The following is a 47792-nucleotide window of genomic DNA, read 5'->3' as shown; positions in this document are numbered from 1 at the left end:
CGTTGACGCTGCCATTTTGGTCTGTCACGCGTCCCAACCGAAGGGTTTAATTCGGAATAGTTGGAAACAATGCACTGTGGCACCAGAAGTGCTTAAAACCCCAGTGCTGTACCCAACCGAAGGGTTTAATTCGGAATAGTTGGAAACAGCCAGCTTTAGCAGGCTCTGGTAAGCTTCAATCGATACTTGAATCCCAACCGAAGGGTTTAATTCGGAATAGTTGGAAACAAACAACACCATTCCTTTTTCCCAAATTGTTGTGAAGCGCGGCCCAACCGAAGGGTTTAATTCGGAATAGTTGGAAACTCTCCTTTAGCGATCGCGTCTAGCCACCTGCCAAAGTGTGCAGAATCCCAACCGAAGGGTTTAATTCGGAATAGTTGGAAACACCTTTCGTCCTAACGCTTTTTCTTGGTCAGGGGTAAGCAACCCAACCGAAGGGTTTAATTCGGAATAGTTGGAAACACCTCTTCCGAGGGATTTGCTTTGAGAGCAGCCGTCGCGATTCCCAACCGAAGGGTTTAATTCGGAATAGTTGGAAACCATCAAGCGAACCTTGGAGTTGCTTAACCGTGGTACGCCCAATCGAAGGGTTTAATTCGGAATAGTTGAAAACCTTAGATCCCAGGATTCTTGCAGAACCTTGGGATCTTTTACTAATCCTGCGATCGCCCAAAATACTTAACCTAAAAAAAGACCAAAATGAGCAAATTAAAAGCGATCGCAACAGAAATCTTTAATCAATTTCAATCAGCATTAATCAACTTCAAATCTCACGTTTTAAGCAGAAATTAGCTTTAAAGTCCCCCTTTTGAAGGGGGATTTAGGGGGATCTAGACACCTGCTGATCCCCCCTGCCCCCCTTAAAAAAGGGGGGTTAAAAGTCCCCCTTGAAAAAGGGGGATTTAGGGGGATTTCCACTCTTGCCACAAAAAATAGGACTCTTCAAACAGCCACCACAGACTGCCAAAAACCAAAGCACAAAAGGCCAACGCGATCGCGCCTCTACGCTTGACGCCAATCGCTTATATGCGTATTCTCATTCATTAAGCCGTTTCGACGGTGGATCTAACCGCAGAACTCGAAGACCTCGGGCGGTGCCTGAAGGAGATACCAGCTCCAACAAGCACCTTACCCGCAACCTGAAGCAGCAGATTACGGGCTAGTGGTCAGTTTACCCTAGCCACCGGATTTGTTACATCACGCGGTGCGCTGGGGTTTTCGTGTTCTGTTTTCCTCGACCACAAAGCAAAAGGAAACAGAACATCATGTTTCAAGCATCTGACCTGGGCGTCTATACGTCCACAACTGCTACTGCGCCAACCTCCCAACCCACCCCCAAGCGCAAGCAAGTACGCCATGTCTTGCTCGGTGACGCCGACGCCGTCAAGCTCGACATTCACCTAATGCACATCAAAGGCTACGCCGAAGCCACCGCCTGGAGCCAGCCACAGCCAACAGGCAACCCTGGCGAAGTCGTGCGAGTGCTAATCAAAACGCCCATAGCAACCGAGTAGCGCCCCCAAAACCCAGGCGTCTGCCAGCGTGATCACAACCCTACACGCCTAGCCCAGACCCCTGGGTTGCAGCCAATAAACCTACAATGCTAGCCTTACCATTCAGCATGGCATTGGAAACAACCCGTTCCGACGCCATGCGAGGCTACTGCCAACCGCTCTCAAAAATTACTCACAAGCGCGATCGCATCCTCAGGGGCAGTTAGTCATTGGGAGGATTGATCCGTTTTTGAAAACGACCTTTTTTAGGCTGAAGCCACATGGTAATACCCGTACCCACCAGCACCAAAAGACCCAAAGCATTCAAAAACGGATAGATACCTTGTAAATCGAGGATGCCAAAATCACCTTTGTGAATATGGATCAGCCATTCAACGGCGTCATCGTTGCCAATCATTTCGCCAAGCTGATAGAAAGAACCCGTCAATGCCGTTAGCACTAAAGGCAAAAGCATAATCGGTGCCAAAAAGCGATGGGTTTGGCGTAGGGTTTTGGCAGTGGTCATTGTTTAATAGAAATGCAGAAGGAATATGCTTAAATTGGCAGAACCTAATGGCAATGCTGTGTCAAACTGATGACAATTCTCCGAAGACTTGCACCCAGCGTTGAATTCTCACCAGGTCTAACAGAGCTTAGCGATCGCGTTGCCTACACTGTCCTTTGTCCGTTCGAGTCTAGCAACGATGGCACCTAAAATTCTAATTGTCGAAGATGAAGCCGCGATCGCTCACTTCATTCAACAGCTTTTAGAAAAAGAAGGGTTTACCTGCCTGCAAAGCCGAGACGGCCACGCAGCCCTGCATCAGTTCAAAACGCATCAGCCCAACCTGATTATTCTGGATTGGATGTTGCCCGGTATGGACGGCCTAGAAGTTTGTACCCGCATCCGCAAGCTAGCAGGTGCCTATGATCCTTATATTCTGATGCTGACCGCTAAGGGCGAAGCCTTTGAGCGAGTAATTGGCCTTTCAACAGGAGCCGATGATTATTTAGTCAAACCCTTTAGCCCTATGGAACTGGTTGCTCGCGTTCGGGCATTATTGCGGCGCAGCTTGCGACAAGACTACCCAGGCGAGGTTTATCGCACACTTCACTTCGCGGTCGATTTAGACCGCCACGTTGCCACCCGGTATCTAGAAAACCAGGCCGAGGAGCTAGAGCTAACCACGCTTGAATTTGACTTGTTAGCCACTTTTCTCAGCCGTCCTGGACGCGCCTGGAGCCGTAGCCACCTGGTTGAAAAGCTCTGGGGCGACGACTTTTTTGGTGAAGAACGGGTCGTCGATACCCATGTTGCCCGTCTTCGCAAGAAAATAGAGCTTGATCCCAGCCATCCCCAATTTATTAAAACGGTTGTAGGCACTGGTTACAAATTTGAGGATGAAGCCCCATGAGAGGCGGGTTGCGATCGCGGCTGTTTTTTTCTCATTTGGTGGTGATGCTGGTAGGGCTGGTTAGCTTTATTATCAGTAGCAGAGCCGCTTCACACCAATTGTTTTCAGGCCATTTAGATCGCCTGGTGGATATGAGCCATGCCATCAGCGAACTACGCGAAGAACTTTTAGAAGGGTTTGAAACCGCCTGGAGTGGCAGCACGGCTTTATCGCTCATGGTGGGCAGTTTGACAGCAGCAGGGCTGAGCTACTGGGTAGCTCGTCGCATTACCTCGCCGCTCGTTCAGATGGAGCGAATTGCTCGTTTGTTTGCCGCTGGCAACTTATCAGAGCGAGTACCTCCAAGCGATATTCCCGAATTAGCCCGACTGAGCTACAGCTTCAACCGCTTAGCCTTAAGCTTACAGAACGTAGAGCAGCAGCGTCGGCAACTAATCGGAGATTTAACCCACGAGCTGAGAACACCTTTGACGATTGTACGGGGCTACCTAGAGGAAGTCGCTGAGCAGCAGCAACCGCTTTCGGTAGAAACCGCCCATTTGTTAGTGCGCGAGACCCGCCGCCTAGAGCGGTTGATCAATGATTTGCAAGAGCTTTCTAAAGCTGAAGCTGGACAACTGCCTTTGCATTTACAGGTCATTGTTTTGCCTCCCCTTTTCGACAAGCTACTTTTGCGCTTTGAAAGCCAGATCACCGACGATGGGCCTTGCCTGGGCTGGCAGTGTGATGAAGAAATCGCCCCCGTGTTGGCTGATCCCGATCGCTTGGAACAAATTTTGGTCAATTTGCTAGGCAACGCCATTCAGCATACGCGCCAGGGCAAAATTACCCTCACCGCTTGGGAAGCATCAGCCCAGGTCTGGATAGCGGTTAACGATACAGGCTTGGGTCTAGCTGAAGACGAGCTACCCCATGTCTTCGATCGATTTTGGCGTTCTAAGCGATCGCCCGTTCCAGCTGCAAGCGGTACAGGCATTGGCTTGGCAATTGTCAAACGCTTAGTAGAACTACAAGGGGGACGTATTGAAGCTGAAAGTCAGCTAGGCCGGGGCAGCACGTTTCGCTTTTCGCTACCCAAAGCCTGAAACGCCATCGCACCTGCCATTGAGCCGCCCCCTGGATGAAAGCTATGATCTCACTAGTAGCGAATAGCTTCCCAGCAAATTTGTTCAACTTTATTGAACAGATCTTCATCTAAACTGTAGTGGCCTCGCTGACCAGCTTTTGTCACCCCAACAAACATACCCCAAACAATAGCCACCAAAATTTTTAAAGGCAGCGGTTTGGTGATTTTTCGCTGACAGGTCATTTCAAAAAACGTTAAGCCCGGTTCCCAAACTTTGAGTTCAACCGTGCGGCTGGTTTTATCTAAATAAGACTCATGAGAATGCAGCTCTAAAAATTGAAATGTCTGAGGATTTTCAATCGCAAACTTGGTGATGCGCTGCCAAAAAACATGAAACTGTTCTCGAACGGGCAGATCCTCAGGAAAATCTTGATTCAGCACATCATAGAGCATCTCTTTAGCTCGCTGATAAACAGCATTTCCCAGCGCTTCTTTGCTTTCAAAATAACGATAAATCGTGCCCGCTCCCACATGCGCCCGCTCTGCTATCAGGGGTATCGGTGTACCATAAAAACCGTACTCGGCAAACAACTCTAAAGCAGCATTGAGAATTGCTTCACGCTTATCAGAGTCCCTAGTCACCATAATTTCACGGGCATGCACAATCAAATATTAGGCAGTATGTCATCGGGGAGAAAGATCGTCACCCAAAAGGCGTGCACCACAACACGAATACCCGATTTTCAAAGGTTTTAGGCTCAGCTTCTACCCGTTTTATTAGCATCCAAAAAGATGAAATCGAGTTGCATCCGCTTTGCAATTAAACCCAAACATGTGGTCTATTATACTACTATATATTCAGCATACTGAAAAGTCTAAAAGTACAGCCAAAGGTAGACGGCTGAGGGCTGAGGGCAGCAGGAAAGCTTTTCTACCAGCAGCTTACAGCTATTTAAGTGTCTCAATCAGGTGACTGCCGCTAGCCCCATCAACAGAGCGACAATCAAACGCTCTCACCCGCTCAACAATATCGCCCCAGCGGCAGTTCATCGGCTATCAAAACGCCCTAAACAGGTTGCTTCAGCGGTAAGGTGACCTTAAACGTACTGCCATAACCCGGTTGACTGCTTGCTGAAATCAAACCGTGGTGCCGCTGCACAATCTTGGTACAGATAGCCAAGCCAATACCCGTCCCTTCATACTCTTCCCGCGTGTGCAACCGCTGAAAAATCTTGAAAATACGCTCTTGATGCTTTTCATCAAAGCCAATACCATTGTCTGCAACAGCAATCTGGCAAACTGGCTCTTGAGCGCTATCAGCAGCAGAGAGGCTTGCTTGCGGCCACTGAGCGTTCACCGTTACCCGTGGAACCGCATGAGCAGGGTGAAACTTTAGCGCATTGCCGATCAAGTTTTGAAAAAGCTGTCGCATTTGGTGAGGCTCAGCTTCAATCGCAGGGAGCGAGTCTATCGTAACTTCAGCCCCTAGTTGGTGAATCTGAGGAGCCAACTCTTCAACCACTTCGTTGAGGATTTTGGTTAAGTCAACGGTAGCCATAGGTTGCACAGGGTTAGAGATTCGAGCCAAGTCAAGTAGCGCTTGAATCAGTTCTCGCATTTGCTGGGTTGAACGGTGAATTCGCTGCAAATAAGATTTACCAGCTTCGTCGAGTGCAGAGCTACAGGTGGTTTGCAGCAAGTTGCTAAAAGCCTCAATTTTGCGCAGGGGAGCCTGCAAATCGTGAGAGGCGGCATAGGCAAACTGTTCTAGTTCAGCATTGGAAGCCGCTAGCTTGGCTGAGGTTTGTTGCAAGCTTTGCTGCACTTCTTCTAACTGATCGAGCGTCCAGTTAATAGTTTGAGCTAAATCGGTTAGCTCATCTTGCCCCGTTAATTGAATCCGGGTTGAAAAATCGTGGGCAACCCCAATCTGGCTCACTTTTTGACTTAACTTTTTTAAGCGAGAGAGTACACCTCGCTCTAGCAAGGTGATGGTAATAACGCCAAAAATAGCGGCGGTCGTCAAGGTTGCCAAAAATAAGTAGCCCAGACTGGTCAAACCTTGAGCATAAATATTGCGAGGGTGGGTAACGCGCAGCCGCAACAAGGGTTGTCCGGCGATGTCGTTGATTAAGGTGTAACCTTCAATTTCTTTGCGGTTCTGCCGCTGAATAAAGACTGGCTGCTTAAGCGAAGGGAAGGGTTGCTGAATGACTGGAAAATCGGCAGAAAGCTGGCTAGGATCAACTGATTCGAGCGTAATTTGAGGTTGTTGGGTTAAAGATTCGAGATGCTCAACTTCGCTAGGGTTTAGCAGACGCCCCATCACAAGCGTGCCGCGAACAGGGCCTTCATCGTAACTGGTTAAGATGGGGCGGGCAACGACAAGCAGATAGCCTGCTTCTACTGGCAAAAACCCTACGATATTGTCATCTAGCTCGGTTAAGTTTAGCCATTGGCGGTAGGGGGTTAGCTGCGCTAAAAAATTAGCTGAAATTGGCAACGGCGTCTGCGTTTCTAAATCGACGCTTTGAGCAAAGAGAACTTGACCTTGCCGATCTAGAAAGGCCATCAGGTTGAGTCGTAGCGCGATTAAAGAACTGCCATCTTCGGGTAAATTGGCTGTGAGGTAGCTTGAGTTTTGGTTAGCGGCAAAGTTGTAGGTTTCGTCCCAGCTTGCCCAGTCTAGTGCTGTTCGATTCAAGCTGGCTAAATCATTGGCCAAGGCGTCGAGAACCCGATTGACGTGCTGGGTGATGATTTTTGTTTCTAACGTGCTGAATCCTCGCAGCAGCAAGATGGCAGCGGCTCCAAAACAGATTGCAGGTAAGCTTACTAAGGCAGTGCCGACGATCAACCAGGTTTTCTGACGCAGCTTCACAGTTTAAGGTTTAACCAGTTTTTAACAGCAGAACAAAGACTACGGTTCCCAGACAAGGGTTTGCCGTTGAGCGCAGGTTTGGAGCAGGGTGGCTAGCTCGTTCATTTTGACGGGTTTGGCGATGAAGCTGTCCATTCCGGCTGCTTTGCAAGCTTGGCGATCGCTGGCCAAAACAGCCGCCGTCAGGGCAATTAAGTAGGGGCGTTGGGGGGCAGGCCATTGCTGACAGATGCGCTGAGCGGTTTCTAAGCCGTCCATCTCTGGCATTTGAACATCTAATAAAATTACGTCGTAGGTTTGCCTTTGTAAGGCGCTTAAAACGCCCAAACCGTTGCTGACAATATCTGCTGGGTAGCCTAAACGTTGCAGCAGGTGTAGCATCACTTTTTGGTTAACCAGGTTATCTTCTGCCACCAGAATGCGCAGAGGATACCGATAGGCCAGCGGGGGTTGATTGGGGCTAGCGGGTGCCAGCGGCGGTGGGTCTAGATCTCCGGCGGGATCGCTGTGGAGCTGAACGGTGAAAAAGAACGTAGACCCTTGTCCAGGCACGCTTTCAAACCAGATTTTGCCCCCCATTAGCTGACAAAGCTGCCGACAAATGCTCAGCCCTAGCCCGGTTCCCCCATAGCGCCGGGTAATGCTGCTATCTGCCTGTATGAATGGCTGAAACAACCGGGTTTCTTGTTCCGGCGCAATGCCTATGCCCGTATCGCGAATGCTAAAGACCAGTTCGACTAGCTGCCTGGAGGCGGGCAAAGTTTCAGGGGCGATCGCCTCGCCATCTACAGTCCGCCGCTCTACGGTGAGAGAAACGCTGCCAGCGGGCGTAAACTTGACCGCATTATCCAGCAGGTTAACCAGCACTTGCCTGAGGCGGCCAGCATCGCCCGTGAGCCAAGCGGGCACTTGCGATCGCACGTCGCAGTTGAGTTGCAGTTGCTTGAGCGCTGCTTTAGAACCCACACAAGCCAGCGCTTGATCAATGCAGTCGCGCACTTGAAAGGCTTTTTCTTCTAAAGGCATTTGGCCCGACTCAATTTTGGAAAAGTCAAGCACATCGTTAATCAGCGTTAGCAGCACATCACCGCTGCTGCGAATGACCTTAGCAAAGTCTTGCTGCTCTGAGCTAAGTTCAGTCGTCAGCAGCAGGTCGCTCATGCCAATGATGGCATTCAGCGGTGTTCGCAGTTCGTGGCTCATCACAGCTAAAAACTCGCTTTTGGCGCGGCTAACGGCTTCTGCCCGCAGAAGGTGATAGCGCTCAAGGCTATAGGCCAGGGTTTTGTTCAATAGCTTGGCGTCAAAATCCCCTTTGACTAAAAAGTCTTGAGCACCCTCTTGCACAGCCGCCATGCTCATAGCTGTGTCGTTCCAGCTACTACAAATCACGATGGGAATGTTGGGAAACTGGGTATGAAGCTGCCGAAAGGTTTCGAGCCCTTGGCTATCGGGTAAGTGCAAATCCAGCAAAACAATGTCGATGGGTTGACGCGCTAGACAGACTAGCCCTTTTTCCAAGCGGTTAGCACTGGTAACTCTAAACTGCTTGAGCGCTACCTGTGCAAGCAAAACCTGTACCAGTGCCACATCATCGGCATCGTCATCAATGTGGAGCAGGTTGAGGGGCAGGGAATGCTGTGAGGTGAGCATAGCGCAGCGGTAGCTGTAAAGAATGGGAAGTTATTTTGTGAGCAATCAACCACACCATCTGATGCTGATGGCCGATTTGCCAGCGGCTCTGCGGTTGTTCTGGGGGTGGTGACTCAGACAAGATGACGGTGGTTTCATCAGAGGACTCCCGGTATAGTACCCCTTCAGGTTTGTCGGTTTCACGCGTTAGCAGCATGGCTTTACAAAAACTTGAGAACCGGGTGTACGCTGGCCTTCAACACCGCCGCTCTGTAGCGCCTTGTTAAGCGGCGCAAATGGCTGAAAGCCACTGAGCGAAAATCTTTCACACTGGCGGCTACCTTTAGCTATAGCCGAGTGTGCAATGGCTGATACCGATTCTGCAAAAGCAAGGCACAGATGAGACTGACGAAACGTCTGCAGAGCCAAGACTGTTCAATCCAAAATCGAAAATCAAAAATCAAAAATTGATATTACAGCGCTTCAATCGACTGACGAAACGTCTAACGTCTGCAGAGCCAAGACTATTCAATCCAAAATCGAAAATCAAAAATCGAAAATTAATATTACAGCGCTTCAATCGACTGACGAAACGTCTGCAGAGCCAAGACTGTTCAATCCAAAATCCAAAATCCAAAATCGAAAATTGATATTACAGCGCTTCAATCTGGCCTAAAACCTCAAGCTGATTTTGGCGATCAACTTGGATAACGACCATTTCACCTGAAGCAACGCTAGCCCCACTCAAAGCGGTGATGTTGACCGCATGGGTGACCATCACCGTCACACCCGCGTTGGCTGTCTGTTCGCGCATAAAAGCGCGTATTTGGGCTGTTTGCTGCGGGCCTTGAGGGCGGCGATCGCCAAAGAAAGAGTTTAACGGGGCAAAGGGTTGAACCGTTCCTATCTCCATTAGCTCAGCCGTTTCTAAACACCGACACCACTGGCTCGATAGCACCTGACGTACAGCAATATTTCGCTGCTTAAAGGCTGCTCCTGTGCGCCTCGCTTGGGCTTGTCCTACCGCTGAGAGATTGCGCTGGGTAGAACAGTCATTCAACTGAAAGTTAGCTGGGTCGCCTGTGCCCGGAGCAAAGGCATGCCGTATCAGCACAAAGTAGTGCGTTTCTGCCTGTTGCAGCAGCGACCATAAACGATTCTCTGGGCTATCGACAGCGCCAAGGGTCACCTGTGTTGACGACAACAAACGCTCAGGGGATCGCAAGTGGGTCAGGACGTCTTGATTAATGGCCATCGTCAGTTGCTCAGACCCTGGCGGTTTGCGACAGCCGACTCCCCCTATTAAGCAGACCCAGGCGATCGCCCCGGCGGTTTTGGCTATAGCAGATAATTGGGTCATGGGCTGTTTCTCGTTACTTGCTAAAGTCGGGGATGATAGCTGTAGCGCTAGGGTGAAAACCCTCAACGGCTGCAAGCCGCTCCTGGAAAAGCATTCATTCTGCCTGCTGCCTTAGCTATACTTTTCTAAAGTAGCGATCGCGGTTTCCCCTTTGCCACCTTTAAACTTTGTCTGAGTGCTGATTGCCCTGGTTCTGGCATATCCCATCCATTTTCAGACTAGAAATGGTTTTTCTGTTGCTGCTGACAAGTTTTCTCTTTGCCTCTATGACTGCGATGCCATCTGATGAAGCCATTATTTGGCAGTGTGAAGCCGCCGGAGCCGAGCGATCTTACCAGGTTGAAACGCTGGATATGGCTGCTGCCGCCTTTGCAGTTAAGATCTTTGGCGACGCTACTTACGAAACGCTGGTAGAAACTGTGCAGGTACAGCCAGCAACGGCGGCAGCAGGGGTCTGGGTGGGCTATACGGCAACGGGGCAGGTTTTGACGGTGCGCCCCCTGGCTAGCAATTTGGAATTTGCAGTTGAAGAAACGCCCTACGGCAGAGCTTTAGGACGCTGCATCAGACACACGGCTTTTAACTAAAAACAACGGCTGAGCTACTAGCAGGCGATCGCGGCTGTGCCTATGTCTTGGGGTAGAGATGCTTCATCAACCCCTCACATCCCCCTAGCGGAGTAGCAGCCGATACAGTGTTTATACCGAAAGGCTCAGTAGATTGCTGAGGTGTGCCAGTGATGGCAGGCCAAAAACGGCTGATTTATTCACTTTCTGGGGTTTCTCGTCGATTATGCTCAAGTTTGCTCAAACGGTTGCTTATTGGACTTCTGTACCTGTGGCTGCTTTGCTGTGTCTGGCTGACGCTGCCCTCGCTGCTAGCTTTAACCTGCAAGAAGCGACGGTTGACAGCATTCAGGCGGGGTTGAGTTCTGGGGCGGTCACCTGTACAGAGATTACTCAACTGTATTTGAACCGAATTGACGCCTATGACGATCAAGGCCCTGCCCTTAATGCCATTATCACCACCAATCCCAATGCCCTCAGCCTTGCGGCTGAGCTAGATGCGGCTTATGCCGCCGCTGGGCCTGTGGGCGATTTGCACTGTGTCCCCGTGGTGCTAAAAGACAACTATGACACCGTGGATATGCCAACGACGGCAGGGGCGTTGGCGCTAGAAGGTTTCTTTACCGGGGAAGATGCTTTTCAGGTGGCTCGCCTGCGGCAGGCGGGGGCGCTGATTTTGGCTAAAGCGAACCTGTCTGAATTTGCCTTTTCGTTTACCAGTACCAGTTCGCTGGGGGGCACAACCGTCAATCCCTACGATACGATTCGCAATGCGGGGGGTTCTAGCGGCGGTACGGGGGCAGCGATCGCGGCTAATTTTGGCGTCTTGGGGTTTGGCACCGATACTGGCGGATCTATTCGGGTGCCCTCCTCTTTTAATAGCTTAGTGGGCGTACGACCTACGATTGGCTTGTCTAGCCGTTCTGGAATTGTGCCGCTGGCGCTGACGCAGGATGTCGGTGGGCCAATGACGCGCACGGTTAAAGACGCGGCTTTAGCTCTCAATGCCACAGTGGGCTTTGATCCCGATGATCCGGCGACGGCAGGCAGTATCGGTCAAATTCCCGCAGACTATACGGCTTTTTTGGATGCTAACGGCTTGCAAGGAGCCAAAATTGGCGTTGTCCGGGAGCTATTTGGCTTAGACTCTAATCCTGAAAGCGCTAAGACAACGGCGGTGATTAACGAAGCGATCGCCGCTTTAGTGGCCTTAGGTGCAGACGTCGAAGAAGTGACTATCCCTAACCTGGCAGAAATTCTCTCTTTTCCCAGTCTGAGTTCGTTTGAGTTTAAGCGAGATCTCAACAACTATCTAGCGGCCAGACCGACCCCGCCTTCGGGGGTGAGAACCTTAGAAGATATTATCGAGAGCGGTCTTTTCTTAGAAGACTTTGCAGGTGCCTATATCTCTCGTAACAATCGACCTGCACCCGAAACCGATCCCGACTATTTGCAGATTATTACTGAGCGGCCTGCTTTAACTCAATCTGCATTGCTGACCGCCCTCACCGGCTTAGATGCGCTGATTTACCCCAGCGTAGCTAGCCCCCCCAATATTTTGGGTCAAGGGTTGGCTTCAGGAGCGGGTAATCGCCTCAGTCCGTTTTCCGGGTTTCCAGCAATTACCGTCCCGGCTGGGTTTACGGCTGAGGGCTTGCCAGTGGGGTTAGAGTTTTTGGGACGAGCCTATGACGAACCAACGCTGCTGAAGCTAACCTATGCGTTTGAGCAGGGCACAGGTTTTCGGCAACCCCCGGCTAGCACCCCCCGGCTGGCGGGTGAAACCATTCCTGAACCCAGTGCTAGCTTCGCTTTGCTGGTGGTGGCTGCAGGGGGATGGCTGATCCTTTACCAGAAAACGCCCCGTTTGCCATCCTAGTTGAGCCGTCACGGGCTTAAAGGCCACCAGCGCTGAATTAGTTCGGGCGATCGCCATAGACCGTAGATTAACCCGCCAAATAAGCTGGTGATCAATCCGGTCATGGCGTAGCCCACACACATCATCAAGCCATCTGCTTCTAGCGTGGCAACGACAAAAATAAGAATGCCTACCGTGGGCAGGGGGTTGGTCATGGGGATAGGACTCATCAGCAACACGGTGAGCCAACTAATACAGACGCCGTTAATTTGCCAGATATAAGCCTGCTGGGTGAGCTTGGCAAAGCGCCTGTAGACAAAGCGCTCTGTTAAGCGCGTCAGTCGCCCCAGGTGATTGAGCGTTTGCTGGGCTAGCTTTGGCGGAAACTGGAATTGAGCGACTCGCTGAGGTAACCAAGGCGATCGCCGTCCCAGCGCCATTTGCAAAGACAGCAGCAGACAGGCTGAACCCAAAATAGTGGTTAAACCCGGTGGCATTGGCAGCAGAAAGGGCAAAACCAGCAAACCAATCACCAGGCTAAACCCCCGTTCGGCAGTTTCGCTCAACACATCTGCTAGCGTCAACGGTTGATCAGCCAACCGCGCTAGCAAGGCTTTAATTTCTTGAGAAAACTTAGATCGAGAGGGCTGAGAGGGCATAAAAAGTCAACACTTGCGTAGGTTTTTACCAACATCAATCTGGTTTGGACAAACGGCCTTGGCTAGCTGAGGCGATCGCTGGCGGCTTGGCTTTGAAAAACCAGCCAATAAACAGCTTTTCAACTTCTAACCAAACAAAAAGCAAGGCACTAAAGCCAAAACAAATTGCCAGCTCTAGCCCCGACAAGGCATACAGACCAAAAAACTGCTGAAACACAGGCACATAAATCAACAACACCTGCAAGCCCGTGGTCAGCAACACAGCCCCCCAGATATAGAGATTAGAAAAAGGATTGAGCTGCACCGTCAGGCGAGTATCCGAGCGGGCAGCCAGGGCATGCCCCATCTGAGCTAAACACAAGGTTGTAAACACCATCGTTTTCCAGGTGTTCTCGTCGCCGCTGTAACCTGCCGCGTGGGTATGCTGATAAGCCCAGCTCATCAGGCCAATGGTTAAAATTGCCAGCAACAGCCCCACCCGCACCATATAAGCACCTAGCCCTCGGGCAAAAATACTTTCTCTGGGGTCGTGGGGCGGGCGCTGCATGACGTTGGGTTCGGCAGGTTCCATCGCCAAAGCCAAAGCGGGGACGCCATCAGTAACCAGATTCATCCAGAGAATTTGCAGCGGTGATAGCGGGACGCCTCCTAACCCCATCAGCGGCGCGGCGGCGATTGTCAAAACTTCGCCAATATTGCTGCCCAAAATGTATTTGATAAAGCGGCGAATATTGTCGTATACGACTCGACCTTCTTCGGTCGCAGCCACAATGGTGGTGAAATTGTCGTCTAACAACACCATGTCGCTGGCTTCTTTGCTGACGTCTGTCCCCGTGATGCCCATCGCAATGCCGATGTCGGCTTGTTTTAAGGCGGGGGCATCGTTGACGCCATCGCCCGTCATGGCGACGAATGCGCCTTGTTTTTGCAGAGCTTGCACAATGCGGAGTTTGTGTTCTGGCGCTACACGGGCATAGACGCTGACGTGGTTGACGGCTTTGGCTAGGTCGGCGGGGGTGTAGTGGTTGAGGTCGCGACCGCTGAGCAGGGTGTCGCCGGGTTGGGAAATACCCAGTTTTTCAGCGATCGCCAGGGCAGTTAAGGGATGATCGCCTGTAATCATCACCGGACGAATACCAGCTTGGCGACAGGCCATGACCGCAGGCAGTACCTCCGGTCTAGGGGCATCTAGCATACCCACTAAACCCAGCCAAACCAAATCTTGCTCGGCAGCTTCTAAGTTTTCAGCCGTAAAGGTTGGCAACGGTTTCATGGCCAAACCCAGTACCCGCAATCCGGCAGCGGCCAGGGCGTTGTTTTGAGCCAGTATTGTTTCTACCCAGGCCGGATTAAGCGGTTCTATGCCTGTCTTTCTTTGCACCGCCTGACACCGCTCTAAAACCAGTTCAGGTGAGCCTTTAGTCAGCAGCACTAAGCGCGTGGGCAAAGACGGCAGCCAGTCGGCTGTTTCCATCTGAACGACGACACTCATCCGTTTGCGCTCTGAGGTAAAGGGAATTTCGGCCAAGCGATCGCACTGACGCAGCCGATCTGCCGTAAAGCCACCTTTGCCAGCCAGCGCCAGTAGCGCCCCTTCAGTCGGATCGCCTAACACTGTCCACAAACTCCCTTCGTGGTTAAGCTTGGCATCGTTGCAAAGGGCACAGGCCAGTAACAACGCCGTGAGCGTCGGAGCCGTTTCAGGGGATAGGGGCTGTCCGTTTTCTAAGAGATTTCCTAAAGGCGCATACCCTTCTCCGGTCACCTGATAATGGGCATCCAGGGTTTGCACCGTTTGCACAACCATTTTGTTTTGGGTCAAGGTGCCCGTTTTGTCCGAACAAATTGTGGTGACAGAACCCAGCGTCTCTACGGCAGGCAGCTTACGAATCAAAGCATGGCGGCGCACCATGCGCTGGGTGCCTAAAGCCAACGTCACGGTAATGACGGCGGGTAAGCCTTCAGGAACCACCGCAACCGCCATACTGAGAGAAACTTCTAGCAGCTCGTCAAAGAGACTGAGATCGCCCGTCCGCCACAGCCCCAGGGCAACGACGAGTCCCACCAGCACCAAAGAACCCGACACCAGCACATTACCCAACTGCGCCATGCGCTGCTGTAAAGGCGTCGGTTCGGTCTCGACTGATTGAATCAAGCTAGCAATGCGCCCCAGTTCGGTCTGCATTCCGGTTTGGGTAATCAAAACGCTACCCCGACCTTGCAACACCTCCGTTCCTTGAAACACCAGATTGATGCGATCGCCTAAAGCCGCTTCCACCGCCAGCGTTGTATCCGCTTGCTTAACGATGGCTTCTGCCTCCCCGGTCAAGGCCGCTTCGCGAATCTGAAGGTTGGCAGCTTCTAGCAACCGTCCATCCGCCGGAACCTGAACGCCTGCTTCTAGCAGCACCAGATCACCGGGCACCAGAGACTTGGCCTCTACCGCTTGCGCCTGTCCCTGACGAACGACCTGAACTTTGGGCGTCGTCATACCTTTGAGCGCCGCTAGCGCTTTTTCGGCGCGGCTTTCTTGCAGATAGCCCAGCAAACCGTTGAGAATGACAATGGCAAAAATGGCGATCGCATCTTTAGGAAATCCGCCCTGCTGAAGATCCAGCCCCAGCGATACCAAAGCCACCACAATCAACATCAGCAGCATGATGTTTTTGAACTGATCCCACAAAATTTCCCAGGGGCTGCGGCTAGCCCCTTCTTGCAGTTCGTTTGTTCCATAGTGCTGCAAGCGCTGCTTCACCTCCTCGTCAGATAACCCGTCTGGACCACTTTGCAGCAGATCCATCGCCTGTTGCCGACTCAGGGTATGCCATGACTGATCGGACGGGCTAGCCAAGGTGTTGACACCAGTGTGTGTGTTAGAAACCACAGACGCTCATTCCCTCAAGAAACAGAGTGTTACTATGCAAAAGTATTTAACACCCATTTATAGCACTAAAAAATAGTGCGAAACTTTGTAAGCGATGGCCAATCCCTTCATTCCTCAGTCGTTAATTTGCCGCGAAGCTGAGCTAGCCAAGATTTGCACGCTTTTGCAGGCAGATAGTGATTTTGTCATTACTGGGGTGCCGGGGAGCGGACGGCGCAGCTTAATCCGCAGTGCGGCTAAGCAGGTTAGCTCGCGTTGCCTAGAAATCGATTTTCTGCGGTGCCACAACGCCAGCCAGTTCATCCGCACCTTAGCCGACGGTCTGACAACCCTATTTGCGGAGCCAGACGAGCTAGCTAAAATTCAGCAGTGGAGCGTCAACCAACCCCTCACCTTAGACGAAACCCTGTCTTCGCCAGCGCGGTTGGTGTGGCCAGCCGCAACCGGAAAAGAGTGGCCGTTGTTTGTAGGGCTGCTGTCTTTGCCCCAATACTTGGCAGAATGGCTCGACTGTCAGGTTGTTATTGTCTTTCACAACTTTCTCCATATCCGCTCTTGGGATCGGCAGGGCAAATGGGAAAGCCACCTACGTCACGAGATTCAGCAACAAAGTCGGGTGAGCTATGCGCTGGTGGCCACAGTGGCCGAACCCTGGATGTGGGCCAGTCAATTACCGATTATCCACTTAGCCCCTTTGCCAGATGAAGAGTTGCGCCCCTGGATTAGCAGTAGCATGGCCACGGCTGGTTTTAAGTTTGAGCCAGATAGCCCAGCGCTGGATTTGTTTTTGAGCTATGTGCAAGGTCATGTTAAAGATGCCGTTACCCTGGCTCAGCGGATTTGGCTCGACTGTTTAGCTATTAGTAACCTCAAGCCACCTGGGCTGATTCAAGCTCATCAAGTTCATGGCAGCATGCTATCGCTGGTGCAGGATATGGGGGTTACTTTTGAAGCGTTGCTGCTGCTGCTGCCGCCGACTCAAAGCCGCGTTTTAGAAAGTTTAGCCCTTGACCCCACCCCCAGCCCTCAGGCCAGCGCCTACATTAAAAAACACCAGCTTTCTCGCGGCGGGGGCTTGCAAGGTGCCCTCAACAGTTTGGAGCAAAAGGGACTGATTTATGGGCCTCAGTTTGGCTACCGGATTGCTTTGCCTTTTCTAGATTTCTGGCTAAAGCAGCGGTTGCAGTAACCAACAGCTTTTCTGGCTCTATAAATTAGTGCTAAGCCAGCCCTTTCCTTTAAGCCAGCCGCATTATATCAATTCTCGATTTTGGATTTTTGATTTTGAATTGAACAGTCTTGCCTCTACATCCGTTTCGTCGTTTTCATCTGTACCTTTCTTTTGAAGAATCGGTATTAGTCCCCGTTAAGCTGACGGCTCAACGTGAGCAAGTATCGCTGTCGCCACCAGCGTTAAGCCACTAATCGCTTTTGACCGCAAAGCTTTTCTGCTGTCCTCCAATTTGTTTCCGGTTGAACAATTTGTATCTTTTGTGGGAGGACAGGCTTTTTCTCGCTGTCTACAGTGAGACTGAACAGGTGGGTGGGTATGCAGACGTTATTTTCCCTGATGGCAGGGCTGATTATGGCCTTTGCCTTTCAGTTACTGCTGACAAACCTAGGGATTGCGCTAGGGCTGAGCGTTTGGGGGTGGGTGACGCCCTCAACACCTGCGGCTGAGTCGGCTGCATCAGAGTCGCCGTCAGAAGAGGCTACGGCTGCCGCTCCACCCGTGACCCATTGGCTAGGCTTGGGGGTGACGCTGAGCCTGACGACGGTTCTTTTTTTGGCTGCCCTGCTAGCGGCGGAACTGAGTCAAATGACCCAGCCGCGATTGGGGGCGATTTTTGGCGTTTTGCTGTGGGCCACTTACCTGCTGCTGCTTACCTGGTTGAGTTCGACCACGCTTTTCAATTTAGCCAACTCGGTTTTTGGCCTAGCTGCTAGAGGCATACGCCAGCTCTGGGGTGCCATTGGGCAGGCGAAACCCTCTTCTGCGGCTCAAACGGCTTCAACTTCACCAGAAGCCCTTAAGGCGATCGCGGCTGAAGTAGCGAAAATACCGCAAATTCAGCAGCAGCTACCGCAGCTTTTAGCCGAGCAGCGGCAGCAGTTGCTCAGCGATATCCGTGAGCAAATTGAGCTATCTGATGAGGCGGCGGCGACCGTTGTCGATCATCTGCCATCTTCGCCGCCATCGCCAACTGAGTCGAGCGCTGGCTTACTGGCAGATTTACCCGACTGGCGACAACTGCTGCGGGCGGCACTCAATCGCCTGGATTTATCAGATTGGGACATTGAAACGCTGTGGCAAAATTTCCAGAGGTTAGGCAGTGAAGCCGACTCTGCGTTTAGTATTATCCGACTCGATGCCGAAGAATATGTCTCACAAGCCCCTGCTTGGTCTTTGCAGCCAGAGATATTAGAGACAGAATTTGCAGAGCGTCTATACGATCGCGAGGCCGCCCCCCACCAGGTCTTGGCTCAGTTGCAAACGCTGGGGCGGAGCGACTTTGTTGACTGGCTACAGCAGCGCTCAGATCTAAGCGCCGCTAAAGTGAGCAAAATTGCCGACCAACTGGCCGCTATTCAGACCGCTGTGCAAACCAGCGTGCAAATGCAGGCCGCAGCCGCTACCGCTGCTGACTGGCGGCAGCGCTTAACCCAGCAACTGCGCCAACTGCCGCTCGATCAGTTTGACGCTGATGATTTGCGTAGCTGGCTGCAAGATTTTGTCGATCAGGCTCAACTGCCGCTAGAACAGGTTAGCCAATTGCTGGCTGAGCTTGACAGTACGCCTTTAACCCAGGCTTTTGAATCACACCGCGATTTGTCGCAGGCGCAGCAGAGCCGTTTGACCAGCGTTTGGCAGACCAGTTGCGATCGCTTGCTAGCTCATGTGCAAAAGCAGCAAGCTGAAGCCGCTACGGCGATCGCGATGTTACAGGACAAGCTAATAGCCTATTTTCGCTATACCCACTTAGACAAGCTCAGTGCCACCGCGGTCGCTGAAAAACTGCGATCGCTGCTGGACGACCCTCAGCTTTCAACGATTGCAGGAGCGCTACCGCTAGCGGCCAATGCGCTAGATTGGGGTGAAATTGAGCAGGCGATCGCCCGCCGCCAGGGGATGACGGCGGCTTTGCAAACCCAACTGACAGACGCCCTACGGCAAAGTTGGCAAGCTGATCTACCAGAAACCGCCCTTGCTGAAGCTAAAAGCCTGACCCAACCGCTAGCCGACTACTTAAATACCGTGGACTGGTCGGCAATGTCGCTAGCCGACGTTCAAGCCCAAATACTGCACCACTTGAGCGAGCAGCTATCAGCAGGGGCTGAGCTAGATATACCTGATTTACTAAAGCAGCTAAATCTGCCGCAAACGCTCAAGGCTCAGCTAGAACGCTGGCTACCTCAAATTTACCACCAAGCGCTGAAACGCCCCCGCCGCTGGGCTAAACGAGTCAGCCATACTACCCAAACGGCCACGGAGCAATTAACCGCAAAGCTGATTCACTATTGGCGCTATCAGGCTCAGGCCAAACTCACCCCCAGCCAGATAGGCCAAGACCTCAGCCATTTGTTTCAGACAATGGCTCAGACGCTACCGACTGAACTGAGCGATTGGCAACAGTTCGATCAGTCTTTTTGGCAGCAGGCTTTGGCGCAGCGCCCTGACCTTGACCCCGACGAACAGCAGCAGATTTTAACCTGGCTATCGGATACTGGGCAAAGCCTACAGCAACACGCCCAAGATTGGACGGCGGAGCTAAGCCAACGAACGGCAGCGCTGTCTCAAAGGCTGAACCAGTGGATCAATACGGAGGTGGCTGGCACAAACCCCTTAGACGCCGCGCGGCAACAACTGGTAACACAACTGAGCGCCGCCCAGCAAACACTGCAAAACCAGGCGATCGCATTGCAGCAAGAAATTCAGGCGCAAACTGAAGCGGCGCGGCGGCAAATGGCGATCGCGGCTTGGTGGCTTTTTTGGGGTCTTTTGATTTCTGGAGTAGCAGCTGGCGGGGCTGGCTGGTTAGCGGTTTTGTATTGAACGAGCTAACCAGCGGCGATCGCGGCTGGGTAAAATCGCCAAGAAGCGTCTTATGGCTTTGATTTTGACGGCTGCTTTGCCTAACGCTTTAACTTCAATTACTCATATAGCTGTAGCCCCTAGGGTTGAGGCACTAAAACTACCGAAAGCCTCTGACAGAAAGCCTTTCATCTGCTTTCTGCCTTTAACCTTCTGCCTTTCGCGGCCTTTCGCTATATTAATCACCCATATCAGAGCAGTTCCTTTAGGATTGAGTTAGTTTTCTGGATGGCGGCCTGCAATGTTTGACTACCAGGTTGGCGGCAGCCTTGCCGTAGACAACCCCACCTATATCGAACGCCAGTCTGATCACCACCTTTACGAAGCGCTGCTGCGAGGAGAACTCTGCTACGTCCTCACCAGTCGCCAGATGGGTAAATCGAGTTTGCGGCTGCGGACGCGCCATCGCATCCATAGAGCCAGTCAGGGGCACTGCGCCTCAGTGGATATGACCCGTATCGGCAGTGAAAACATCACCGCAAATCAGTGGTATCAGGGCATCGCTTTTGACTTGTTGCGGAGTCTGCGACTGTACCGTCAGATCGATTTATCCCTTTGGTGGATGGAGCAGGGCAATCTTTCGCCTGTGCAAAAGTTGGGAAACTTCCTCGAAGAGCTGATTCTAGAGCAGTTTCCCAACGAAAATATCTTTATCTTCATTGACGAAATCGACAGTGTGCAGAGCCTCAAGTTTCCGGTTGATGATTTCTTTGCCCTGGTGCGCTACTGCTACAACCAGCGGTTTGAAAATGGTAATTTCAGACGTTTAACCTGGGCGCTTTTTGGGGTGGCTTCTCCGGGTGACTTAATCAGCGATGTCAAGCGAACCCCGTTTAACGTAGGAACCGCGATCGCCCTTTCTGGCTTTACCTGTGCTGAAGCGGCTCCCCTGCTACCTGGCTTAGAAGCCTATGTAGAAAGACCGCGCCGCATCCTTACCGCCATTCTGGAATGGACAGATGGCCAACCGTTTCTGACTCAAAAACTCTGTGCCCTAGTGCAGCAAGAAGGAAACGCCAGCGAAAACAACAAGCTTGATATTGCCGTCGGCGAAGAAGGCAACTGGGTTGAGTGGTTGGTGCGCACCCACATTATTGACCACTGGCAGATTCAAGATGAGCCAGAGCACCTACGCACGGTGCAGCGCTATCTGCTGCAAGACCCCACCCAAGTTAGCAAGCTCTTGAGCCAATACCAGCGAATTTTGCTCTCCGATGAAGAGACGACCCACCAGCAGGCGGAAAACTTCAGTGAACTTTCTCCCTTGTTGCTTTCCGGAATTGTGACGCAGCGCTTGGGTTGTTTGCGCGTTCACAACCGTATCTATAGCGAAATTTTCAGCCATACCTGGGTGCAGCAACAACTGGCTAGCCTGCGTCCCTACGCCGTTAATCTCAGCGCTTGGGTAAAGTCAAACTATCAGGATGAAACCCAGTTACTGCGATCGCGCGACTTGTTCGCCGCCCAAGAATGGAGCCGTGACAAAAGCCTTAGCGATTTAGATTATCAGTTTTTGGCAGCCTCGCAACTAAGCGAACGCCGCCACCGAGAACGGCGCATTGTGGAAATTTTGGCGGTTTTGAACTACCGCAGCGGAGAGCTAGAACCTTACTTAGAGCAAATTGCGATCGCAGTCAGCGAACTAATTACGGTTGATTGGTCGGTGGTTACGCTGTGCCGAGGCAATGAAGAACGCATTCTCGCCAGCAGTTTCGACATCGGCGAAAAGGCTAGCCAAACGTATAACCTGCACATGACCGTAACCGGATACGTGTTTCAAAACGGGTGTCCCCTTGTGGTTGAAGATACGGCCACCTGCAAAGAATACGGCGAACCCCCAGAAGACTATCGCTCTTACTTAGGCGTACCGCTCAGACTATCTACCGGAGAAATGGTGGGTACTATTTGCTCGTTCCATTCAACCCCCCGAAAATTCGACGAAGAAGAAGTGCGGCTTGCCGAAATTTTTGCCGAACGAGCGGCCTCAGCCATTGAAAATTATCAGCTTTATCAAGCCTTGCAAGCGATGTATGATACCCTCCAACAGCAGTGGAAAAAGCGCCCAAGGAATCTCGTTCAAGCCCTCAAAAGCTGGCTGAGACAGCTCTTTAGCTAGTGGCCTGAATCATGCGTTTTTTAGAACTAACGTCCTGTTAATCCAGCTAAAGGCAAAAACAAAGCGCTTCTATCAGCGGCTTGCAGCCATTGAAGGGTGACACCGCTGCTGGCTACCGCTACCGCGCTGTGAATAGCCGCCATCCGCAACAAGATTTCAGCAGTCCGAAAATGCCTCTCCTCCTTACAGTCCCCGAAAGCGTAGCCGCCTCCCTGCGGCCTTGTTGGAAATTGCTGGCAATCTACACTTGGCAAGCGGTAGGCGGCTTTCAATCTTCTACGATGGCTTTATACAGGAAAAGGAAGGGGAGATGTTCGCGCAAGATGCCCTAGCTTTGCTCGACCAACTCTTGCCGGTTACCCTTAGCAACCTGCAAGAAACGGTCTTTTGCCAGGTCTGGGAAGACAAAACCTATGCCGAAATTGCCGATGAGTACAACTACGAGCACAGCTACATCCGCGATATTGGCTTTCGTCTTTGGCAACTGCTGTCAGAAGCCCTGCGAGAGAAGGTGACCAAAAGTAACGTCAAGGCTGTGTTGAGCCGTTATGCCCGTAGTCAAACGGCTACAGCAGCTCAACGGACGACGGTTCAGTCTGACTTGGCGACAAAATACGCTTCTGTAGAAAGCGCTGCACTGGAATTTCCCAATGGCCCGGTGCCGCTCAACTCTCGCCTCTATATTGAACGTCCTCCCATTGAAGCTAGAACCTTTGCGGAGGTGCTCAAACCCGGCAGCCTCATCCGACTCAAAGGCCCCCGCCAAATGGGTAAAACCTCACTGCTCAGGCGGATTCTGCACCACGCCAAAACCCACGATATTGAAGTCGTTCCCCTGAGTCTGCACCGGGTTGATCAAGCTACGCTACAAGACTTAGACCGTTTTTTACGCTGGTTTTGTGCCAATATCAGCTATCAGCTAGGAATTGAATCTAAGCTTGACGAATACTGGAATACAGATATTGGCAGTAAGGTGAGCTGCACCCTTTATTTAGAAGAATATTTGCTAAAGCAAATTCAAAAACCGATTGCGATCGCCCTCGACGAAGTCAACGAACTTTTTCAGTTCTCGCAAATTTCTGCTGAATTTTTGCCACTGCTGCGATCGTGGTATGAAGATGCCAAAGAAATTGAGGAATGGCGCAAAGTTCGCTGGATTCTTTCCCACGCTACCGACATTTATGTACCGCTGCAAATTAAACAATCTCCCTTTAATGTCGGATTATCCATTCCTCTGCCAGAGTTTTCTATTCCTCAAATTCAAGACTTAGTTGAACGACATGGCTTGCGAAATCTTTTAGGGGTGAATGGCATTAACAAACTCATGCCTCTGCTTGAGGTTATTAGCTGTCGCCCTGGCTTAGTGAGATTGGCTTTGTATCACCTCAGCCAGCAAAGTGCAGATGTTGATGAGTTAATTGCCAACGGCCATACTCAATCAGGCATCTACAGCGATCATCTACGCCACTTACTAGCAGCCATTCATCCCTATCAAGATCTTCAGTCAGCTTTGTTAACCGTCATTGCGTCTGAGGGTTCTGTAGAGCTACCCCCAATGACGGCTTATCGACTAGAAAGCATTGGGCTAATTAAGCTTGAAGGTAATATGGCTACCATCAGTTGTAGACTCTACAGCAAGTTTTTCTCGCAATATCTCTCTGCCTAAATATAGATAGCTTAAGGCAGAAGGGTAAGGGCAAAAGGCAAAAAAAGAGCTTTGCTGCCAGCGGATATTGGGGGAGTGCTTTAGCAAAACTGTGAAAAAATAGGCTCTCTTGAATCAGAGAGCCTATAGCTTTTGAATGATTTTGTGGACGACTAAAAATTAGTCTTTATCCAAGTTTTCCTGACGCAGTTGGTCAAAATCAACCGCGCCTTTATCCAAGTTTTCTCGACGCAGTTGGTCAAAGTTGACGCCCCCAGAAATACCTTCTAAATCAGCATCGGAAACCGCGTCTTTGTCCAAGTTTTCCCGACGCAGTTGGTCAAAATCGACTGCACTTTTGTCTAGATTTTCTCGACGCAGTTGGTCGAAGTTAGTGCCGCCGCTGACATCTTCTAGCTGCTCGTCAGGTACAGCGTCTGGATTAGTTTTGTCAGTCATAAGAATACTCCTGCCAAATGATTACAGGTTTATTCTAAACATCGAGTTTTATCTGGTATGCCTGAAAAAATCGCAAGTGGTCAAAGCTATCGCTGCAAGTACAAGGCTGAAGGCAAACAAGAAGATTTTAATCAGCCGCTTACGGCAATTTAAGTATTAAAATCTGTTGCTAAATTTATAGTCTTTAAGGTGATTTAGAGTTTTATAAAAAACTTCTTAGCAAATACTTAGCTTAGGCTCATCAGCCTCTCATGGTAAACTCATAAATTGTTAAAACTCGAATTTTTTATCAGCATTTGTTGGAAAAAATCTGTTGTCTTTGGCAAAGGTTAATTTTGCTGTTAATTTCTTTTCATCTAAAAAAATGGCATCCGTTTTTTCTGGAAAAAACACTTTATGACAAAAACTCAGCCATAGCCATTTAGGCTGAAGGATTACCCAGGGTGAGCAATCTAAAAAGGCATTAATGCAGTCGTGGTTTCTAAATTTTCGCTAGACAAATTTCAACCCTGGCGATCGCTGGGCAAAAATAAAAAACAGTAGCTTTCATAGGCTATCGACGCCCAAGCTGGTAGCAGGTTTAAAGCGGTACGCTGTAGAAGCTATGCGATCGCTAAAAACCCACAGTTGACCCCAGGGCATTTACCCCCTATGCTCAATCATTAAGCTGTCATGCGTGATAGCCAATTGCCGCAGAACTCGAAAACCTTAGCGGTACCTGAAGGTGTTAGCACCACCCACAGGCACCTAATCCCCAGAGCTGGAATCGGCAGTCTGGAGACTGAGCTTATGGTAAGCCCTAGTCGCCCCGATTGGCACCCACATCCGGGGAGGCTAGGGTTTTCGATTCTGTTTTCCTCCAGATCCCTGCCAGCCTCCCCTCAAAAGGGAAGTGGCAGCGGCTCTACTTAAACCCAAAGGAGAACCGAATCGATGTTTCAATTTCCCGCTGAACCGGACGCCCAAGCGTCCACCGTTTCCCATAGCACTAGTCCTCGCCGCGATCGCATTCGTCATCTCATCTTCGGCACCCTCGAAGCCGTCACCCTAACGATCAAAATCCAGCACAAACAAGGCTACGCCGAACCCAACGACTGGAGCGACCCCATGCCCACAGGCCGCCCCAACGAATGGTTTGCCATCGTCACTAAGCAAGTGTTGATTGACTAGATAAATTGGCGGCTAGGGGCGGGTTTTGAGCGCGATTTCGCTGTCATGGCGATTAAAGGTCTACCAAACCCGCCTCTACAGTTTAGGGCGATCGCTCAAAACCTTTGGCAAGAGACATGGGTAAACCCTAAGAACAGCCAGAATAGCCCCAGTTTAGCGTGACTGCGATCGCCCTAAAGCCCATTGCCAATTAGAATAAACGGTGCCCAATAATAAGGATGACTCAGTTGGCCGTAGGCTTCTTGTGGCGTACTGCCATCCTGAAGGCGAAGATCAATGCCAGCCCGTTGCAAACCAAGCATAGCTTCATCCCCTGCAATCATCGCGACCTGCGCCTGCTGCAAGGCTTCAGCCTTAGACAAATCACTCCTGCTAAGCGCTGTGTAAAAAGCATTCATTAATACCTGCGTGCCGCCATCGCTCACCTGCCACAGCGAGGCGATCGCCGCCCTTGCCCCCGCCTGCTGCATCAAATAGCCAAAGCCTAAAATCTCACTGCCATTTCCCCCCACCGCCGTTTCGCAAGCACTCAGCACCACCAAATCTGCATGGCTCAAATTCCACAGTTCTACATCGCGAAACGTAGCGCGATCGCCATTGCCAAAGACAATAAACGACTCGTCTGGCTGGCCAGTGACAAAAGCCGCATGGGTAGCCAGATGCAAAATGGAATAATCACTCATCTGGTTTTCTACCGCCTGACGGCTAAAGTCATCGTCAAAAAGCGACTGCGTCCCAGGCACGGTGGCCACCAGCGTTTCTACCTCTCGCCCCGCATAGGGCAACCCGGCAAAGCTAAACGTGCGATCGCCCACCTGAAACTGGTAGTTCCCCTGAGAAAACGCCCCCGCTAAAACGCTAGGGGTTTGAGGGGGAGTATTAAAATCCGTCAGGCTAAGAGCTGTAATGTTGTTAATGCGGTAGTTTTCCACTAGCCAGCGATCGCCGTCGTAGAGCGCTGCTAAGGGAATGTAGCGCAGAGTGCTATCGGGGGCGTAGATAATGGTTTCGGCTTGGGCGGCTTGCAGCGCTGTTTCTAAAGGGCGAATCAGCCAGTCGTAAAGCTGCTGCGCCGAGTCGGTGACGCTGGCCTGACGATTTTCTAAAGCGCTGCGAAACTCAGTAATCACCCGGTTTAGCTCACTGCGGCTGACAGGCACCGGACGACGGATAGGGGGGGCATAGGGGGTCACCAGAATTAGTTCCAAGCGATCGTCTAGCACCAGCGGATAGAGCAGTACCGCCTTTGGGTCAAGCTGTTGCAAATTGTCTTGCAAACTGCGCAAAAGGCGCGGCTCTAGGTTTTCGCCCCCTTCTACTCGCCGCAGTTCGTCTACTAAAGTAACCACCGCTGGCGTGCGGATAAAGGCTAAAAATGTTTGCGTTAGTTGACGCTGAGCGGCTTCAATTTCCTGCCGTCGTTGTTCTTGGGCGGGGGTGCGATCGCCCGGTTCAATTTTTTGGATCGCCTCTAGTTCTCGACCCAACTGCACCACTTCTGCCAGTTGAGCGTTGTAGAGCGCCAGTAGCTCTTGTTCGGGGGGCAAGGCTTCTAGCCCCTGAGCCGTGGTGGCGTTGCCGCGTACAGTACGCAGATAGTCGTCAATTTCCTGCACTTTCAGCAGCTCTAGCACCTGCTGCGCTTCCAAGATGCGGTCTTGTTGCAAAAGCAGGTCAGCCAGTTCGCGGTAGGTAGGGGCGATCGCGTCGGTATAGCTACGCTGTAGCGCCGGGTCGAGTAGCTGAACTTCCTGGCGAATGGCTTCGCGCCCATTAACGGCCTGTTTATAAAAGGCGATCGCCAGTTCCGGCTGCTGCTGAGTTAGCAAAAGCTGCCCCAGTTTACTCAGGGCATCGGCTTCTAGCTCTCTGGCTGAAACGGCCTGGGCAATGGCCAGCGCTTGCTGGTAGGCATGACTGGCTTCGTCAGCTCGATCGAGAGCCAGTAGCGCATCGCCCAAATAAATCAGCACAGTGCCCACCGTCCACTGGCTATTCGTGCGCTGGGCGCTGAGCAGGGCTTCTTCGGCAAACTCCAGCGCTCGATCCGGTTGGGCTTGAGCCAGGTACGCTTTACTCAGCCCGGTTAGCGCCTGCGGCAGCGGATAGCTATAGGCCAAATTGAGAGCTGCTTGGTAAGTGGCGATCGCCTGTTCATACTGTTGCTGTTTGAGATAAACCTCTGCCAGCGCCGCCAGCGCTTGAGATTGCACCAGTTGATTGTCGCCACTTTGGGCGATCGCCTGTTGATAAAGCGCTTCAGCCTGCTGGTAATGCCCCAGCGATAAGTACACCGTACCCAAGCAAGCCAAACAGGTAGAGGCTTGAGCCTGCGCATCCCAGGCATTGTTTTGATTTAACTGATCAATGACGCTGAGCAGTTGTCGGGCAGCCGTCAACGCTTCGGGGTACTGGCCGAGCGTTAAATAAGTATTGACCAGCGGCCCTAACAGCATATTGGCTAACGGCAAGTCTCCGACTGCCTGGGCAAGGCTAAGGGCGCGTTCGTAAGCATCAGCCGCTTGTCTGTGATCTTCTAACCCGCTATAAGCAACTCCCTTCATATAAAGGGCATAGGCTTCTCTGGCTGGGTCGGCTGCTAGCTGAGCCAGGGTTTGCGAACGGGTGGTTACGACGAGAGCGGCTTGAAAAGCGCGATGGGTTAATTCAATAGAGCCAGGAAGGGTAGCGACCTGATTGGGGGGAAGGGTAGCGCCAAGCTGACTAAGGCGATCGCGGGCTTGCTGAGCAAACTGGATAGCTTCAGCCTGATTGCCCAGGGCATAGTGCGCTTCAGACAAAAAACGCAGTCCAAAGGCTTCGGCGGCTAAAGGGGTGAGGGGGCTGCCGTTGGCAACATAAGAGGAGTCAGGATCGGCAGCGATCGCCGCTAAAAATTGCTCACCCGCCTGAATCACTTCTTCATAGCGACTGGCAGCTAGATAGAGCGGCATAGCCTGATATAAAAACATCGGCTCATTTCCGGTGGCGCCCACCTGTTGCTGAAATTCGTCAATCGCACCTAAAACAGTACTGAGTGATTCTGTCCCCAACCCGCTATCGGGTCGCCAAACAGAGGGTTGTGACTCAATGGCACTGAGATCAACTAGTTGCGCCGCTTCAGTAACAATGGCTCGATACCAGGCAATCCACTGCGGCCAGACCTCTTCTGGGTTGGCAAAGTTGGCCTGGGCGGTTTGGAGTAATGCAGCAGGCGGATTGTTAGCCCGTTGCGAAAAAGCTTGGCGCTGGTCAGCGGGCAAGAAAGGGGTATAAAAGCTAAACAGCCCCGACAGCGCCTCTGCTTGCGCTTGCCAGTCTCCAAGTTCATCTGCGATCGCCAGTTGTTGTTGCATAGCTGCGATCGCCTGCTCAGGGTTGCCGTAGGTAAAGTAGCTATGGGCTAATGCCTGCCAAAGCCCCATTTCTCGTCGGCGATCGCCTGCCGTTTGGGCATCGGCAATCCGCTGTTCAAACTGGGCAACAGCAGCTTCGAAGCGATTGAGATAGCTATATTCAAAGCCCAGCGACATCAGCAAAATCACTTCTAGCTCTAGATCTAGCGCTGATTCAGGTAAAGCCAGTGCGGCTGCGGTAAAGCGTGCCCCTTGCTGATACTGACCAATGTTTAAGTAGGTTTGCCCTAGCCAATACAGAGTTTGTAGCTCGCCATTGCGATCGCCTGCTTGCTGGTATAGCGCTAGCGCCTGCCGCCACAACTCTAAGGCGGTCTGAATTTCCTGCACCTGCGTTGCTTGTTGGGCTTGCTGAAACAAACGGTTGGCTTCTGCTAAAGGATCTGCCGTTTGAGCTTGGGCAATGGGCAGTGCCAGGGGCAATCCAGGTTTAAGCAGAAGCGAAACCCCCAGGGCGATCGGCGCAAACAGCACCAGCGCTAAGCGTGTCGATAAATCGGTCATAAAGCGCTTTCCTCAAGGCTGGTCGGGGCTAATCGGGCACGATAGCTAAAGGCAGAGGGCAAAAGAAAAGCTTTGCTGTCAAAGGCTTTCAGCTATTTGAGTGGCTTGAACCTGGGTGGCAGCAGCGATACCTTGGCAGCAGATTACGGCAACCAAAAACCTAAACCCAGTTTAAGCAAGCCTTCAAGCAAATCAGGGGAAGATTACAAACTATTGCCCGTTAAGGGGCGGGGCCACCGCCGTTAGCCACTGGGTCTCGATCGTGCGAATCCACTCTGTATCTTGCAGCAGCCGATAGTACACCAGCGATCGCCGCAAATACTGCGCCGCCAAACCCCGGTCTTGGGTTGCCGCGGCTGCTTTCGCCAGTCCGACATAAGCTGCTGCTTGTGTTAGCGTATCGCCCGTTTGAACCGCTAAAGCGATCGCAGTTTCATAGTGCTGCGCCGCTGCCTGATAAGCTGCCGTGCGCAAATAGCAATTGGCTAAAAGCTGGTGTTCGGTAGCGCCCAGCTCGGCTCGATCGCTCAGCGGTTCTAGCACCGCGATCGCCTGCCAGTACAACCCCACCTCCTCATAGAGATAGCCCAGCGCCAACGCCTGTTCTATCTCGGTGACGGTCTGGGCGTTGAGATCAGCAACGGTGGTTTGCACCCTTGCTAGCGGTGCCGCCGCTAACGGCTGTAGCGGTAGCTCATAGATTGTTTCAGCCCTGCTCACGCGCAAGGTATATCTGCCGTTGGGGCTGAGGGCAGAGCCGCTATAGGCGATCGCGGTTTCTGTTGTCTCCATTTCCCACAGCAAGGTTTCCACCAGTGCTGGCGGCAAAATCTCAAAGGGATCGTCGCTGGCTGGCTGCAGGGGTTCAAGCGCCAAAAGCTGCACCTGGTAAACCGTCTCTCCAGGGAGGGCAGGCCAGCGCAGCGTTGACGTTTCAGGCAGAAGCTGGGTTACGTAGGGAAAGTCTCCCGCTAGCAGCGCGAGAAAATCTGCATCATTACGGGAATCGGTAGAGCGGACAAGGTCTGGACAGATTTGGCTCAACGCTAGGCGACGGGGAACAGGGCGAGGATTGGCCTGGGGACGGCAGCGCACTGTCACCCGCGTTCTGGGTCCTGGCAGCACCACATCACCTGAGCGCAGTTCTAGCCCACGAAAACCAATGCGATAGCCAGACTGCCCGGTTTGCTGCACAAACACATTGCCGCCCTGAATCTCAACAATTTCTGGCTCAGCCGCGATCGCCGATTGAAGCAGGCTCGAAACAGCCAGCAGTATGGTGGAGATAAATAGCGGGTGCAGTAATGTCAGGTTCAATCTAGACTTACGGATTAGAAACACCACAGGCCAATCAACGTAGGCAAATTAATCTAAAAAGCGCTCACTCATTGCGGTTCGTTATTTGATTAAAAGGTCTCTTATTTCATCCAAGGGACCTGTGTCTGACTGAAAAGACGGACACATTTGCCTCAACGAACGTCGGTTAGAAAAGGTACGCGGACTGCTATTTGACTGACAGCGCACGCTGAAATTTGCTCCTGACGTCGGCTCAACGATATCGCCAAACTCTAGCCTCATACCCGGCGTGCCAGGGAGCGGTGCGTCTTGCCCCACTCGCTTGACAGCCACGCTACCCCCCTTAATTTCGACAATTTCTGCACGGGTGGCGGCGATCGCTGGCTGGCTGAGGTTGATGAATGCAAACAAAGTGAACGCTATGAACAAAAGAGAAAGAGCGCGTTTAAGGAGTCGTTGCATCTTCAGTTTCCTGGGGTTCTGGTTGACGGGTTTCGTACAGGCCAATCCAGGCATCTTCATCAGGATTAGCCGGGTTAGCAAATCGAAAACAAGTCTCCCAAGCCGTATCCGCTTCTGCAGTTGAAGCGTAGGGAGCGGCGTCTAAAACTTGAGCCAGTAAGCAGTGAGCCGCCGCGCGATCGCCAGGAGTCTGCGTCAATGGCTGCAACACCGCTGTATCCAAGGCAATTGCGTCATTTAAGCTATCCTGGGCTTCGCTATAGCGTTTCTGTTCTAACCTGGCCCAGCCCAAGTTCTTAAGCAGAGTATAGTTGACCTCTGCTAGATCAGCGTCAGTGGTGACATCAGCGGTGATTTGCTCAATTCCGCGTAGCAAAGGCAAAATCGCGGCCTGAGGGTCTGCTTGCAGAATATAAAGACGGCCTAGATTGTTAATCGCCTTCAGCCAAATCACTTTGTCATCAACTTCCGCTGGGCTGCTCTGCACCACAAACTGATATTGGGCGATCGCATCCTCGGTTTGTAGCAGGTCTTCGTAAAGTAGCCCCAGGTGGTAATGAGCCGCTTCATAGTCGGGGCGTAGGGCGATCGCGGTTTGGTAGTCATTGAGGGCACTACTGAGACGACCCGCCCTGTAGTGTTCGACGCCCCAGTGGTTGTACCCAATAGCCACCCAGGGCAGCGAACCGTGAATGGCCGCCACACCGACAAACACCGCCCCTGAAGCGGCGCAGCTCCACTCCTGCCACTGGTAGGCTGGCACACCGCGATCGCGCAGAAATTGTTCCCAGGCTTCGCGGCCAGAATCGGTAAATGCGCCGCGTCCGGCTATCAGTGTCACCACTGCTTGCGTCACCACAGCAATGGTGCCAGCGGTTTCCAGCCCGTCGCGCCAAAAGCGAGAAGCGGTGTTCAAAATTAGGCTAGCGGAGAGGGTGAGAAACACCAGCGAGAGCACATTCCACAGGCGATCGCGCTGGCTCCATTTTTCAGCCGCAGCATCCGGCGGCAGTGCCCACCACCAGGCGGTTTCGTGGGGTCTAAATAAGGTGTGCCAGTCTTCAAGCTGAGGGCAGGCTTGAATTTTGGCCTGCTGGGCTTTGAGCTGGCTATCTTTTGCATTGAGCTGCAAAACATCGGCAACCTCAGGCCGAGTACCTTTGTTCAGCAGGGCTTGCAGGCGATCGCGGCTGAGCAGAGCTTCTAAAATTTCGCGGTCTGTGGCAACGGGCGATCGCGCTAGCGCTTCGATGGCTAAGCTGTAGGCGTGTAGATGAGTGCGGAAGGCTGAGCTAGACACGGGACAGGTAAAAGAATACGGATGTGACAGGACAGATCTCGTTTATTCACCGCCTTTTGAGTTTGGCCGCATCGCCACAGCAGCAGGGATAGATATCTTATACTTTCAAATACTTTCAAACTTTTCTGGCGATACTCCCCCATCGGCTTTTGTATGCGATCTCGAACCATTTGGCAATAGGCATACACTAAAACAGAACTGAGATTAGGATTAAGTTAGAATTTTCCGCAGAATTCACACGCGGAAGCCGAGCAAAGCAAAGTGTTTCTGCTTCTCAAGATACAGGAATTGCCCAGGCTAATTGAGAAAAACGCGATCGGGGTCGTTTGGCACAGCGGCGGGCTGTCAGAGAGTGGGTGAGGAGACAAGGAGGCTAAACATGAAAGATTTTTTTGTAAGTTACAATTCTCAAGACCGTACTTGGGCTGAATGGATTGCCTGGACATTAGAAGAAGCCAGTTATTCGGTGATTATTCAAGCTTGGGACTTTCGGCCAGGTGGTAATTTTGTGCTAGACATGCAGAAAGCAGCCCGAGATAGCCAGCGGACTATCGCTGTCTTATCTAATAACTACCTACAGGCAGAATACACACACCCTGAATGGGCTACTGCATTCGCCAAAGATCCACAGTCCCTAAAGCGATTGCTGATTCCTATCCGAGTTCAAGAATGTCAGCCTGATGGGATTTTGGGGCAAATCGTCTATGTAGATCTAGTTGGCTGCTCTGCTGAGGCTGCTGCAAAAGAAAAAATCTTGACTATGCTGCAAGAGCGGGCAAAGCCTACTGCTGCGCCAGCTTTTCCTGGGGCAGCCCCAATGCCGCATACGGCGGTGTCAGTTGCACCAGTTTTTCCAGGAACGGGGGCAATAGCCTCATCCCATACTCTTGGCCTTGCAGTACACGGGTGGGATGAACATCGAGCAAATCCTGACCCTATGGTAGAACTAGATTGGCGACAATATTGCGATCGCTCTACACGTAAAGTGCCTAGTCCAGACATCTGGGACAACACGCTATTTCCTCAACTCAAGCAAGCACAACAAACGCTTATAGAAGCTTCCCCCAATCGCTCTATCAAACTATATGGCAATCGCCCACTCACCATGACTTTGGCGATTGGGGTAACCTTTCCTGCCGTAGCAGGTTATCAATTTGAGATTGAACAAGTTACGGGCGGAAAAGCCATGACTTGTAAGAGTACAACAGAGCCATCAACGACCAAACTGAGAGTTGTTCGAGAACAGGGTATAGAGGGGGATAACCTCATTTTCGCTATCAATATCAGCGTTCCAACAGCCTGGGACGACATCAGTCACTTTCATAAAAATAACCTAACTGAGTTGAATGCTTTAGTTTACGTAGAACCAGAACAGGGCGTGGGTCAGCAATCATTACAATCAGATAGCGATGCCGTTGCATTAGCTATTCATGCGAAGGATTTAATTCGTCAGTATCGTCGCCAGTACAAGGCTAAAAAAGTGCATTTGATTTTAATTTGCCCAGCGTTCTTTGCTTTAGTTTTAGGGCAGCACTTGAATGCACTAGGGCAAATTTTGGCCTATGAGCGGACTGAAGAAGGTAGCTATCAAGTTTCAGTATGCTTACGGACAGGTTAGACGAGGATGATTTAGGCAAGCCCTTTTAAGAGAATGTTTGAAAAGATATCTGCTGCGTAGCAAAACGGTTTAGAACCCTCTTAAAAAGGGAGACTGCCGAGCCAATTCCCCCTTTTTCCAAGACAGTAGAGGGGAGCAATAAGTGCCTAAAATCACAATCATTAGCTTTTCAAACACCCTCTAAACGATTCCCTTTACTCGCTTGATTGAGCCATCTTCCTTGAGGTCTTCAATCCGGACGGTTATCTCCTGAGCTATGGTTAGTTTCTTAAATAGCTTAGGCTCTTTGGTCGTTAGCTTGATAGTGCCTAAGAGTTCATAAGTGACTCTGTTGTTTTTGATCGCTACAACTTTAGCAGGAAGTTCCTGTCCAATTTCAAAAGTATGGGATTGGGTTACGGCTCGAACCTCAGCTTCTCGTTCTGACATCACCTCAATCTGCTGAAGCTCGCCAATTGGAGTACTTTTATAGTATTGAACAAGGCGAGCCGCCCAGCCCAAAATCATCAGCATTTGAGGAGCTTCGGCTTGATAGTCTTTCAAATGACTGTCACAGACAGCTTCTAAGCTTTTGTAATAGTCAATCGTCTTTTTACTGTGGCCGATTTGATCACCTCGACGAACCAGCGTTTTGAGGTAATCAAAGAAAGCTTTGCCTGCATTTGCGCGATCGCGATACTCTCTGAGATACGCAATTGTTTTCCTCAGCTCATTGACATCAGTGTCGTCGATCACGAGTTGTCGAGCGATCGCACGGGCTACCTGCCATTGCACTTCGGTTAATTCCAAAGAGATCGTTTCAGTTGTCATGCTTTAGTACATTCCCTCCGGTGCGGTGCGTTGGGTTGGGTAGGCTAGAATTCTTGCAAGTTCCTGAAGCTGGTAGCTTTCAATTAGTTTTTGATGCGCTGAGGCGATCGCGGCCTGCATGTAATTTTTCAGAGGCTCATCGGTTAAGCGATCGGACTCAGGCAGAGCATAGCGAGTGTAGCGGTCTTCAGGACTCGCAGGCTTTTCCAAAGCTTCTACAGTGGCAACCAAGGTGCCCATCCCCACAGGTTTGCCGCCCCCCACTTTAAGCGCGATGGGATAGTCGCTGTCCTGCCCCAAAATTACGAATAGCGTACCGAGTTCTGCTTCCGTCAGGTTCTTAAATTGAAGTGCGGTTTTGAACACATAGGCTTCTGCCGCCTGTTGCACAGGGATACCTCGCTGCTCTCCGGCGTCTATAGCCTTAACCGCATGATGATAGAACTTGCGCCCTGCCACCCTACCGTTGTTTTGATACATCGGGTTTTCTGTTCTGGGCCTATAGAGGGAAGGCATGAATCCGATGCTGGTACTCGCCTTTTGCCCCACAACATCCGCAAAAGAAACCAATCCTTGCCAGCCCATTGCTCCAAATACTCGACAGGCCGGACAAACCTCAACCTGATCTTTTTTAATTTTGCATTCTCCGTAACCCGGAGGAAGCTCTTCCCGTCTTGCCTTGGTCTTACAGAGGCAGCTACGGGTCAGGGCTTCATAGGTTGAGCGAATCACTCCTTTGAGAGAACTTCCTGGAATAATCAGCGTATTTTTATGATGAACAGCCGTTTTAATCAGGTCTACTTTAAAGTTGACATCACGACCCATAGCAACTATCCCAGAAGCCACAAACGTGGAAGTCTGAGCGGTGAGCGTGAGGTAAAGTTTGCCGCTAACTAGGTCTTTTCTGAACCGATTTTGTCCAGCCGGAAATTGGCGATCGACTCCTTTAGCTGGCAGAGGAACTAAACCATAGGGTTTATCTCCAGTATCTGGAACTGGGTTTTGTTTTGCAGTGGTTTGAGGAGAACCTGAACGATCCTTTTTTGGCGTAGGTCGTTGAGGTTGGGCCTTTCTTTTAATCGGTTTAGGTGTTGTCATTGCCTTTTTTCTGCTTTGCAACTAGGGCAACAAAATGCACGACGGCAGTTTTTTTGTCGAGAAAATACCGCTGCTCAATGTTGATGCCGCGATCGGCAATCCCTTGCGGAAAACGAGTTTCGGTTGAAGGATAGATATGAGCAGGGCGATCGCAGGCTTCCCACGCTGCACCTACCGAGTCAAAGCCCTTAGCCAGTTCCGTTGTACTCAGCATCAAAACGCTGTAGCCTAACCCCTGAACTTTCCAGCGTAGTTCGCGATCGCCGTCAAAGACTTGTCCTTCTGGACTGGGAAAGCCTTCCGGTAGACTATGGCATAGACCGCTAACTTTGTGAGGCCAGCGTAGAAAATAGACGCGATCGCTTCCTAGAACAGTGTTGATTAGCGCCTCTAGTTGCTCAGCCGTCTCAACTGTGTTCACCCCCACAAAACCATTCACGCTGCAACCCCCAGTAAACGGCTCCAGGATTTAACCGCTCGAACAAACAGGTCTGTCACCTGTTCTTGCCCTGACCAAGTTAGCTGCACACCAAACCCCAAATCCATCGGGCTTCCGGCTACAGGGGTTTCTTGGCGATCGGGTTTGGGAAAACCGTAGCGCTCGGCTTCATTGGGTTCTAAAAACTCTCCGGCTCCTAAAAGCAAAGTTTTGAGCCAAAGCTGATTTGAGCCAATGGCCTTGATTTGATCAGCCTCTAGCACGCAGCCAGGATATTGTACGACGGCCTTGTTTAAATTAATGTTGACCAAGCCCATCCCCCGAGACTTGGCAAAGCCCAAGCCAAACCAGCCATCATCTAAATCGCGCAAGACTAAACCCATCAACCCAAGCTGCGCCAGCGTAAAGTTTTTGAGATGCAGTTTGGCGCGAAATTCGCCGCTGGTGCAAACTTGATAGTCAAAAGGCCCTACCGCGACTGAGCCATAAACTCTGTCAATGGCAACCCCATTACGCTCCTCGATTTTGAGTTGAGTCTTATCGGCGGGATAAGCATCTTCAATGCGGAGACGACTGGCGATCGCGATACTGCCAAATAGCTGGTCGGTAAAGGAAGATAGCCGATAAAGCTCTCGCGTATCCTTGATGTCATCCAGGTATTGATAGCTGCTTAGATCAAGCGGGTCGCTAGCCCAAAGATCACTTGGATCAGACGGTTTGCGATCGCTGCCCACTGTTCTAACAATCCGCTCAGCATGAGCACGCAGAGCACCCTTGAGAGAGCTGCCGGGTAGGTAAATAGAGCGACCGCCTTGATGATAGGTTTCTACAAACTCCATTTGGGGCTTGGTGGGATCAGCTCCTTCTTTGCCAGATTTAATTAAAATTGGCCCGCAGGGAGTAAGGGTGAATTCAATAGTACAGTGATTGACAAATCGTTTATGCATGGCTGTTCTCCTCTGCAGGGACAGCCTGTTGCTGATTCGAAGTGTACTGAGTTAGATAATTCAATAAGGCAGAAGTCCAGTCTTCTTTGTACGTCAAGAAAGATTCTGGAGAAAGCTTATAATAAGTGTCTTTTTCACCTTTAACTAAGCGCTGTAGATATGTGAGTAACTCTTCGGGGCGTTCTTCGGGATAGTCTACCCACCACACATCTTGGATATTTAGCTTAACAACACCCAAGCCGCGCGATCGCCCGCCGCCTAGAGGAATTTGTTCACTTTCAAACTGATGTAGCCCAATCATCAACAGCCCCAGTTCCCAGTCTTCGGCGTTTTCAACAACGGCCTTGAATTCAAACGGAGTTCCGGCTGGGACAACCTGAAAATCGTAAAGTTTTTTGTCCGCAGCCGTTTCAGTATCGCGATCAATTGAAACGCCGTCACGCTCTTGATACTGACCAAACCAGGTATCTGGTAGAACAGTTAGATCCCGCACCTGAAATTTACTGGATATCCAGGGTGAGCCAAAGAGCCGTGAAACCAAGTCGGTTTCTGCCAAAATAGCTGCGGTCAAAGCTGCGTCATTGTCGTGCTGCTCTTTGAGCAAGTTGATTTCATTTGCAGTTAAAGACCACTCTTCTTCGATGGCGGGATTGGCAACTAGCTTGCGGCTGTCGCCTAAAATGCCACGGAGAAAACTTTCTAGGCGCGATCGCAAAGCTCCTTTGAAACTTGATCCAGGAATCAGCGGTTTTCCTAAGGAATCTTTGACGACTGGCAAGTCTGAACCAATTGGTTCGAGCGATCGCCCTTGCGAAATTCGTAGAGATGTAACGGTAGTGAGGATACCGCTAATTTCTAAGCGGCTCTTAAATATATCAAACATGAATTGTAGCTGCTTATTTATCAACGAATAGTTTGAACTGAGACTTCAATGTCTAGTTCACTCCAAATCTGATCTGCGGTGATGACAGGACACCTAAGCCGTAGCCCAAGGGCTAGACAGGCTCGATCACCTAAAGAAAGCCCCAGAGATCTGGTTCGAGCACGTAGCTGAGCTATTATCAGCGCATCTACTTCAGTAGTTGGCAAGATTTCTAAGCTATTGCCAAGTAAGCCTTGGCTAGTCAAAGTTTTTATCAAATCTTGAGGCACGCACCCCTTATCACTAACTTTAGAAAGAACCTCAGCCCAGTTAATAGCTCCCATGCATACATTAGTCAGCAATACTTTTTCGACCACATCTGCTCCCGGTTCATCGTAAAAGTATGCCAGCATTGCAGAAGCGTCTAGTACAGCATTATTCACTGATAGCACTCCTACGACGTTCTTGAATTAGCTCATCTACCACGCTCTGCTCAGGGGTAGGGTTTTTTAATAGCCCTCGTAAGGATTGAACCTGCTTTTTCAAGCTCACCAATTGCAGCACGTTGTTCTCGGAAATAGTCAGAATGAAGCGATCGCCCACCGTTAACCCAAGTTGCTGACGGACACTTTCTGGAAGAGCTAATCGGCCTTCCGCATCCAGCAATACCGTGTGGTTCTGCATAATTGCACCTTTGCTATATTGATTGACCATCGTTTAGATACTTGAGATAGCGGGCACCGTACCCCAAATAGCGGCGGACTAACTCAATGTGAATTTCATTGGTATGGCTGCTATCAGCACTATTAGCAATATTTTGGGCTGTTGTTCTCAAGTTGCCATCGATGTCAGTCACAATTCGCTCAGCCAGAGACTGAGGGCCACGCCCCCATTTGCGGTCTCGCCCAACCTGATAGCGCAGAAAATTCTTGACAACCTCTGAGCTTTCAGTCGTGTCTGAGACACGTACCAAATTTCGGAACTGAGACTCTTCTAATTTATCTCGATTGTTTTTGGAGTTTTTTTCTGGCTTACTATATTGCGTATTATCCAAGGCATCTTGAATCCATTGCACTAACTTATCTTCCACCTGGCGAATACCGCGCTGCACTTTCAAATCGCGCTGTTGTTCAGCACTAAACGTCATACCGGATCCTCCCAAAACACATGATGAAACTCATTACATACCTGCACCTGCCCAAAGCCTTCTTGGGTTCGCTCTCCAACGCCTTTGCTTTCTAGTTGTTTTAGATAGGGCAGCCACTGATCTATCTGTGCGGTACTCAATAGATAGACAGATCCTCGATTAGTGATTAGCTCCACATCTTTCATCAACCCCCAGGCCGCATTCCAGCCTGAACGGTAGTCGTAGCTGCTATAAATTGAGTAAAGGTTGAGCGGCGCATCGTCAATTTTTGCCATCTGATAGAGCATGTCAGGAGAAATAACTGTGGTGCGCCGCCACTGATCTTTCAAAATGGCATCGGCCTGTAGGTCGAGAGTAAAAAATGTCTGGTCGCTGGGAAACGGTCGGGACTGAGCAAAAGTTTCGCTCCAAGTTTGCCAGCGATCGCGTAGTTTCTGGTTAAACTGCTCAATTCGCGTGGCGATCGCCGTTCTCTCCGTAGCAGCGCCTACTCGAATCTCAACCTTGCCCAAGCCCCGCGATGCAGAGCCACCTAGCCGCCAGTGCTGCTGCTCTAAATACGTCGTGAGCTGCCCTGCTAGCGTCTCATCTTCAAGCGCAATAGTGCTATGAAAGACCGCTGGCTGCTTAGGTTTTGTCTTAGCTTCGTTGATGACCTCAATACTATAGAGCACCTGCTCTTGAGCGGTTGCTCGGCGTCGGTTGATGCCTACCCGCGTCAGTAAGCGCGTATCGACACTGTGAGCCTGATACCTTTCATTCTGGACGGTATAGAACGAGCTATAAGGCTCTGCGCGATCGCCGTTAAGACAGGCCGGATCGTAAGGATAGCCCAAGCTTTCGGCACAAAAGGCATCGATGAGCGTATCAAAGACTCCTACCTTTGCAGAATTTTCAGTACGGAACCCTGGATCATTTTTGGAACTTACCGCTGTAGCGGGTAAGACGTAAACAGGCTGATCTGCGTCATTGGGATAGGCATTACTAAAGATAGCCGCATCTTCTGCCAAAAAGAGCTTCTGAAAGTCACTATCCGGTTGGTCTAAATTTGCGTTGTCTTCAGAGGAAGATTGACGCAGCATTCTACCTGCGATCGCGCCGCGAATCACCGAGCCGGGGATATAGTCCTGAGCTTGAATAATAGAGCCACCTGGCTTCTGATATCCAATCGCCAGTGGCGACAATGCGGTAATCGTCAGTTGCAGGGTGGTCATGAAGCTTTGCCCTCCAAAAGAGAACGCCAATTCTCGTCTACTAAGGTTTGGTTGAAGGGTTGCCAGGTCAGCCACCCTAACCCCGCTGATTTGCTTCCCCCTAACGCATGGATATGGTGCAACGCTGCCAGTATCAGAGGTTTAGTTTGAGGGGGACAATTGGGTTCTAGGTGAAGGTGTCCCGAAAAGGGTAGCTGCACATTCACGGGAGAGGTTTCTAGAAAATAAAGTCTTTGGTCTGCGGCGGTGCGGCGGCGACGGTTAAGAGTCACCCCAGGACGCAAAACTTCCGGCAGGTTGTCGGGTTCAACCTGGCAGACCAGATCATCGACCTCAATGCGAGAAGCCAGAGAGGGATTGCCGAAGATTTGGCAGATCAGGCAGTGGTGCTGCGGGCGACCATTTGCAAATTGCTTGTTTTGGACGCGGTAGGCTTCTCGCTGAAAATCACTGCTATACAGTCCCACTTGAGGACACATTGTTTGAGGTACGGGTGATTCACAAATAGGCCATTGCAAAGCACGGGCTAACTTTTCGCATTCATGGCGAAGCCTGCCTTTGAGCTGAGAGCCGGGAATTAAAAGTTGCCCTCGGGCATTGCGAACAATGGGTTTATCAGCGAGGGAACCGGATGAGCCACCTGCTCCCACGCACAGAGCGCTGTCTATTAGCGCTGTGAGTTGGATAGAGACTGTATTTTGAGTCAAGCTGCTAAGCTGCACCATACCTAAACCTCCTGACTGGCTACAGAGGACTTTGTATCAGCCTGCTCTGGCTTGTCCGTGAAGGGATACAGATCCACCAGTTCTCGCCAAATGGTTTCGTAGGTAGTGCTAGAGTCTTCTCGTATGGACATCCAAGGGGCTAAGTTACCACCGTTTTGCGGATCTTTGGGGGAACACCAAGCGTCCTCAAAGTGTTTCTGCAAAAGCTCCTGTTTCTCCTTGTCTAGTCGCACCCGAAAGTAACGGTAGTTGAGCATAGCTGTATGCTTGCCTCGTTCGAGCAGGCTGCGAATTTGGTAAAGCTGCGATCGCGGAAAGTCTGACTTTTTTAGGGCTTTTGCTGTCTTTAGGAGTCCTTTTATGTCATGCAGCGTATAGGGTGCGCCGTACAGCTTACGTTTGGGCTTGTTGCCAAAGACTAGACCATATTCTCTAAAATGCTGGATATTAGAAGACAGCATTGTGACTGCTTTCATCGCTAGAAAGTCGATAGTGCCCCCAAAATATTCATGCTCTTTTTTCAGGTGTTTGGCCTGGTTCTTGGCTGATTTGAGAAGCTGAGTAGTAAGCTTTTCGGCGTAGTAAATAGGCGTGTCTTGGGCGGTGATCAATACTCCGGCTGACATGCTGAGTTCGCAAGGCGGCGGCTCGTTGCTATTTTCCTGATTGGTATCTTGGGGTTGGTATCGGTGAATCGCCTTAAAGGTTTCTGCGCAGACTGTTTGAGATCTGCGAAATGCTGGGTTTTTATCTACCAATAACGTTTCAAACTGCTTGCAGAGGGTTTGGGCGATCGCCAAAGCTTTATTTGCCGGAACCACCAGCATCACGTCATCGCCGCCAATGGTCAGAATTTCAAAGGGATGAATCCAAGTGCCGTTGCGGTTTTCGCTTTCTGGATCGTTAATTCCAGCAAGTTGATGAGGTTCAAGGTGTTTTGCTAAGGCATAGTAAACGGCGTGTTCTGTCGCCACTGAAACCGCTTCGCTAAACTGTTGATAGTCTTCAGCAGTGGTGATGGTTTGAATGTAGCCCCCCATGTTGTTGCCGTCGGCGTAGATATACCCGACAAAACCACTGCTGGCGTTGCCAATCTCGCGCAGCGATCGCGCTTCTTTCTTATCGTCTTGCAGCTGTTGCTTTTTAGGATTGTATTGAGCGGCTAACTCTGCATGTTTCTGCAAAAAATCGTCATACCGTGTTGTCCAGCTTTCAAGTTCGCCGGGATGCCAGCCTAGCCACTCATCAGGTTTAAACCAAGCTTTATTTTGGTTATCTCTTTTTGCAGTTTGTCCTGTAACCCGCTTCCGCGCTAAAACATCGGAGAACCAAGGTTCTCCAGGTAGCCCTCGTCGATTTTGTTTGTCTTTAATCTGCTGGACAGCAGAGCGGTTTTCAGTCTGATCGCGTTGCACATAGGGATGGGTTTCAAGCATGGGTGGATAACGCCGACTGGGGCGATCGCCCCTGAAGCGATCGTCTCCGCTGCGCCGTTGATTAAACCGCACGGCCAGCTGTCTTACCAGTTCGTTGAAGCTTTTACGCTTTTTAAATTGCTCAGTCAGGTTATCTTCTGCTTTGCCAAAAAGAGCTTCTACTAAGGGCTGCGTTGCATTCTGCAAGTACCAGTCTAGCCAAGGTGTTTGTTCGATCGGGTCTTTGAGCAGGCCGTAGCGAAGTTCTAAAAACCGGAAAGCTTGGCCGACGGCGCAAGAATTGGCGGTGAGTGTTTCAGTGGTATAGCGCTTTTCAATTGCATTGGCGAGATCGTCAGTATAGGCAACGGGGCAAAAGGCTAGAATGTTGCCGCCAGTGGAATAGACAATTAGTTCAGGAATAAGGGCGTCTTGAAGACCTGGAAATTCTGTTTGTAGCCAATCAGTTCGTAGTTGTTGGCAATACTGTGCAACTCTAGCGCACTGTGGGAAGCGATCGCCTGCTTCTTCGCCTTTGAAAAAAGCTGGTAGATCAATCAAGTTGATGCGATCCAGCAGAGCTGAACCTCCACGAATGTCCTGAAGTTTGGAGGCTTCAAAGACATATTGCTTGATTTTGGTGGCTCCACCATAGACTAGGCCAATTCGTTTATTCCAAAGGTCTGGATACTTTTGCACTAAAGCGGTCAGTGCCTCGGCGTTTTCTGGATAATTCGCTTTATCCAAATGATTCAGCTGGATAATTCGTTTTAGATGAAGCTGTATGGCTTCTGGAAACGCCTCACCCGTCTTTATGGCTCTCCGCATTTGCCGTAAGACGTGAATATCCACTTGAGGAATTTTGGCTTCTCCCCAAGCAAAACACCAAGCCAAACCGATCTCAAGGATAGCTGTCGGTTGACAGGCGGGGGACTGTCTCGTCGCTCCGTTAACCATGGTTTATATACAATAAAAATCTCAATTTTTTGTAGTTTGTATGCTTATCGGGAGAAGAACATAAGTCATAAAAACCTACGTTGTAAGCGATTTGGAGTAACCCCTTTGGTAATCTATCAGTCATCCCTAAAATTGAGGGTTCACAGGTCATTCCAGAAAAGGCTCTTGTCGATGGATGGTTTCGGTTTTGTTTAAGCTACTCGTGATTACACTGAGGCACTGCAAATTACTACAATCGCGATAAAATTCGTGCCATTTCTCAACCTTTGCTGTAACAGAACTTATGACGAGGTATGGGTGCAGGCTTTTAGGGTGGGTTGTTTTTGGGCTGCCTTTGGCTACCCAGGGCTACCCCTTCAGGATTGCCTAGACTCAAATGAACATTGATACCCAAAAAGTAAAACACCGCATTCCTTTAATCAAAGACGCTCTCAGCTTACACCAGACTTTGAAGAGGGGTCTTCCTAACGCTGGCTATGGCACTATGGAGTAGGCATTGTAAAGGCGGCGTAGACGAGGTGAGGCAAGAGGCGGCAAAGGATGAGAACTAAAAATGTTGCAAAATGCGTCGTTTTTGTAGACAAAGCTTAAAAGCCTGAGTATTATCGAGCAAAAGCCCCCAAATCTGAGGGGGTCTGCCGATCCTTGAAAACCGCATAACTTCGTTGACCCCCTCAGATCGCTTTCCGTGCAAGGGTTTGCGCCCTGTTTGAAGAGGGGTTATTGACAGTAATTCTCATTTATTTGACCTTGAAGCAGACCCCCTCAGATTTGGGGTGTTGAAAGCCTTGCCCCGCAAGGGTTCCAGATCGAGGGGGTTCAAATTTCATTACCCCGCAAGGGGACGGAAACCTTTCTGCTCAAGCGCCGCTTGAGCTGTTTTCAAACGGTTCAAATTTCATTACCCCGCAAGGGGACGGAAACGAGAAGCTAAGGGTGAAACCAACGTAACCAATGCTGGTTCAAATTTCATTACCCCGCAAGGGGACGGAAACCACCGCGCAATTTGCGATGCTTAGCATTGCCCGAACGTTCAAATTTCATTACCCCGCAAGGGGACGGAAACCCCAGAGTGATCGCCTCACTTTCAAGTACCCAGGTTCAAATTTCATTACCCCGCAAGGGGACGGAAACCAAAATAGTGTAGATACACTGTTCAGGATTGTGCAAGCGTTCAAATTTCATTACCCCGCAAGGGGACGGAAACCGCATCTTGCGCAATGCCGTCTACGTAAAACGGACCGGTTCAAATTTCATTACCCCGCAAGGGGACGGAAACGCGATTGAATGCATCAGGAAAATCCAGCAATAACGAGTTCAAATTTCATTACCCCGCAAGGGGACGGAAACCGCCTGTTACGTGGAAAATGCCACTGTAAACACGTTCAAATTTCATTACCCCGCAAGGGGACGGAAACGTGAGGGATGACGTTGTCCCGAACCCAACCGCAGGCGTTCAAATTTCATTACCCCGCAAGGGGATGGAAACAATAAATAGCCGAACGTCCTGTACGGTAATTTTATCAAGTTCAAATTTCATTACCCCGCAAGGGGACGGAAACGGGATCACTCCCCTTTGAGCAATCTCAACGTATTTAGGTTCAAATTTCATTACCCCGCAAGGGGACGGAAACCGTAGAAATGCTGTTGGAGTGCATCTGCTGCCGACTGAAGGTTCAAATTTCATTACCCCGCAAGGGGACGGAAACAAGGTGCAGGCGCAGGTCCAGGCGCAGGTCCAGGGTTCAAATTTCATTACCCCGCAAGGGGACGGAAACGTTTTTTCGGCCCCTTGACTCAATTTATATGCAACAAGTTCAAATTTCATTACCCCGCAAGGGGACGGAAACTCCCTCTATCTCAATTCCGTCAATAATTGCAGTGCCGTTCAAATTTCATTACCCCGCAAGGGGACGGAAACATCTGTGGGACTGGCGACTACTGCGTAAATACAGTTGTTCAAATCTCATTACCCCGCAAGGGGACGGAAACCTTAACCAAGGCAGAAGTTAGAAGGCAAAAGGATGAAAGGGATGCTCTGCAAGATGTAGAGGTAATACGATAAGAAGTCTGTGACTCTATGCGCTATGAGATCGCCGTTGACCCTACCTCAACTCCTGTCTTCTGCCTCTGTTTCTGCCTTCTGCCCTCAGATTTCTGCCTTCTACCTCCAGCGGCTCTAACACTACGGTAATTTTGCCGTCGGTATGAGGCGGCGCAGAACTTTGAGATGATTTTCGGCGGCGTTGCAATAGCGAAAGCGGCCAACAGTGATGCGCTGACAGCGGGGTAGCAGGCGAATGATGCACCAGGGATAGAGGCGATCGCGGTATTGCATAAGTAGATTCCTTGAACGAGTAGAAAATTTGACAGCAGAAACTGACGGCCTAGTGACCGTTTCAGCGCTATTTGATGAGAGACTGAGGAATGCGAAAAGCGCTCCAGTTAGAAAAGCCTGGATTATGCGCTGATGCAGCAAACCTATATGTAAGTTGACTTATATATTTAGACTTTACCCATAAAGCCTATACAAGTCAACTTACATAGATTGACTTATACTATGGGTAGTTCTGAGCCGTTAACATTAGCAGATTTAAGAAAACGTGCTAGTTTGACTCAGCGCCAAGTTGCAGACTTGCTTGATGTCACAGTTACGACGGTTAGCGCTTGGGAGCGAGGAACCCAGGTACCGCGTTTGACTTTTGCTCAAATCGAGAAACTGCTAGCAGCGTTTGATTGTTCTATTCAAGACTTAGTTAAAGCGACCAATCAGCGCGAAGACGAAAACTAGCATTTTGCCCAGCAATCAAAATCCGCGCGATCGCCTTTGCACCTTCCTTCACCTCAGATTTCTGCCCTCTGACTTCTTCCTCCTGTTTCAGCCTAAACAGTTTAGTTAGGATTGCAAAATTTTATCTACAGACTTAGTAGATACACTGAGACGATTTACCCAGTAATCTGCGCTTTAAAAAACTCTCGTAAAGTGCTGTGAAACCTGGATTAAATCTTAGTAGCAGGGCGGCAAAAGCCGTATTCATGCTGACGAAATAGAGTTTTGGAAGAGTTATTTTTGATACGATAATCTTCTCGGGAATGGTATGCTTCAGAACTCTATTCGTAAATCTCCCTGGGTAGCGCTACCGCTAGCAGTGGCGATCGCCGCTAGTTTTTCCGGCCATGCTCAAGCTGCTTCTTTTGGAATTGCCAACGATTACAACGTATTTGTCTTTGGTGATATGAACCAAAGCTCAGATTCTGAGGGGCGGGTGGCCGTTGGGGGTAATGCAACTTTTTCAAACTTTGGTATTGGCGATCGCTTAGATAACTCGCAAGGTTCAGACACGCGCCTGGTCGTAGGGGGCAATCTCACCTACAACGGCGGCCAAGTTTTTGGCGGCGGCGCTATTGTGGGTGGCCAAATTAATACAGGTGTCAACTTTAACTGCACCCCTAACTGCAACGTTACAACAGGCAACCTGATTGACTTCGACGCCGCTAAAACTTACCTGACTGGTTTTTCGGAGCATGTAGGTGGTCTAGCCGTAACAGGTAGCACAGAGTACAAGTGGGGGGGTATCTGGCTACAGGGCAGCAACTCTGACGTGAACGTATTTACGATTAATGGTTCTGAGTTCAACGGCAAAAGCTACCTCAACCTCAATGGCGTGGGTAATGACTCAACTGTTGTCCTCAACATCCTGGGTGATACCGTCAACATTGCCAACTTCGGCATGAATTTGGGCAACCTTGACCCCTCTAAAGTGCTGTTCAACTTTATCGAAGCCACTCAAATTCAAACGACTGGCTTTTCGTTCGCGGGTAGCGTGTTAGCCACCAAAGCCAATGTGACCTTTAACAATGGCAACGTTGAAGGCCGTTTCATTGCCAACTCCGTCTCCGGTAGCGGTGAATTTCATAACTTCAACTTCGAAGGATATGTACCGGAATACGTGCCACCTGCTCCCGAAGTTCCTGATGCAGGCGAGACCTCTACCGAACTTCCGCCTGAAGTTCCAGGTAACAACGAAACACCCCCTGAAGTTTCAGGTGGCGGTAGCGACCCCGTTGCCGTTCCAGAACCAACAGCCGTAGCAGGTTTGGCGGTTATGGGTGCGCTCTTTGGCGTACGTCGTCGCCAGTCTCGCTAACGCTAGAAGGCAGGCAGCAGGCAGACGGAAAGCATTTCTGTCAGCAGCTTTCAGCCGTTTAAGTGTTTCAGCGCTAGGGGCTAATATCAATTCTCGATTTTGGATTTTCGATTTTGAATTGAACAGTCTTGGCT

At 50.6% G+C, this 47792-nt stretch carries 38 protein-coding genes and 2 CRISPR repeat arrays; of the genes, 13 read left to right on the top strand and 25 right to left on the bottom strand.

Annotation, left to right across the window (positions count from 1 at the left end; translation table 11 throughout):
- Positions 1-32: 32 nt before the first annotated feature.
- A CRISPR array of direct repeats spans positions 33-616; the repeat unit is 36 nt; unit sequence CCCAACCGAAGGGTTTAATTCGGAATAGTTGGAAAC.
- Between the two features lie 652 nt (positions 617-1268).
- Entirely contained in the window at positions 1269-1517 is a 249-nt protein-coding gene (locus ACTS3T_RS05710; protein WP_377963560.1) for a hypothetical protein, read from the top strand.
- A gap of 202 nt (positions 1518-1719) precedes the next feature.
- Here ACTS3T_RS05710 and ACTS3T_RS05705 read toward each other — a convergent pair whose 3' ends face one another.
- Positions 1720-2022 carry a PepSY domain-containing protein gene (locus ACTS3T_RS05705; RefSeq protein ID WP_377963562.1) on the bottom strand — a complete coding sequence of 101 codons (303 nt, stop codon included), beginning with the start codon at positions 2020-2022 and terminating at the stop codon, positions 1720-1722.
- A gap of 178 nt (positions 2023-2200) precedes the next feature.
- On the opposite strand from ACTS3T_RS05705, the gene ACTS3T_RS05700 reads away from it, so the two are divergent.
- Together ACTS3T_RS05700 and ACTS3T_RS05695 are read left to right on the top strand one after the other, a co-directional pair.
- The gene (locus tag ACTS3T_RS05700; RefSeq protein WP_377963564.1) at positions 2201-2911 is read left to right on the top strand and encodes a response regulator; all 711 of its coding nucleotides are present in this window, start codon (positions 2201-2203) and stop codon (positions 2909-2911) included.
- On the top strand, positions 2908-3996 hold the full coding sequence (locus tag ACTS3T_RS05695; RefSeq protein WP_377963566.1) for a sensor histidine kinase: 1089 nt from the start codon (positions 2908-2910) through the stop codon (positions 3994-3996). The genes ACTS3T_RS05700 and ACTS3T_RS05695 overlap by 4 nt, the downstream gene beginning before the upstream one ends.
- A gap of 53 nt (positions 3997-4049) precedes the next feature.
- Here ACTS3T_RS05695 and ACTS3T_RS05690 read toward each other — a convergent pair whose 3' ends face one another.
- The 5 genes from ACTS3T_RS05690 to ACTS3T_RS05670 all read right to left on the bottom strand — a co-directional run bounded on the left by ACTS3T_RS05690 (position 4050) and on the right by ACTS3T_RS05670 (position 9850).
- A complete protein-coding gene (locus tag ACTS3T_RS05690; RefSeq protein ID WP_377963568.1) occupies positions 4050-4622 on the bottom strand; it encodes a TetR/AcrR family transcriptional regulator in 573 nt (190 codons plus the stop codon).
- Between the two features lie 421 nt (positions 4623-5043).
- Positions 5044-6858, bottom strand: coding sequence for a sensor histidine kinase (locus ACTS3T_RS05685; protein ID WP_377963570.1), 1815 nt, complete (start codon positions 6856-6858; stop codon positions 5044-5046).
- A gap of 39 nt (positions 6859-6897) precedes the next feature.
- Positions 6898-8511, bottom strand: a complete 1614-nt coding sequence (locus tag ACTS3T_RS05680) for a response regulator (protein WP_377963572.1) — start codon at positions 8509-8511, stop codon at positions 6898-6900.
- Positions 8465-8707, bottom strand: coding sequence for a hypothetical protein (locus ACTS3T_RS05675; RefSeq protein ID WP_377963574.1), 243 nt, complete (start codon positions 8705-8707; stop codon positions 8465-8467). The genes ACTS3T_RS05680 and ACTS3T_RS05675 overlap by 47 nt, the downstream gene beginning before the upstream one ends.
- 435 nt (positions 8708-9142) lie before the next feature.
- On the bottom strand, positions 9143-9850 hold the full coding sequence (locus ACTS3T_RS05670) for a histidine phosphatase family protein (protein WP_377963576.1): 708 nt from the start codon (positions 9848-9850) through the stop codon (positions 9143-9145).
- Between the two features lie 266 nt (positions 9851-10116).
- Between ACTS3T_RS05670 and ACTS3T_RS05665 the strand changes: the two genes are divergently transcribed.
- Positions 10117-10437, top strand: a complete 321-nt coding sequence (locus ACTS3T_RS05665) for a hypothetical protein (RefSeq protein WP_377963578.1) — start codon at positions 10117-10119, stop codon at positions 10435-10437.
- A 205-nt stretch (positions 10438-10642) separates the two neighbouring features.
- Entirely contained in the window at positions 10643-12295 is a 1653-nt protein-coding gene (locus ACTS3T_RS05660) for an amidase family protein (RefSeq protein WP_377963580.1), read from the top strand.
- An 8-nt stretch (positions 12296-12303) separates the two neighbouring features.
- Here ACTS3T_RS05660 and ACTS3T_RS05655 read toward each other — a convergent pair whose 3' ends face one another.
- A complete protein-coding gene (locus ACTS3T_RS05655; RefSeq protein WP_377963582.1) occupies positions 12304-12933 on the bottom strand; it encodes an exopolysaccharide biosynthesis protein in 630 nt (209 codons plus the stop codon).
- Between the two features lie 34 nt (positions 12934-12967).
- On the bottom strand, positions 12968-15817 hold the full coding sequence (locus ACTS3T_RS05650) for a cation-translocating P-type ATPase (protein ID WP_462934846.1): 2850 nt from the start codon (positions 15815-15817) through the stop codon (positions 12968-12970).
- A gap of 94 nt (positions 15818-15911) precedes the next feature.
- On the opposite strand from ACTS3T_RS05650, the gene ACTS3T_RS05645 reads away from it, so the two are divergent.
- The 4 genes from ACTS3T_RS05645 to ACTS3T_RS05630 all read left to right on the top strand — a co-directional run bounded on the left by ACTS3T_RS05645 (position 15912) and on the right by ACTS3T_RS05630 (position 23692).
- On the top strand, positions 15912-17006 hold the full coding sequence (locus tag ACTS3T_RS05645) for an ATP-binding protein (RefSeq protein ID WP_377963588.1): 1095 nt from the start codon (positions 15912-15914) through the stop codon (positions 17004-17006).
- Positions 17007-17366: 360 nt separating this feature from the next.
- Positions 17367-19871: a hypothetical protein gene (locus ACTS3T_RS05640; RefSeq protein ID WP_377963590.1), complete on the top strand. Its 2505-nt coding sequence runs from the start codon at positions 17367-17369 to the stop codon at positions 19869-19871.
- 280 nt (positions 19872-20151) lie between these two features.
- The gene (locus ACTS3T_RS05635) at positions 20152-22026 is read left to right on the top strand and encodes an AAA-like domain-containing protein (RefSeq protein WP_377963591.1); all 1875 of its coding nucleotides are present in this window, start codon (positions 20152-20154) and stop codon (positions 22024-22026) included.
- A 310-nt stretch (positions 22027-22336) separates the two neighbouring features.
- Positions 22337-23692, top strand: coding sequence for an AAA-like domain-containing protein (locus ACTS3T_RS05630; protein ID WP_377963593.1), 1356 nt, complete (start codon positions 22337-22339; stop codon positions 23690-23692).
- A 159-nt stretch (positions 23693-23851) separates the two neighbouring features.
- On the opposite strand, the gene ACTS3T_RS05625 is transcribed toward ACTS3T_RS05630, so the two are convergent.
- Positions 23852-24130: a hypothetical protein gene (locus ACTS3T_RS05625; protein WP_377963595.1), complete on the bottom strand. Its 279-nt coding sequence runs from the start codon at positions 24128-24130 to the stop codon at positions 23852-23854.
- A 933-nt stretch (positions 24131-25063) separates the two neighbouring features.
- On the opposite strand from ACTS3T_RS05625, the gene ACTS3T_RS05620 reads away from it, so the two are divergent.
- Positions 25064-25300: a hypothetical protein gene (locus ACTS3T_RS05620; protein ID WP_462934845.1), complete on the top strand. Its 237-nt coding sequence runs from the start codon at positions 25064-25066 to the stop codon at positions 25298-25300.
- Positions 25301-25473: 173 nt separating this feature from the next.
- On the opposite strand, the gene ACTS3T_RS05615 is transcribed toward ACTS3T_RS05620, so the two are convergent.
- The 4 genes from ACTS3T_RS05615 to ACTS3T_RS05600 all read right to left on the bottom strand — a co-directional run bounded on the left by ACTS3T_RS05615 (position 25474) and on the right by ACTS3T_RS05600 (position 32278).
- Positions 25474-29220 (bottom strand): CHAT domain-containing protein, encoded by a 3747-nt coding sequence (locus tag ACTS3T_RS05615; protein ID WP_377963603.1) that lies wholly within the window; start codon positions 29218-29220, stop codon positions 25474-25476.
- Positions 29221-29430: 210 nt separating this feature from the next.
- Positions 29431-30564, bottom strand: coding sequence for a hypothetical protein (locus ACTS3T_RS05610; protein ID WP_462934844.1), 1134 nt, complete (start codon positions 30562-30564; stop codon positions 29431-29433).
- A gap of 54 nt (positions 30565-30618) precedes the next feature.
- Positions 30619-30927, bottom strand: coding sequence for a hypothetical protein (locus ACTS3T_RS05605; protein WP_377963607.1), 309 nt, complete (start codon positions 30925-30927; stop codon positions 30619-30621).
- Between the two features lie 34 nt (positions 30928-30961).
- Entirely contained in the window at positions 30962-32278 is a 1317-nt protein-coding gene (locus tag ACTS3T_RS05600; RefSeq protein WP_377963609.1) for a tetratricopeptide repeat protein, read from the bottom strand.
- Positions 32279-32657: 379 nt separating this feature from the next.
- Between ACTS3T_RS05600 and ACTS3T_RS05595 the strand changes: the two genes are divergently transcribed.
- A complete protein-coding gene (locus ACTS3T_RS05595) occupies positions 32658-33896 on the top strand; it encodes a TIR domain-containing protein (protein ID WP_462934843.1) in 1239 nt (412 codons plus the stop codon).
- A gap of 180 nt (positions 33897-34076) precedes the next feature.
- Here ACTS3T_RS05595 and ACTS3T_RS05590 read toward each other — a convergent pair whose 3' ends face one another.
- The 12 genes from ACTS3T_RS05590 to ACTS3T_RS05535 all read right to left on the bottom strand — a co-directional run bounded on the left by ACTS3T_RS05590 (position 34077) and on the right by ACTS3T_RS05535 (position 45848).
- Positions 34077-34706, bottom strand: coding sequence for a hypothetical protein (locus ACTS3T_RS05590; RefSeq protein ID WP_377968004.1), 630 nt, complete (start codon positions 34704-34706; stop codon positions 34077-34079).
- Positions 34707-34709: 3 nt separating this feature from the next.
- Positions 34710-35804, bottom strand: coding sequence for an RAMP superfamily CRISPR-associated protein (locus ACTS3T_RS05585; RefSeq protein ID WP_377968003.1), 1095 nt, complete (start codon positions 35802-35804; stop codon positions 34710-34712).
- A complete protein-coding gene (locus ACTS3T_RS05580) occupies positions 35791-36243 on the bottom strand; it encodes a hypothetical protein (RefSeq protein WP_377968002.1) in 453 nt (150 codons plus the stop codon). Before ACTS3T_RS05580 ends, ACTS3T_RS05585 begins: the two co-directional genes overlap by 14 nt.
- Positions 36240-37190 (bottom strand): RAMP superfamily CRISPR-associated protein, encoded by a 951-nt coding sequence (locus ACTS3T_RS05575; RefSeq protein WP_377968001.1) that lies wholly within the window; start codon positions 37188-37190, stop codon positions 36240-36242. The genes ACTS3T_RS05580 and ACTS3T_RS05575 overlap by 4 nt, the downstream gene beginning before the upstream one ends.
- Positions 37183-38073 carry a type III CRISPR-associated RAMP protein Csx7 gene (gene csx7, locus ACTS3T_RS05570; protein WP_377968000.1) on the bottom strand — a complete coding sequence of 297 codons (891 nt, stop codon included), beginning with the start codon at positions 38071-38073 and terminating at the stop codon, positions 37183-37185. The genes ACTS3T_RS05575 and csx7 overlap by 8 nt, the downstream gene beginning before the upstream one ends.
- Positions 38074-38093: 20 nt before the next feature.
- On the bottom strand, positions 38094-38495 hold the full coding sequence (locus tag ACTS3T_RS05565) for a type II toxin-antitoxin system VapC family toxin (RefSeq protein WP_377967999.1): 402 nt from the start codon (positions 38493-38495) through the stop codon (positions 38094-38096).
- Complete coding sequence (locus tag ACTS3T_RS05560; RefSeq protein WP_377967998.1) at positions 38488-38736, bottom strand: AbrB/MazE/SpoVT family DNA-binding domain-containing protein; 249 nt, start codon at positions 38734-38736, stop codon at positions 38488-38490. The genes ACTS3T_RS05565 and ACTS3T_RS05560 overlap by 8 nt, the downstream gene beginning before the upstream one ends.
- A 13-nt stretch (positions 38737-38749) precedes the next feature.
- On the bottom strand, positions 38750-39199 hold the full coding sequence (locus tag ACTS3T_RS05555) for a hypothetical protein (protein ID WP_377967997.1): 450 nt from the start codon (positions 39197-39199) through the stop codon (positions 38750-38752).
- The gene (csx10, locus tag ACTS3T_RS05550) at positions 39196-40413 is read right to left on the bottom strand and encodes a type III-D CRISPR-associated RAMP protein Csx10 (protein ID WP_377967996.1); all 1218 of its coding nucleotides are present in this window, start codon (positions 40411-40413) and stop codon (positions 39196-39198) included. The genes ACTS3T_RS05555 and csx10 overlap by 4 nt, the downstream gene beginning before the upstream one ends.
- Positions 40410-41138 (bottom strand): RAMP superfamily CRISPR-associated protein, encoded by a 729-nt coding sequence (locus tag ACTS3T_RS05545; protein WP_377967995.1) that lies wholly within the window; start codon positions 41136-41138, stop codon positions 40410-40412. The genes csx10 and ACTS3T_RS05545 overlap by 4 nt, the downstream gene beginning before the upstream one ends.
- Before the next feature lie 2 nt (positions 41139-41140).
- A complete protein-coding gene (gene cas10, locus ACTS3T_RS05540; RefSeq protein WP_377967994.1) occupies positions 41141-43510 on the bottom strand; it encodes a type III-B CRISPR-associated protein Cas10/Cmr2 in 2370 nt (789 codons plus the stop codon).
- Between the two features lie 817 nt (positions 43511-44327).
- Positions 44328-45502: direct repeats of the CRISPR family, unit length 35 nt; unit sequence GTTCAAATTTCATTACCCCGCAAGGGGACGGAAAC.
- Positions 45503-45695: 193 nt separating this feature from the next.
- Positions 45696-45848 (bottom strand): hypothetical protein, encoded by a 153-nt coding sequence (locus ACTS3T_RS05535; protein WP_462934842.1) that lies wholly within the window; start codon positions 45846-45848, stop codon positions 45696-45698.
- Positions 45849-46070: 222 nt separating this feature from the next.
- Between ACTS3T_RS05535 and ACTS3T_RS05530 the strand changes: the two genes are divergently transcribed.
- Entirely contained in the window at positions 46071-46301 is a 231-nt protein-coding gene (locus tag ACTS3T_RS05530) for a helix-turn-helix transcriptional regulator (RefSeq protein ID WP_377968315.1), read from the top strand.
- A gap of 307 nt (positions 46302-46608) precedes the next feature.
- Positions 46609-47658, top strand: a complete 1050-nt coding sequence (locus ACTS3T_RS05525) for a choice-of-anchor A family protein (protein WP_377968316.1) — start codon at positions 46609-46611, stop codon at positions 47656-47658.
- Positions 47659-47792: the final 134 nt, after the last annotated feature.

The organism is Almyronema sp. (genome assembly GCF_052168255.1).
Classification (GTDB): domain Bacteria; phylum Cyanobacteriota; class Cyanobacteriia; order Phormidesmidales; family Phormidesmidaceae; genus Sphaerothrix; species Sphaerothrix epifaneia.
Note: the sequence above shows the minus strand (reverse complement) of the source record. Positions and strands in the feature narration are given on the sequence as shown.

Bases quoted from the DNA above. Each gene is read 5' to 3' on its own strand.
- ACTS3T_RS05710 (WP_377963560.1), top strand. From the start codon at position 1,269: ATGTTTCAAGCATCTGACCTGGGCGTCTATACGTCCACAACTGCTACT.
- ACTS3T_RS05705 (WP_377963562.1), bottom strand. From the start codon at position 2,022: ATGACCACTGCCAAAACCCTACGCCAAACCCATCGCTTTTTGGCACCG.
- ACTS3T_RS05700 (WP_377963564.1), top strand. From the start codon at position 2,201: ATGGCACCTAAAATTCTAATTGTCGAAGATGAAGCCGCGATCGCTCAC.
- ACTS3T_RS05695 (WP_377963566.1), top strand. From the start codon at position 2,908: ATGAGAGGCGGGTTGCGATCGCGGCTGTTTTTTTCTCATTTGGTGGTG.
- ACTS3T_RS05690 (WP_377963568.1), bottom strand. From the start codon at position 4,622: ATGGTGACTAGGGACTCTGATAAGCGTGAAGCAATTCTCAATGCTGCT.
- ACTS3T_RS05680 (WP_377963572.1), bottom strand. From the start codon at position 8,511: ATGCTCACCTCACAGCATTCCCTGCCCCTCAACCTGCTCCACATTGAT.
- ACTS3T_RS05675 (WP_377963574.1), bottom strand. From the start codon at position 8,707: ATGCTGCTAACGCGTGAAACCGACAAACCTGAAGGGGTACTATACCGG.
- ACTS3T_RS05670 (WP_377963576.1), bottom strand. From the start codon at position 9,850: ATGACCCAATTATCTGCTATAGCCAAAACCGCCGGGGCGATCGCCTGG.
- ACTS3T_RS05665 (WP_377963578.1), top strand. From the start codon at position 10,117: ATGACTGCGATGCCATCTGATGAAGCCATTATTTGGCAGTGTGAAGCC.
- ACTS3T_RS05660 (WP_377963580.1), top strand. From the start codon at position 10,643: ATGCTCAAGTTTGCTCAAACGGTTGCTTATTGGACTTCTGTACCTGTG.
- ACTS3T_RS05655 (WP_377963582.1), bottom strand. From the start codon at position 12,933: ATGCCCTCTCAGCCCTCTCGATCTAAGTTTTCTCAAGAAATTAAAGCC.
- ACTS3T_RS05645 (WP_377963588.1), top strand. From the start codon at position 15,912: ATGGCCAATCCCTTCATTCCTCAGTCGTTAATTTGCCGCGAAGCTGAG.
- ACTS3T_RS05640 (WP_377963590.1), top strand. From the start codon at position 17,367: ATGCAGACGTTATTTTCCCTGATGGCAGGGCTGATTATGGCCTTTGCC.
- ACTS3T_RS05635 (WP_377963591.1), top strand. From the start codon at position 20,152: ATGTTTGACTACCAGGTTGGCGGCAGCCTTGCCGTAGACAACCCCACC.
- ACTS3T_RS05630 (WP_377963593.1), top strand. From the start codon at position 22,337: ATGTTCGCGCAAGATGCCCTAGCTTTGCTCGACCAACTCTTGCCGGTT.
- ACTS3T_RS05625 (WP_377963595.1), bottom strand. From the start codon at position 24,130: ATGACTGACAAAACTAATCCAGACGCTGTACCTGACGAGCAGCTAGAA.
- ACTS3T_RS05620 (WP_462934845.1), top strand. From the start codon at position 25,064: ATGTTTCAATTTCCCGCTGAACCGGACGCCCAAGCGTCCACCGTTTCC.
- ACTS3T_RS05615 (WP_377963603.1), bottom strand. From the start codon at position 29,220: ATGACCGATTTATCGACACGCTTAGCGCTGGTGCTGTTTGCGCCGATC.
- ACTS3T_RS05595 (WP_462934843.1), top strand. From the start codon at position 32,658: ATGAAAGATTTTTTTGTAAGTTACAATTCTCAAGACCGTACTTGGGCT.
- ACTS3T_RS05590 (WP_377968004.1), bottom strand. From the start codon at position 34,706: ATGACAACTGAAACGATCTCTTTGGAATTAACCGAAGTGCAATGGCAG.
- ACTS3T_RS05585 (WP_377968003.1), bottom strand. From the start codon at position 35,804: ATGACAACACCTAAACCGATTAAAAGAAAGGCCCAACCTCAACGACCT.
- ACTS3T_RS05575 (WP_377968001.1), bottom strand. From the start codon at position 37,190: ATGCATAAACGATTTGTCAATCACTGTACTATTGAATTCACCCTTACT.
- csx7 (WP_377968000.1), bottom strand. From the start codon at position 38,073: ATGTTTGATATATTTAAGAGCCGCTTAGAAATTAGCGGTATCCTCACT.
- ACTS3T_RS05560 (WP_377967998.1), bottom strand. From the start codon at position 38,736: ATGCAGAACCACACGGTATTGCTGGATGCGGAAGGCCGATTAGCTCTT.
- ACTS3T_RS05555 (WP_377967997.1), bottom strand. From the start codon at position 39,199: ATGACGTTTAGTGCTGAACAACAGCGCGATTTGAAAGTGCAGCGCGGT.
- csx10 (WP_377967996.1), bottom strand. From the start codon at position 40,413: ATGACCACCCTGCAACTGACGATTACCGCATTGTCGCCACTGGCGATT.
- ACTS3T_RS05545 (WP_377967995.1), bottom strand. From the start codon at position 41,138: ATGGTGCAGCTTAGCAGCTTGACTCAAAATACAGTCTCTATCCAACTC.
- cas10 (WP_377967994.1), bottom strand. From the start codon at position 43,510: ATGGTTAACGGAGCGACGAGACAGTCCCCCGCCTGTCAACCGACAGCT.
- ACTS3T_RS05535 (WP_462934842.1), bottom strand. From the start codon at position 45,848: ATGCAATACCGCGATCGCCTCTATCCCTGGTGCATCATTCGCCTGCTA.
- ACTS3T_RS05530 (WP_377968315.1), top strand. From the start codon at position 46,071: ATGGGTAGTTCTGAGCCGTTAACATTAGCAGATTTAAGAAAACGTGCT.
- ACTS3T_RS05525 (WP_377968316.1), top strand. From the start codon at position 46,609: ATGCTTCAGAACTCTATTCGTAAATCTCCCTGGGTAGCGCTACCGCTA.